We start from the raw sequence: 57,671 nt of genomic DNA, 5'->3' as shown, positions 1-57,671 counted from the left end.
TACGACAATGGCAATGACAAAGCCAACCACGACCACCAACAAGTAAGTTACGTACTTCGCTACCATCGCCGTAAAGACCCCGTGCTGTTTCACACCAACACGACTGAAGCGTTTCAACAGCCCGGGCGTAAAGTAATACAGCACTGAGGTCATGCCCAAAAAGTAAATATTGGTCAGAACATCAACGTACTGAAAATCGGCTCTTAATTTCTCAGCAGCGCCCAAGATATTTAACACCAGTCGATCGGAGGTCAACAGCACCACCAAACCACTGGACATCAAAAACATATACTTTGAAGAGTTCAAGACGTTGAAGAACAGCGCCCCGTTTGCATTGGCCTGCCGCCGAAAGGCGTTCAGCGCAAATAAGCAGAATGTAAAGAATGAGCAGATCACCAATGCCGCTGAGGCGCCCCAAGCACTGAAAAACCTCACCTCCAGCGCAATGTCCCTGCCTAACCAGGCCAGCACAGAGAACGAGACAAAAAAAACGGAAGCCCACGCCACGTTCAAGGTATTGAGCAATGCATCGTTGCCCTGCAATCTGAATACCGTTTGGCAGGCAGTTTTGAGATGATTGGCACCGCCAATGAACAGACCGGCCATCAGGTAAAAGTTATCCCGCGCCACCACTGCAGCAACGATTAGGCAGCAGGCGACAAACGCTGAAAAATAAAGTTCAAGTCGCAGGATATTGTCTTTTTCATCGCCACTTGCGCTGATCGCACCATCCCGAATTACGCCATTGTGAAACCCCAGCGCCAGAAAAGTACTGTAGGAAATCACAATAAAAGCGACACTTGAGTCAGCGAGGGCCTGCTGGCTGGCCATATTAGTGAAAAATAGTGTCAGCAGCGCCACCAGCGCAAACTCACTGTAAGTTGCCAACACATAGGTTATTACGCCTGCACGTCCTTCCTGCCTCATAAGGCTGATACGCTGTTCGACGCCTGTCTAAACTCAAACATACGCAGCAATTCGCGCATAGAGCTTACTATTTTCCAGGTGTTCTTCCAGCGTGCACAAGCCTGTCTTTTCCAACGTCAGAAAATGCTCCACTTGCAGGTACAACCCTGGCTTGTAGTCGACGTCCAAGCGGGAGTCGACCTCAACGGCTTCTGTTGCAACAGTGTTGATAAGCTGCACTTGCAACTTTTCCAGCGGCTTGAAGATAAAACGGCGCGAGCGGGTCAATATTTCAACCGCCCAACGACCCGGAGCCTCCCAATCGCCTGAATAGGAAAACAATGCTCCGTCTGTTGTTTCTCCCGCACCCGCAAAGCGCGCAGCCCTGCTGTGCCAAGGCAAGTCTCCTGCGGTAAATGTAGCCATCTGCCGAGGCTTACCACCCAAGTAAAAGGCCAGGTCGGTCACATGACTTGTATTGGCAAAGAACCAGTTTTCCTTGACGCCCTCAGCCTTGGGTATTTTCTGAATAGTGTCAGACCACTCGGTAATTTCGAAATTAAAGCTGGTAACGCCACCATCCTCTTCGATCAACTCACGGGCTTTTATTACAGAGGACAGGAACCGCCTGTTGTAAGCGATATAAATTGAAGCACCCAGTGACTGCGCAAGCACCTGGATTCGTTCGATCGCCTCTAAGGTCATAGCACCCGGCTTTTCCACCAGCAAGTGTTTAACACCCTTGTTCAGAAGATAAGTACTGGAGTACTCCAACTGTTCAACACTGACTGCGACGATCGCATGGGTAATGGGTTGGACCGACGGGGAAAAGTTTTCGACCCCTCCGGTAAGCGGCTGAACACCCACCTGGGTGTTGAAAGCGTCCGCAGATTGCTGACTGCGCCCGACAACAACGAAGGGCTTTTCCATGCCTTGCAGCACTTTTGCATATTGAACGGCCATCGGGCCGGCACCGACTAGTAAAATCATGATAAACCTGAGTCAGGTGATTGGGCAAAGGGTGTGGGTATGGCCATCTTGCTTGTTGAAATAATCAAGCAAACCACTAAGGAAAGGCTCATGCAACGAGGCAGACTCGTTAAAGGAGGTCAGCGTACAATGCCCACTCACATTACTAAATAGCTGTCTGCCAATCTCGTGAGACAACTGGCTTTGATAGAGGACAACAAATGCAAGTATTTCCTCCTCTGCCGTTTCTTTAGTCTGGATCGTACACTGCCCTGCTGACTCATTGACATTGACTATAAAGTTTTCCGTTTCAATACGGATGCTCAGCGGCTCCGTTTCGGAGCCCACTGTCGATGTTAAGGTAAAGCCGCTATCACCCGACGTACCGGTCACTGTTCCTGATACTTCTTTGTAACCGGGGCGCTTGCTTTCAACGGGCGTGACATCAAGGCCGTCAGTATCAAGTGCATAGCTCTGATCACCTCCGAGCATCGCCCACAGATCGATAAAATGGATCGCATTGCAGGCCAGCCCCCAGTTGCTGCCCCGAACCTGCAGGTTTAGGGTTTGCTCATTCGCCAGGCGCTTTTGCAGCTCTTGGTAAATCGGAAACATTCGGCGCGGACAGTTCACCCACGCTTTCGTTTCCAGCGAAGCGAGAAGCCGACTGGCCTCTTGCAGCTGTGCGACTGACTGGAAAAGCACCTTTTCGAGGACTAGCTGGCGAACACTAGTGCTCGCAAATAAATCCTTAAGCACCTGTAAGCGACAGTCCGCATTGGTTGCGATGATGCAAAAATCGATGCTGCAATTGACTTTGGACACATCGGCCAAGAACTCAATCGACTTGATATTTTCGCTCTTGGCAACCTGTTCCCAGCGTTCTTGAGCGACCTTGCGAGCTTGTGCAGATGGCTCCACCACCTGGATGCAAATATCAGAAAAATCCGCAAGCGCCAACGCTTGCAGGTGACGACTGCCCAACTGACCCGCGCCTACCAGTAAAAAATTCAACATATTTGGACAATTTCTTTAGTGAGCATAAAATTACAGGCTAAAACCATCATCGACGATGATGTTCTGGCCATTGACGTAACGAGCGTGATCAGAAAGCAAAAACTTTATCGAACCGAGCACATCACTAATATCGAGCATGCCTTTACCCAGCGTTTGCTTCTTGTACTGCTCAAGAAATTGCTCGGGCTGATGATCAAAAATGCCGCCAGGGCTTACACTATTCGACCTGAATGCGCTATCTGAAACATAACTGGCCAAATACTTGCTCAGGTGCAGAAGCGCTGACTTGATAGCAGCATACTCAACAGGCATGGTCATGGATGTGTCGTCATAGACTTCAAACTTTGGAGCCACAACACCATAAATGGAGGATATGTTCACCAGGGAAAATGGCGTCTGCTCACGTTTGAAATACACAGCACACTGTTGCATAAAGAGAAAGGATGAGCCCAAGTGCAAAGACACGTTTTCATTGAAGTCAGCAAGGGTGACATCAAACAATTTGGCGCCGTAGCGTTTGTTGCGCGGGTACGAGCAATTGACTGCGCCATCGACACCGCGCAGATTGGCGAATAATGCCTGCACGGATGGCTCATCGTTCAGATCAAGTGTTACACAGGTCAACGATGCGCTACTTGCATCCACCCCTTGCTGCACTAAACGCTCTGTCATTAGTGCCTGATTGATATCAGCAGCAATGACATGAGCTCCGTCAGCCACCAGAGCAGCCGTCAGTTTGCTGCCCAGCAACCCGCCCGCTCCGGCAATCAGAAACTTCTTATCCTTCAACATCGGTTCTCTCTTTATCCGCCAGGAGCATCTCGGCCATTTTGAAGTCATAGATATCATCGATATCGACCGCCCGCTCACGCGGCACCACAACTGACCTTACACGACCCGAAAAGATACGTTCATTATTTAAAATGAATTCGGGGTAAGCCACATAAGCCACTGTCGTCATGTCATAAACTGCCGGTGCGTCCTGCCGCCGGTGCACGTTCTCACCGGCACATACCAACTTGCTGGCACCTTGAGCATCGCGTACGACCATGTTGAAATAGGGGCTGCGCGATGCTGGCGTCACGCTGACCACGACATCCGTATTGTTATCCAGACAAGCCAGGCACTGCTCTACATCCTCGACGCTGCGTAACGGACTGGTCGCCGGTAAACTGACAAACACATCAAACTCATGCCCCTCAGTACGCAGGTAAGTGATCGCATGTCGCCATGCCAGCCACTCAGGCGCGATATCTGTTGCCAGCTCAGCAGGTCTTTTTATCACGCTGGCGCCATAGGCTTCAGCCACAGCGGCAATTTCGTCTGAATCGGTAGACACAAAGATTTTGTCAATGCCGACCACCTGCTGCGCCACTCTGATGGAGTGAGCAATCAAAGGGTGACCGCCTAAATATTTTATATTCTTTCCTGGCAATCCTTTGGAGTTGCCCCGTGCAAAAATAAAGGCGTATACATTCACGCTTGAATATCTCCGATTTTGACAGCCTGGCCTGTAGCAACAGATTTTCTCATGGCCTCAATCAGACAAAGTGTCTGGAGTCCATCGTCAAGTCCGATAACGGGCGCTGCCAAACCTTGTGCAACCCGAGAAAAGTGACGAAGCTGATCAAGGTACATGTTGTTACGGTCATAGTCAGGATCTTCGAACAGTACACGCGACTGATCACGGCCTGTGTGCAGGATAATTCCGTTATTAAGAATATCCCATACAAGGGTCCCCTGCTGTCCGACAACCTTGCAGGTCCGTACCGGAGCCCGCTGAAGAAAGTCCATATGCACATTAACCGCAAGCCGATCTGAACGAACCAGCAGCGCATCGACAGTATCTTCGACATCAATTTCCAAAGCGCCCGTATTTCGTGCGACGCAATAGGCCGTTTCGAATCCACCCAATAGCCAGCCGAGGTAATCCAGTTCATGACTGAGTTCCAGCAAGACCCCACCACCCAACTCACGTTGGGCTGACACATTTTTACGGTAATCACTCGAGGGGCGCCAGTCTGGCAGATACTGCCCAACCTCAACGCTGACGCTGCGCACCTCACCTACGGCGCACGAGTCCAATAGCGCTTTGAACTTCAGCGCCGAAGACATGAATCGCAGATTGTAGGCAATCTCAATTCGGTCTTTGTGAGCTGCCAGTACATCACGGTAAACCGTATATCGTTGTAGCGAGTCTGATAACGGTTTTTCAATCAGAACCGGTATCTTCCTGCTGAGTAACTGCGCCGCATAGGCCGCATGCAAAGGCGCTGGCGAAGCAACAATGCCGAACAGCGGATTGTCGTCAAGCGCCTCATCCATGGAACCGTAGATGACCGTATCATCGCCAACGTCATCCGCGGACAATTCTCTGCCTGATGCAGAAACACAGCCGACGCGGGCTGAAACAAAAAGCTTTTTAATATTTCCAATATGCCTTTTGGCAATACTTCCGCTACCAATAACCAGATAGGTCGCCTGCTTGCTCATAGCCCGCCTAACTCTTGCTGAGCACGCTGAAAGTCTTCCATACGACCAATATCAAGCCAGTATTCATGTACCGGGAACATATTGACGTCACGACCGGCGGCAATTTCATACTCCAGCAGGGTCGGCATATCCACTCGTTTATCTGCTGCAACACTCTTCACCAATTCAGGAGAAAGCAGATAGATTCCGGCGTTGATAAAAAAGCGTTGAATCGGCTTCTCGACCATCGATTGAATACGATGCCCGTCACTCTGAATAACGCCATAAGGCACGCAATACTCATACTCACGCACGCACATGGTCGCCGCGCCAAGATGGCCTTCATGAAACTCCAGAAGATTCTCGAAGTTGAGCGTAGTCAACAGGTCACCATTCATCATGAATAGGGGCAGATCAATTTCATCATGGGGCAGTAATCCCAGCGCTCCACCAGTACCTAGAGGAACCTCTTCATGAATATAACGAATCGATACGCCCCATTGGCTGCCATCGCCAAAATGCTCACGAATCATTTCCGGCATGTAATGGGTGGAGATAAAAAAGCGGTGGAAACCGGAATTGATAAACCGTTCGAGAATCAACTCCAAGATCGGTTTTTCCCCGACTTTCAGCAGAGGTTTTGGACAATTCTGGGTCAATGGCCGCAAGCGAGTGCCAAAGCCTCCAGCCATCAAAAACACTGGATTATCCCGGCGTCGCTTATGCAGCAAGTCGTGCAATGTTTCCAGACCAATAACTTGTCCGAGGGGATCCACTACAGGCAGCTGTAGTAACTGATAGGTTTCCATCACCGCCAGTATTCGCTCCCTGCTCCAGCCCAGACCTGCCGTACGCGGCGTGATGCACATGATTTCCCGGATAGGTGCCGTCAACGGGCGCTGCTTCAACAAGGCCCGGCGGACATCGCCATCGGTTAGAGTGCCCAACAGGCGTCGTTCCTGATCGACAACCATGACAATACGGACCGCAACCCGATCAAGCGTCGCGATGGCTTCCTCCATTGAGCACTCTGGACCAACGAGTGTTAACTCCCACTGCTTCATTAAATACCTTCTCTTTATTTACTCGTCCGACACAGGTCTGGAACGAGGTGCTTGCCCTAACAAAATATACCGCGAGGGCAAGTTACGAAGCATCACGGCGCCGGCACCGACAACTGCATACTCTCCAACCACCAGGCCTTGAATCACTGTCGCGCCAGCACCGATAAAAGCACAGATTGACACCTGAACGTTTCCACACAGGGTCGCGCCTGGGGCGATATGCACATGAGCAGCCACATTACAGTCATGGTCCACGCTGGCTCTGGTGTTAATTATCGTGTTGCTGCCTATTTTCACATCCGGCTGGATAATGGCTCCCGCCATTACCTGTACACCTTCCGCCAAAACCGCAGATCCGTCGACAAACGCCGTAGGATGCACAAGTACTGGAAACCGAAATCCCTTACTCACTGCACGCTCATAAATCTTTTGGCGCAGGTTACTCCCGACCACCTGCCCGATCCCGTTGATCAATCCTACATTTGCGCAATCGAGTTGATCCAGTGCCTCGTCCCCTCCCAAGACCCGGATCCCGCGCCACGTGACAATGCCCCGTCGATAGAGCTCAGGATCACAGATACCCTGCACCTGACGACCACTGGCGATTACCAGAGAAAGCAACACCTTCGCGTGCCCACCCGCCCCCAGCATGACCAGCGTCATCGACTCACTAGGCCCGGCATTCATTGCTCAACAATCTCACCGGCCTCCACGGCCCGTTGATTGCGAGTACCAACAAGCCCCCACAAAGCCGTAGGCGGCAAGCCGGAACTACTGCGAGCGGTTGTAAGGTCATCTCTGGATATGATTGCGCCAGCACTGATGTCTCTTGCTGCAACCACTTGCTGACGAGCCGCTTTACGGGTATCCCACTCACTGGGCTGAGGTGCTTTGCATGCATCCCCAAGCGCTAACTCCAAGGTGCGAATCTGACTGACCATGAACTTCAGCTCGTCAGGCTCCAGCGATGCCTTATGGTCCGGCCCCGACATAGACTGATCCAGCGTGAAGTGCTTTTCGATGAGCTTGGCACCGCGCGCCACTGCCGCGATGGATATCAGGCTGCCTTCGGTATGGTCAGAGTAACCCACCGGCAAACCGAATGCTTTCAGCGTGTCCATTGCCCGCAGGTTGACCTCAGCCCAGGGCGTCGGGTACTGAGATGTGCAATGAAGCAACGTGACATGACCCTGAAGACGCTGACGAGCCTCAACGCGACTCCAGTTTCGCCAGACTTCGTCCATATCAACAGGCTCGCGGTCAAAGATCATGGCATGCGCCACAATCGCCAGCCCCTGCTCTACCTCGCTGAGAGTAGCCATGCCCGTAGATAGCACGAGCTTTTTGCCAGTGTGTGCAAATTGCCATAGTAGCGGACCATTCGTGAGCTCACCCGAGGGAACCTTGAAAAATGGCAAACCCATTCCGCACAGAAACTTGAGGCTCTGCGTATCAAATGCGGTAGACAAAAACTCGATACCTGCGCGGCGCGCATGCGCTTGCAAGTCGAAATGCCACTCCTTGGGCAACTCAAGCCTCTTGAGCATCGCGAGTTGGCTTTCTTGCGCATCCGTGCTCTGCTTTTGATATGAAGCTTTGGGCGCGGCCTTGGAGGCCAAACGCACGGCGTCAAAAGTCTGAAACTTTACGGCATCGGCACCTGCAGCCGCAGCCGCATCAACAAGCGCGAACGCCAGATCACGCTCACCATTATGGTTTACGCCTGCTTCAGCGATGATATATACCGAGTCTTCGTTGGATGCTTTCATCGTTTAACTCAAATCGTGAAATGACTTGTGGTAGGTTCCATCGAAGCGCTCGAGCACATCAACAATGCTCTGGGAAGCATTACCGGCCCCGTAAGGATTGACAACTTCCTTGCAGTCACTGGCAAAATCAGCAGAGCACGCTCGGCGAATCGCAGCTTCGATCGATCTTGCATCAGGCTCGCAATTTATCACGGAGGCAGCAGCGAGACGACCGGCCTGGCGCGAACCAACATTGACCGTCGGAACACCGAAAGCCGGTACTTCTATGATGCCACTAGAAGAGTTACCTACTACTCCATCGGCCATCGCCACTGCACTTAAATAGCGCCTGAAACCGAGCGAAGGAATCGCTTTGACGCGTCCCGGGTTGCGCAGGGCATAGTCTTCCAGCAACGGAACAATAGCGCGCCCACCATTATCTGCATTGGGATACGTAAGAATGATTTTGTGCCCGGGAAACTGATCAAGGGCGGACAGCAGCGCATTGAAGCTTTGCACCGGATCCTCTGCAAGCATTGTGACCGGGTGGTAAGTCACCAACAGAAAAGCCGAATCAAGTTCAAACTCAAGGCTCTCGGACAACTCCTTCCGGGTCATTCGCGGGCTACGCAGTAAATGGTCCAGACCTATCGCCCCAACATTAAATACCCGCTCTGGGGACTCACCCATCTGGATAACGCGCTGGCGATAAGTTGGGGTGGCCACAAAATGGAAATACGCCATCTTGGTGATAGCGTGACGAATGGCGTCATCGTAAGCGCCCTCGGTAATTTCGCCTCCATGCAGGTGCGCGACAGGAATCCTCATGATCAGAGCGGCCTGTACAATTGCCAACGCTTCGAAACGGTCTCCAAGCACAACCAGAACGTCGGGCCGCAATCGGTCCAGGGCATCAGCAAAACCCAAGGTCCCGAGTCCCATGGACTTAACGACACCTACGTCGCTATCGGAGGACAGGAGCATTTCGACTTTGGCATCGATGGGAAAACCGTCAACTTCGATGCCTTTCCAGGTTTCTCCAAACTCAGGTGAGAGATGCATCCCGCTCACAATCACCTGCAACGCCAATTGCTCACTTGCCTGAATATCCTTCATCAGCCAATAGAGCAAACCGTACTCTGCACGCGTCCCGGTAAACACTGCAACTTTACGTTTCAAACCTGCAACTCCGGTATAACACTGCTCGGCAGATTGACAACCCGCTCTTCCAGCCATAGCGCATTGCTCAAGTCACCCCGCAGACTCGAAGTAAAAGCAGGCAAATGGGTCATCAGTTTCCAGATTGGCCGCGTCATAACGCCAGCCTGATTGCTGAATGCCAGCAACTCATCGCGCTGCGCGAGATCTTCACAAATCACGGCATTGAGCCAGTAATTGGAACGACTTCCTGGGGGTTCTACAACAGACTGAAACGGACTGTGCGCAAAGAATGCCTGGTAACGCCCTGCCAGGGTTCGTTTGGCTGCAATAAAAGAGTCCAACTGCTCAAGCTGGGCGCACCCCAAGGCGGCATTCAGATTCGGCAGCCGATAGTTATAACCAACCTCATCATGAACATACTCGTATGGATGAGCCTTTTTCGCCGTTGTCGTGATGTGCTTTGCTCGAGCGCCCAGTACATCATCGGTCAGGATCATGCCACCGCCGCCAGTAGTGATGGTCTTATTACCGTTAAAACTCAACGTGCCGACACAACCGAACGTACCGGTATGACGCCCTTTATAAAGACTGCCCAGTGACTCTGCGGCATCCTCAACCAGCGCAAGCCCCCAGCGCCCACAGACCTCAACCAGCAGATCAAGCTCCACCGGATGGCCAAATGTATGCATTGGCAAACAGGCACGGAGCACTCTGTTACAACTTTTCACCCTGCAGACACCGTCTCCATCCAGGTAGGCATGCTCTTGCAACCAGTGTTCCAAGGCAACCGGCGAAAGCCCCAGCGTATGCTTGTCTACATCGATAAATACCGGCTCGGCCCCGCAGTAGGCAATCGCATTGCAAGTAGCGACAAAAGTCAGCGGCTGAGTGAGGACTAAATCACCGGATTTGACCCCGGCCAACAGCAAGGCGATATGCAGCGCGGCTGTACCATTGACTGTTGCGATAGCGCGGGAGCTGCCAGTATAGGCCTCCATGTCACGCTCGAAACGATCAACGAACGCACCGACGCTGGAAACAAACGTCGAGTCGACAGTTTCCAGGACGTAGCGCTTTTCGTTCCCGGCAAAGATAGGCGCATGCAAGGGAATGAATTCATTTGTGCGATATTGTTCCCGCACAAACTTCACAAGTGAGTCGAGCATGACAGCCCCTCAGACGTTGTATAGATCGGCTTTATACTTGGCCAGGTTCTCGGGACGGGTAAACCAGTCAATGGTTTCTTGAAGTCCTTGGCGAATTGAGTACTGCGGCTCAAAGCCTGTCAGGCCGTGAATCTTGGTGTTGTCGCACCACAAGCGGAACACTTCTGACTTCTCTGGGCGTAAGCGCTGATCATCCACCAGAAACTCCACATCACTGCCCATCAGCTCACGAATGAGATTGAGGGTATCGCCTACCGTAATTTCGTAGTTGGAGCCTATATTAACGACTTCACCGACCGCCTTCTCGCAACGCAACAGGTCCAGAAAACCGCGGCAGGTGTCCGCCACATAATTGAAATCCCGCGTTGGCGAGACATCACCCAGTTTGATCTGTTTCTTGCCACTGGCAATTTGCGTGATAATCGTTGGAATAACGGCTCGCGCGGATTGACGGGGACCGTAAGTATTAAACGGACGGGCAATGGTCAATGGAAGATCGAAAGCATTGAAAAAGCTCATCGCCATGGCATCAGCGCCCATCTTCGAGGCGCTGTAGGGCGACTGTGCTTGAAGTGGGTGTTTTTCATCAATCGGGACATATTGTGCAGTGCCATAAACTTCACTGGTCGACGTGTGAATTACCCGTTGCACGCCATTGTCGATTGCAGCCTGACAAATATTCAACGTGCCCTTGACGTTCGTATCAACATAACTGTCAGGCGCAACATACGAGTAGGGGATGGCAATCAATGCGGCAAGGTGAAACACCCCATCAACACCCTTGGTAATATGCTTACAGTAGTGTGGATCGCGAACATCACCATTCAAGACTTCAATATCTTTCAGGCAGCTCACATCTTCCAGCCAGCCCCAATAATTGAACGAGTTATATTGAGACAGGGCCTTGACTTCGTACCCTTCCCGAACCAAAAGCTCGGTCAGGTGCGACCCGATAAACCCATCTGCTCCAGTTACCAAAATCTTCTTCATCACGCCACCTTAACTTAGACTTTAACTACGACTGGATACCCCAGTGCAGGCAGCGTATCACGCGCCTGCACTCAGGCCGCACCCAGCGTGCACATTGACAACCGCAGGCTCAACAAAGTGAATACTTGCTACAGAGATCCTGCTGAGTGACTTCTTAAATCTGCAACAAAGGCGCCTCTTGGTCCTTGGCATTTACAAAATACGTATCCATAACTGGCCATTCTATATTGATGCCCTTGTCACCCCAATACACACTACGCTCCGAGTCTTTATTATAATAATTTGTAGTCTTGTAGCAGAACTGGGTATTGTCTTCGAGCGCAAGAAATCCATGAGCGAAGCCAGCTGGGATCCACAGCATTTTTTTGTTGACTGCCGTTAATTCCACGCCAAACCACTTGCCCAACGAGGGTGATCCCGGCCTGATATCAACAGCCACATCAAACGCTGCACCTTGGGTAACACTCACTAATTTGCCTTGCGCAAAAGGCTCAAGTTGATAATGCAATCCTCGCAGCACACCCTTTTTGGAGCAGGAGTGATTATCTTGTACAAAAGGCCCGGGCAGGGGTAGACCCAAGCGCTGCAAACCCTCTTCAAAGCGCCGCAAGTTAAAGCTCTCCATGAACCAGCCACGCTCATCTTCATAAACATCGGGCTCAATAATTACGATGCCCGGAAGTTCAGCAGCTATAAATTTCATTGTTAGACTCTCTCAGACGACAACAACTTGGTCAGGTATTGTCCATAACCTGTCTTTTTCAGTTTCTCAGCCTGAGACGCCAATATCTCGGGTGTAATCCAACGGTTATTGAAAGCAATCTCTTCCAGACACGCTACCTTCAAACCCTGACGCTGCTCAATGGTATGCACAAAGTGACTGGCTTCCAGCAGAGACTCATGGGTCCCAGTGTCCAGCCAGGCAAATCCACGGCCCAGCATTTCAACCGTTAATTGCTTTTGCTCAAGATACGCACTGTTCACATCTGTAATTTCAAGCTCGCCGCGTAGCGATGGCTTAATTTTTTTGGCTATCTCGACCACTTGGTTGTCGTAGAAGTACAAACCGGTGACGGCATAGTTCGACTTGGGCTTGACTGGCTTTTCTTCGATGCTGAGGGCACGTCCGGCACTGTCGAACTCCACAACACCAAAACGCTCAGGATCCGACACGTGATAGCCGAAGATCGTCGCCCCTGCCGTTTTGGACATGGCTGAGCGCAGGTTGTCAGAGAAATGCTGACCATAAAAAATATTGTCGCCCAATATCAAGCAGACCGGGTCTTTCCCAATGAACTCTTCGCCAATGATAAAGGCCTGGGCCAATCCATCAGGACTAAGCTGCTCGGCGTAGCTGAGTTCAATACCGTACTGACTGCCATCACCCAGCAGTTTTTTGAAGCATGGCAAATCTTCAGGCGTGGAAATGATCAAGATTTCGCGCATGCCAGCAAGCATCAGTACTGACAGCGGGTAAAAGATCATGGGTTTGTCGTAGATCGGCAACATTTGTTTCGACACACCCAATGTGAGCGGATGCAAGCGGGTACCGGAACCGCCGGCAAGGATGATACCTTTGCGCTTAATGGTATTCATATTGCGAGCATTTCCTTAACTATTAAGGTCCACCACCTATAACGCCGACAGGTGGTTGTTGGTGTTCTTTTTTAAAGCACGCTACCGCCCCAAGGTTTACTGTCAATTCCCTGAGAACGGTATTCGTTTTTTGTCCAGGTCGCGCCCAAACGGCTACCGGCTGGCGATACTCGCCAAAGGCAAACTGATTTGTTGCTGCCGGTTCATTAAGTTGATAAGCAAAATAACTCGTTCTTCGCCGTCCATAGTCATGAATATGGACTCAATACCTGCAAAGCCTTGATCAAGGATGGTGACTTTTTCACCGGGCTTGAACGCGGTGATGATGTGACTCTCTGCACGGTCTTGTAGTTGAGATACTAACTCATGACTGACTGCAAGGGGACGACCGCCAAAGGCCACAACCCGTGCTACGCCGCGTGTAGAGCGCAACGGAGCCCAGTTGGCACCTTGAGGCATGTGGATAAAAAGATAGCCAGGAAAGAGAGACTCCTGAACGTGCTGCATCTGGCCGCGCAGCAACCGCTCGCGGCGGCAGGCCGGACGTGAGCACTTATAGCCCTGGCGCAGAAGGTTCTCCTCTGCCCGCTCGTCCTGTCTTGGCTTGCATTGCACCAGATACCAGTCGCCGGACCGGGATGCAACCGGGTCCTGGGTTGCTGCGCTGCTTGTCATGTGCATGGGTGACTCATTAATAGGTTCTTCCGTGTTTACCATCGTGCAGCGCCTGTGCCAATGGCACCAGTTGAGTTCTGATCATCGCTACGAGGTTAAACCGCAGCAGGGCCAATAGCCCAAACATAACCTAAACAAAGTTGCGCACAGCTTGCTGATCTGCATGGCCAGAGCAATGCCTAAAATACAAACGCCTGCGCGAATGATACAGCGCTCCCTCTCCATTTCAACAAAACCACCTCGCAGGCCGTATTTTTGTATCACCGCGACAGGTATTCCATGTGCCCAAAAGCCTGGATAGAGCACATTGTTACCCAGCATGGCCCTGAGGGAATTGACTATGCGACCACTGGCGTACAACCGGACGAGCGCACGGCAACCTGTGTTTACGCCCTTTTAAAAGGAGAGTTAGCGCCCCCCACACAAACCAGCGGACACAGGGAGACCGGAATGCCCGTCGATTCCAGGGCAATGTATGACACTCATCATATGAATTGGTTAGGGGACCAGGAAGGGGAAGCACCTTGCACGCCTAACGTAAGCTCCGATTGATAAATCGGTTTACTCTGATTTTCAGGCGGGAATACCGCAGATACTTGTCTGAAAATAGGGAGCCGACCGCTATACAGTTACAACATGCAGAACTACAGTCGTAACCTTTATCCTGAATAAAATACAACTTTGACAAGATGAGCAACCTCACCTAATCAGACAATACTCCAATGAAACATGAGCACTGCAGATCGAAACCGAAAGAAGCCTCATAACAAAAATGAAAAATCGAACAACAAAAACCCCTTGAATAGACTCGAGATTATGGATTTTTTGCATCCTACGTAAATATCAATGAGCGCACGAGTACGCGCCAAGTACTGAGAGTCGAGCACTCTGCCAGATCCACTAAGCAATGCAAGCTAGCAACTTGTAGGAAATATCCCAAATTACAAGCCCAGCTTGATTGCGGCGCTTACTTTTCGGATATCACTCGACGCACAAAAGCCTCTCACACTATCCATATGAGAGACCTGGAAAGGCAGCCTTAAGACTCGACCAACAGCTTACGCTTCAATCGGGCAGCTTTGCGTTTGTAGGCCACAAAACCCATTGCAGGCCCGATAGCCATACCAACCAGTAAAGCACCGATAAAGAACAGCGATTGCGGAAGTTGCGCAGTGTGCCAACCCAAAAATACCAGTGCTGTGGGCTGCTGGTTTTCGAGGATAAAAATCACTATCCCGAAAATGACAATCAGGGCAAACACCACTAACACTGCACGCTTGACGCTACGCATCGGCAACTCCTGTTCCACGAAGGATTAAATGTCGTCTTCCTCATCTTCATTTACTCGATCCCGTAGCTCTTTGCCGGGCTTGAAATGAGGAACAAATTTTCCATCCAGACTGACTGACTGACCAGTCTTGGGATTGCGGCCAACTCGAGGGGCTCGGTAATGCAACGAGAAGCTGCCAAAACCACGGATCTCAATCCGATCACCGGTCGCCAGGCATTGGGACATTTGTTCAAGCATAGTCTTGATGGCCAACTCTACATCCTTGGATGAAAGCAGCCCTTGATGGGTGACAATTCGTTCGATCAACTCCGACTTCGTCATATTTTTCCCTTCTTTTTCAAGCAGCTAGATCAGCGCTTCAAAGGTTTTAGCATGATCGATAGATTTTGAACAGCCCAGGGATTGACTTATCTTTGCAAAGTTTGTCGCCCCCCCTCCAAACCTCCATCAGGCCAAGTAATAACTATAGCCCACTGCAACCACCTCCCAAGCCCTCACACAGCTCGCTCGACATAAACCCCCGCCCTTCCCAAGCCAAATCATAAGCGACCTGCAAACACGCCTACACAAGAACTCATGGACGGTAGCTATCCTGGCTATCAAATCTCAGGCACAAAAAAGGGCGACCTAAGTCGCCCTTTTTTATGGTCAATCAGAACTTAGTTCTGTTTTTCCATTTGTGCACGCAGCAGGTCGCCCAAAGTGGTCGGACCAGCAGCGATCTCAGAGGTAGCTGGCTTGTCGCGCAGGCTCTGGATTGCTTCCTTCTCGTCTTCAACGTCTTTCGACTTGATGGACAGTTGGATTACGCGGCTTTTGCGATCAACGCTGATGATCTTGGCTTCTACTTCTTCGCCTTCTTTCAGAACGTTACGTGCATCTTCGATGCGGTCACGGCTGATTTCGGATGCTTTCAGAGTAGCTTCGATATCGTTGGCCAGAGTGATGATGGCGCCTTTAGCGTCAACTTCTTTCACGATGCCCTTAACGATTGCGCCTTTGTCGTTCTCTTGTACGTACTCGGAGAACGGATCGCTTTCCAGCTGCTTGATACCCAGGGAGATACGCTCACGCTCTGGATCAACAGACAGGATAACGGTGTCAAGCTCGTCGCCTTTCTTGAAACGACGTACGGCTTCTTCGCCAACTTCGTTCCAGGAAATGTCGGACAGGTGAACCAGGCCGTCGATGCCGCCGTCCAGACCAATGAAGATACCGAAATCGGTGATCGACTTGATGGTGCCGGAGATTTTATCGCCCTTGTTGAACTGGCCAGAGAAATCTTCCCATGGGTTAGATTTGCACTGCTTGATGCCCAGGGAGATACGACGACGCTCTTCGTCGATGTCCAGAACCATAACTTCCACTTCGTCGCCGACTTGTACGACTTTCGAAGGGTGGATGTTTTTGTTGGTCCAGTCCATTTCGGAAACGTGTACCAGACCTTCAACGCCTTCTTCCAGCTCAGCGAAGCAGCCGTAGTCGGTCAGGTTGGTTACACGAGCGGTAACGCGAGTGCTTTCTGGGTAACGGGCTTTGATAGCAACCCATGGATCTTCGCCCAGTTGCTTCAGGCCCAGGGAAACACGATTGCGTTCGCGATCGTACTTCAGAACCTTGACATCGATCTCGTCGCCAACGTTGACGATTTCGGAAGGATGCTTGATACGCTTCCAAGCCATGTCGGTAATGTGCAGCAGGCCATCGACGCCACCCAGATCGACGAATGCGCCGTAATCGGTGAGGTTTTTGACGATACCTTTGACTTGCTGGCCTTCTTGCAGGGATTCCAGCAGAGCTTCACGCTCAGCCGAGTTCTCTGCTTCAAGAACGCTGCGACGCGAAACAACAACGTTGTTGCGCTTCTGGTCAAGTTTGATGACCTTGAATTCCAGCTCTTTGCCTTCCAGATGCGTGGTGTCGCGCACTGGACGAACGTCAACCAGAGAACCTGGCAGGAACGCACGGATGCCGTTAACGTCGACAGTGAAGCCGCCTTTAACCTTACCGTTGATAACGCCCTTGACCACTTCTTCTGCTGCGAAGGCTGCTTCCAGAACGATCCAGCATTCAGCGCGCTTGGCTTTTTCACGGGACAGCTTGGTTTCGCCAAAGCCGTCTTCGACCGCGTCCAGCGCAACGTGAACTTCATCACCGATGTTGATGTTCAGTTCGCCAGCGTCGTTGTGGAACTGCTCCAGCGGGATGAGGCCTTCCGACTTCAAACCAGCGTGAACGGTAACCCAACCAGCTTGGTAATCGATATCAACGATGATAGCGGTGATGATCGAGCCAGCCTGAAGATTCAGGGTTTTTAGGCTTTCTTCAAAGAGTTCTGCAAAGCTTTCGCTCATTTTAATTCCTGTTGATCAAGGGCGAAGGAATACGCCCATCTGCCACATTCCAGACAATGTGGGTTACGTTTATATAAAAGAAGGCATGCAGGACTATTTCTGGTCTCCTGCACGCTTTCTTGGTCATCAGGCAATATCGCGAAGTGCGATTTCACTCATGATGCGTTCCAGCACCTGCTCGATGGATAACTCCGTAGAGTCCAGCTGTATGGCATCAGCCGCCGGCTTAAGCGGGGCTATTGCACGCTGCGTATCACGCTCATCGCGGGCACGAATCTCATCTAGCAGACCCGAGAGACTAACATCATCGCCCTTTGCCTTCAACTGCAAGTAACGGCGACGGGCCCTCTCTTCAGCGCTGGCCGTCAGAAAAACCTTCAACGGGGCATCAGGAAATACCACCGTACCCATGTCACGACCATCGGCAACCAGGCCTGGCAACTCCTGAAATGCACGCTGACGCTGCAACAAAGCATCACGAACAGCCGGCAAAGCCGCGACTTTGGAGGCTCCAGCTGCCACAGCCTCACTGCGGATAGCGTGAGTCACGTCGTCGCCTTCGAGAATGATGCGAGCGGGCTTGCCGTCGGTCGCCCCGACGAACTGCACATCAAGATGTGCAGCCAGTTTCTCCAGTAGCGCCTCGTTATCGAGGGCAACACCGTGATTGCCCGCAGCAAAAGCCAGCAAGCGGTACAGGGCACCGGAGTCCAGCAAATTCCACCCCAGGCGCTTGGCCAGGATCCCGGCAACGGTACCTTTACCGGAACCACTAGGACCATCGATGGTAATAACCGGTGCCGAAATCACGAGTTCGCCTCTTGAGCTACACGCATGCCCACCTGCTTGCACAGCGCAAGAAAGTTCGGGAATGAGGTCGCCACGTTGGCGCAATCGTGAATACGGATTGGAGCGGTTGCACGCAACGAAGCCACGCTGAAGGCCATCGCAATACGGTGATCGCCATGCCCATGAACCTCACCGCCACCGATAGTACCGCCATCAATGATGATGCCATCTGGTGTTGGCTCGCACTTCACACCCAGCGCCAGCAAACCGTCCGCCATCACTTGAATCCGGTCGGACTCCTTGACGCGCAACTCTTCTGCCCCACGCAGGACCGTACGACCTTCGGCAACAGCCGCCGCCACGAACAGTACCGGGAACTCATCAATCGCCAGCGGCACCAGCTCTTCAGGAATCTCGATTCCCTTCAGCTTTGCGGCACGTACACGCAGATCAGCTACCGGCTCGCCACCCACTTCACGCGGATTCTCAAGGGTGATATCCGCACCCATAAGACGCAAAATGTCGATTACGCCAGTACGGGTAGGATTGATCCCCACATGCTCCAGCAGCAGATCAGAGCCTTCTGCAATTGAAGCGGCAACCAGGAAGAACGCTGACGAAGAAATATCGCCAGGGACTTCAATATGCGTCGCAGTCAGCTTGTGACCCGACTCAACCGAAGCCGTAGGACCATTAACAGTTACGGGGTAGCCGAAACCCTGCAGCATGCGCTCGGTGTGATCGCGAGTCGGAGCCGGCTCGGTGACCGACGTCTTGCCTTCTGCATACAAGCCCGCCAGTAACAGGCAAGACTTAACCTGAGCACTGGCCATCGGCAAGGTGTAGTTCATGCCTTTAAGAGCGTGGCCACCGCGAATGGTCATCGGCGGACGACCTTCTGCAGCGGTCTCGATCACGGCGCCCATTTCGCGCAATGGATTAGCCACACGATTCATCGGACGCTTGGTCAGCGAAGCGTCGCCGGTCAGGGTGGTATCGAAGGTTTGCGCGGCCAGCAGGCCAGACAAAAGACGCATCGAAGTACCCGAGTTACCCAGATAAATTGGGCCAGGCGGAGCTTTCAAGCCATGCAGGCCAACACCATGAATGGTCACACGACCATGGTGAGGACCTTCGATGACCACACCCATGTCACGGAATGCCTGCAAAGTTGCCAGGGCATCTTCACCCTCAAGGAAACCTTCCACCTCGGTCGTGCCTTCGGCCAGGGAGCCGAGCATGATCGAGCGGTGAGAAATGGATTTGTCGCCTGGTACGCGGATCCGGCCAGTAACTTGACCACCAGGATTTGCCAAAAAAATCAGATCGTTGGAATTCATAGCGTCCACATATGCCCGGCGGGCCAGGATTTTACTGAAATGCTCGCGGGCAACCCGGGCGCGCGTAAAGACGCCCAGCAATTGATGCCCATCCCCTGCATCGACCGCGTCGCGCAAAGCGTCGAGATCGCTGCGAAATGTATCCAATGTGCGCAGCACTGCCTCGCGATTCGCGAGAAAAATGTCATGCCACATTACCGGGTCGCTACCCGCGATTCTTGTGAAATCACGAAAGCCACCCGCTGCGTAACGGAAGATATCCAGATTCTCGTTGCGCTTGGCAAGAGAGTCCACCAGCCCGAAAGCCAGCAGATGAGGCAAATGGCTGGTTGCAGCCAAAACCTCGTCATGACGCTCGACCTGCATATGTTCGACGTCCGCACCCAGGGCGCGCCACATGCCATCGACCAGGTCCAGAGCGTCAGCATCGGTTTGCGCCACTGGCGTCAAAATAACTTTGTGACGCTCAAACAGGCTGGCGTTCGAGGCCTCGACACCGCTCTGTTCAGAACCGGCAATCGGGTGACCCGGGACGAAACGTGCAGGCATACCGCCAAAGGCATGGGCTGCAGCGCGCACGACATTGCCCTTGGCACTGCCAACATCAGTGATCACCGCCTGCCCAAGATCCATGCCCGCCAACAGGCCAAGCATTTTCTCCATGGCCAGAATCGGCACCGCCAACTGAATCACGTCAGCGCCCGCACAAGCGGTTGCCAGATCAGCCTCGCAGCGGTCGACCACCCCCAACTCCACAGCCATTGCACAAGACTTGGGGTCGAGATCAACGCCAACCACTTCGCCGCACAGCCCGCTCTCGCGCATACCCTTGGCGAAAGAGCCGCCAATCAGCCCCAAGCCGACAACAACCAAACGACCCAGAACAGGCTTTACCGATTGCACAGACATTACATCAACCACGAGCAAGCACCTTGGCCAGCGCCTCAAGCAAACGGATATTTTCCGCGGGCAAACCAATAGTGATACGCAAATGGTTCGGCATTCCGTAGTTAGCAACCGGACGCACGATTACGCCCTCTCGCAGCAGCCCCTGATAAACGGGAGCCGCCTCCCGACCGAGGTCCAGAGCAATGAAGTTGCCTTTGGATGGTATCCAGCTCAGGCCAAGTTCGCGAAAACCGTCCTGCAACTGCTGCATCCCGGCCTCATTAAGACGCCGGCTCTGGTTCAGGTAATCGGTATCTTTAAGAGCCGCACAAGCGGCCGCCAAGGCCAGGCTGTTAACGTTGAATGGCTGACGTACGCGATTCAGCACATCTGCAACGATTGCCGTCGACAGGCCATAGCCCACCCGCAAAGCGGCCAGGCCGTAAGCCTTGGAGAACGTGCGCGAAACCAGCAAATTGGGATACGCCGACAAAAACTCCAGACCGTCTGGCAGATCACCACCTTGGGCGTACTCGATATAGGCTTCGTCCAGCACCACGAGCACGTGCTCGGGAACATCCTGCAAGAACTCGTTCAGCGCATCGACGCCAAACCAGGTTCCGGTCGGGTTATTCGGGTTGGCAATGAAAACCACACGGGTATTGCTGTCGATAGCGTCAAGCATGGCAGGCAAGTCATGCCCCCAATCCTTGGCGGGCACTACTCGTGCCTGCGCACCTACCGCCTGGGTAACGATCGGATATACGGCAAACGCGTGCTCGCTGAACACGGCATTCAGGCCTGGCGCCAGATAAGCACGCGCAACCAGCTCAAGAACATCGTTTGAGCCGTTACCCAGCGTCACCTGATCAATCTGCACCGCACACTGCTCAGCCAACAGGCTTTTGAGGGCGAAGCCGTTGCCGTCCGGATAGCGCGTCAGCTCGGCCAGCTCAGCACGGATGGCTTCCAGAACCTTGGGGCTCGCACCCAAAGGATTTTCATTGCTGGCCAGCTTCACAATTGTGGCTGGATCCAGATCCAGCTCACGGGCCAGCTCGTCCACAGGCTTGCCCGGGACATAAGGCGAAAGTTGTTGCACGCCCGGCTGTGCCAGGGCGAGGAAATCACCGCTCATGTTTTATCGCCTCAAAGAACCGCTTTCGGGTAAGAACCCAACACTTTAAGCGCTACGGCTTCTTGACTGATCTGCTCCAGAACACTCTTGACCAGAGGGTCGCGGTGATGGCCAGCAAAGTCGATGAAAAACACATAAGTCCATTTACCGCTACGCGAAGGACGTGTCTCGATACGCGTCAGATCGATCCCGTTTTCATGAAACGGAACCAACAATTCATGCAGCGCACCAGGACGGTTGCTCATCGAGACGATGATTGAAGTTTTGTCATCCCCGGTAGGCGGGACTTCCTGGCTACCAATCATCAAGAACCGCGTGGAGTTATCCGGACGATCTTCGATTTTCTCAGCCAGTAGGGTCAAGCCGTAAAGGCCCGCAGCCATATCGCCGGCAATGGCAGCAGAATTCCACTCACCCTTGACCCGCTTGGCGGCTTCGGCATTGCTCGACACTGCAATACGCTCGACATTCGGGTAATGCGCATCCAGCCACTTGCGGCACTGGGCCAACGACTGCGCATGGGAATAGATACGGCTGATGCTGTCAGTCTTGGTGTTTTCGCCAACCAGCAGATGATGGTGGATGCGCAGCTCGACTTCGCCACAAATCACCATGTCATGCTCAAGGAAGCTATCGAGCGTGTGGTTGACTGCGCCTTCGGTGGAGTTTTCCACCGGCACCACACCAAAATTCACTGCACCCGCTGCAACTTCACGGAACACTTCATCAATAGCGGCCATTGGCTTGCTGATGACCGCATGGCCAAAGTGCTTCATGGCTGCTGCCTGGGTAAAAGTACCTTCCGGACCGAGATAAGCCACTTTCAGTGGCTGCTCCAGGGCCAGGCAAGAAGACATGATTTCGCGGAACAGTCGCGCCATCTCTTCGTTGCCCAATGGGCCTTTGTTGCGCTCCATGACACGCTTGAGCACCTGAGCCTCACGCTCAGGCCGGTAAAATAGCGGCACTTCGCCTTCAGCCAACGAAGCCATTTTGACTCGCGCCACTTCCTGAGCGCAGCGCGCGCGCTCGCTGATCAGCTCCAGAACTTTTTCGTCCAGGCTGTCGATGCGCAGTCGCAGCGCCTTGAGTTCTTGTTCGGACATTAGCCGTGTTCCTTTTCGAACTCTGCCATGTAAGCCACCAATGCGTTAACTGCATTGATGTCCACAGCGTTATAGATCGAAGCACGCATGCCACCTACCGAGCGATGCCCTTTGAGGTTCAGCAGCCCACGCGCTTCAGCACCCGCCAGGAAAGGCTTGTCGAGGCGGTCGTCAGCCAGGCGGAACGGTACGTTCATCCAGGAGCGGTCAGAGATATTGATCGGGTTGCTGTACAGGCCGCTGGCATCGATGAAATCGTACAAGGTACGTTTTTTCACTTCATTGAGCTTGCCGATAGCCTCGACACCACCCTGCTCTTTCAGCCACTCGAACACCAGGCCGGACAAGTACCAGGCCAGCGTCGGCGGCGTGTTGTACATCGAGCCGTTGTCAGCCGCGACCTTGTAATCAAGCATGGTCGGGCAGATCGAGCGCGCACGACCCAGCAGGTCCTCACGAACGATGTTGACCACAATTCCGCTCGGACCGATGTTTTTCTGGGCGCCTGCGTAGATCATGCCGAAACGGGAAACATCAACCGGACGCGACAGAATGTCCGAGGACATGTCTGCGACCAGAGGCACATCGCCAGTTTCCGGAATCCAGTCGAACTCCAGGCCGCCAATGGTTTCGTTTGGCGCGTAGTGAACGTAGGCCGCGTCTTTCGACAGGTTCCACTCGTTCTGGCCTGGAATCGCAAAGTAATCGTAAGGCTTGGCGCTGGCTGCCACATTGATGTGACCGAAGCGCGAACCTTCTTCAATGGCCTTTTGAGACCAGATACCGGTATCGATGTAATCCGCCTTGCCATTTTCAGGCAGCAGATTCAGCGGGATCTGTGCAAATTGCTGGCTTGCGCCGCCTTGCAGAAACAGGACTTTGTAGTTCGAGGGAATAGACAGCAGGTCACGCAAATCCTGCTCAGCCTTGGTCGCAATGGATACGAACTCATCGCTGCGATGGCTCATCTCCATGACCGAGAGGCCCTTGCCATGCCAGTCGAGCAACTCGGACTGGGCACGCAACAGGACAGCTTCAGGTAGCGCAGCAGGACCTGCGCAGAAGTTATAGGCTCGTTTGCTCACTTCCACTCTCACTCTGATTTGGTGGTCACGCAATAAATCAACTCTCGACACTGTGTTACTTGTAGAAGCGGGCTTGCTCGCGATACGGGCAGTAATGTCTATCTGACATACCGCGCTGATGCCATCGCGAGCAAGCCCGCTCCCACAGTGTCGCAAACTTTCATGCCGGACATACAACAAGGGGGCGAATTCTCATCCGCCCCCTGTGTGTCCGCTTATTCTTGCGGTTCTTCGTCAGCGCCAGCCTCTAGCGGCTGCTCGTCGTCAACGCCATCATGGATGGCCTCACCGTCGAACTCTGCACCGCCTTCACCCTCACCTTCAAGCTCTTCACCTTCAACTTCCGAAGGCTCCTGAACCCGCTCAAGCCCTACCAGCGTTTCGTCGCTGGCCAGCTTGATCAAGGTGACGCCCTGGGTGTTACGACCCAGGCTCGATACTTCATCAACCCGCGTGCGCACCAGGGTGCCCTGGTCCGAAATCAACATGATTTCTTCACCGTCCTGCACCTGAACCGCACCGACCAGACGGCCATTACGCTCGTTGCTGACCATGGCAATAACGCCCTGACCGCCACGCTTGTACTCAGGGAACTCGCTGATTGCCGTGCGCTTGCCATAACCACGCGCCGAAGCGGTGAGGATCTGACTGCCTTCTTCAGGGATCAGCATCGAAATCAGCTTCTGACCTTCTGGCAGACGCATGCCGCGTACGCCGCGGGCTGTACGACCCATTGCACGGACATCGGACTCTTTAAAGCGAGTGACCTTGCCACCATCGGAGAACAGCATGACTTCGCGCTCGCCATCGGTGATCGCGGCGCTGATCAGCACGTCGCCTTCGTCCAGCTCCAGCGCGATCAAGCCTACGCTGCGCTGACGGCTGAAGGATTCCAGCGGGGTCTTCTTCACGGTACCGTTAGCGGTTGCCATAAAGATGAAGTGACCTTCGGTGTAGTCCTCGACCGGCAACATGGTGGTGATGTATTCACCCTCACCCAGCGGCAGCAGGTTGACCAGCGGACGACCACGGGCAGCGCGGGATGCTTCGGGAATCTCATAAGTCTTGAGCCAGTACACCTTGCCTTTGCTGGAGAACAGCAGCAGCGTGGTGTGACTGTTGGCAACCAGCAGGTGAGCGATGTAGTCCTCATCCTTAACGCCAGTAGCCGATTTACCTTTACCGCCACGACGCTGGGCCTGGTACGCAGCCAACGGCTGAGTCTTGGCATAGCCGCCGTGGGAAATGGTTACAACACGCTCTTCTTCCGGAATCATGTCGCCCAGTGTCAGGTCAAGACGGTGATCCAGAATTTCAGTACGGCGCACGTCACCGTATTCAGCACGAATGACTTCCAGTTCCTCACGGATCACTTCCATCAAGCGCTCGGCGCTGTTCAGGATGCGGATCAGCTCACCAATCTGGTTGAGGATCTCCTGGTACTCGGCCAGCAGCTTCTCGTGCTCAAGGCCGGTCAGACGGTGCAAGCGCAACTCAAGAATGGCCTGAGCCTGCTCTGGCGACAGGAAGTACTTGCCTTCGCGCAGACCGTATTGCGGGTTGAGGTTGTCGGGACGGCACGAATCGGCACCGGCACGTTCAACCATCGCCACCACCGCACTCGACTCCCAAGGCGTGCTGATGAGCGCTTCCTTGGCTTCAGACGGGGTTGGCGAAGCCTTGATCAACGCGATGACCGGGTCGATGTTGGACAGGGCAACCGCCTGGCCTTCAAGGATGTGACCACGTTCACGGGCTTTGCGCAGTTCGAAAACAGTACGGCGGGTAACCACTTCACGACGGTGACGGACGAAGGCTTCCAGCAGATCCTTGAGGTTAAGGATGCGTGGACGGCCGTCGATCAGCGCAACGATGTTGATACCGAAAACACTTTGCAGCTGGGTCTGGGCGTAAAGGTTATTCAGGATAACCTCCGGCACTTCACCGCGGCGCAGCTCGATTACGACGCGCATACCGTCTTTATCTGACTCGTCGCGCAGCTCGGTGATGCCTTCGAGCTTCTTCTCTTTAACCAGCTCGGCGATCTTCTCGATCAAACGCGCCTTGTTCAGCTGGTAAGGAAGCTCAGTGATCACGATCTGCTGGCGACCACCGACCTTGTCGATGTCTTCGATCATCGAGCGGGCGCGCATGTAAATGCGACCACGACCGGTGCGGTAGGCTTCGATGATGCCGGCGCGACCGTTGATGATCGCAGCCGTCGGGAAGTCCGGGCCAGGGATGAACTGCATCAGTTCATCGATGCTCAGCTCCGGGTTATCGATCAGCGCCAAGCAACCGTCGATGACTTCGCCCAGGTTGTGCGGCGGGATATTGGTGGCCATGCCCACAGCGATACCGCTGGAACCGTTGACCAACAAGTTGGGAATTCGTGTCGGCATGACAGCCGGGATCATTTCCGTGCCGTCGTAGTTCGGCACCCAATCCACGGTCTCTTTGTGCAAGTCAGCCAGCAGCTCGTGGGCCAACTTGGTCATGCGCACTTCGGTGTATCGCATCGCAGCGGCATTATCGCCGTCGACCGAACCGAAGTTGCCCTGACCGTCTACCAGCAGGTAGCGCAGGGAGAATGGCTGAGCCATTCGAACGATGGTGTCGTAAACGGCGGTATCACCATGCGGGTGATACTTACCGATCACGTCACCGACCACACGGGCAGATTTCTTGTACGGCTTGTTCCAGTCGTTGTTCAGTTCGCTCATCGCAAACAGCACACGCCGGTGCACGGGCTTCAAGCCATCGCGTGCATCAGGCAGTGCCCGCCCGACAATTACGCTCATCGCGTAGTCGAGGTAGGACTGTTTCAGCTCGTCTTCGATATTGACCGGGAGGATTTCTTTGGCCAGTTCGCCCATGAGAAGCCTGATTCCTTTTTCGGGTGAAACTTCGCCACATCCATTCGGGACGAACGAAGCTCGCCGCCGCTGGCCACGTGCCATGCAACGACTTACGACAAATCAACAAGTTATGTCACGGATTTGCGCAGTAAGGGCAACCCTTGCGGGCGACCCTGGAAACCGCCGAATGTTATCACAATCGCCGCCACGCACCTATCCCTCAGATGCGCATGGAGCGTAGTAATTGCGACGCTTGTCGGCGTGAAGGGGCTCAGAGGGACTCTGAAGGCGATTTGAAGGCCGTAGCCGCTGCCGAAGGCTGCGAAGGGTTGCGTAGCAACCCGTTAATTTGGAGCCCCCCGCGATTCTCTTTGCAACAACCCTCGCAGCCGCCTTCACCGCCTTCGGCAGCGACGACAGAATTGCGTTTCAGTGCAATCGCTTGCGGCACATCAACTGGGCCAACTTGGCGGCATCCGGACGCTCAACCACGCCCTTCTCGGTCACGAGCACATCAATCAGGTCGGCAGGCGTCACGTCAAAGACCGGATTGAACGCCTGCACATCGGCACCGACACGCTGGCCACCCACCTCCAGCACCTCGCTACCGTCACGCTCCTCAATAGGAATGTCATCACCCGTGGCCAGGTCCATGTCGATCGTCGAGCTGGGGGCCACGACCATAAAGCGCACACCATGGTGCATGGCATTGACCGCCAGTTGGTAAGTGCCGATCTTGTTCGCCACATCACCATTGGCCGCGATCCGGTCAGCCCCAACGATCACCCAGGTCAAACCCTTGGTTTTCATGATGTGCGCCGCGGCGGCATCCACATTGAGCACCACCGGGATGCCTTCATTGGCCAGTTCCCACGCCGTGAGGCGCGAGCCCTGCAGCCAGGGCCGGGTCTCATCGACGTACACCTGCTCGATCATGCCCTCCAGCCAGGCAGCCCGGATCACCCCCAGCGCCGTACCAAAGCCGCCCGTGGCCAACGCACCGGTATTGCAGTGGGTCAGTACTGCCTGCGCATTGCCCTGGTGGCGGCGGATCACATCGACCCCCAACTGCGCCATCGTCAGGTTGGCTTCACGGTCACTTTCATGAATGGCGACGGCTTCGGCTTCAAGTACCTGCAAGACATCTGGACGGGTTTTGGCGCGGGCCAATCTGTCACGCATGCGATTCAATGCCCAAAACAGATTCCCCGCCGTAGGACGCGAGCCTGCCAGCAAGGTGAAATCTTCCTCCAGCGCAGCCAACCAGTCACCACCCTCGGCCTTGCGCGCCCGGGCAGCCAGCACTGCACCATAGGCCGCCGCAATACCAATCACCGGGGCGCCACGCACGACCATATCGCGAATGGCTTGAGCAACACCCTCGACACAGGTGTAGGCCAGCCAGTTCTCTTCACGTGGCAAGCTGCGTTGATCCAGCAGATACAGGGCGTCGTCCCGCCAATCGATGGCCTTAACCTTTTCCGCAGCCAACAGTCGATCGCGCATGCCTTTCCCCATCACCCGGTAACAAAGCCGCCGATTATAGCGAGCCCACCCATAAGACGCTCGGGTATACTTCGCCTCCTTTTACACGCACTGGAAACTGTTTTCGATGCCGACTCCGACCCTGCCCCTGGACTTATTGCTGCTACCCACCTGGCTGGTGCCTGTAGAACCGGCCGGTGTCGTACTCAAGGAGCACGGCGTAGGCATTCGGGACGGACGCATTGTTTTCATAGGTCCGCGCCAGCAGGCCCTTAAGCTCACGGCCATCGAAACCCGCGAGCTGCCTGACATGCTGCTCAGCCCCGGGCTGATCAATGCCCACGGCCACGCCGCGATGACACTGTTCCGCGGCATGGCGGATGACCTGCCACTGATGACCTGGCTGGAACAGCATATCTGGCCCGCCGAGGCCAAATGGGTTAATGAAGACTTCGTGCGCGACGGCACCAACCTTGCGATCGCCGAGCAACTCAAAGGCGGTATCACCTGCTTCAGCGACATGTACTTTTTCCCGAAAGTTGCCAGTGAGTGCGTACACAAGAGCGGGATTCGTGCGCAAATCGCCATTCCGATTCTCGACTTCCCGGTCCCCGGCGCCAGCAACACAGACGAGGCCCTGCGCCAGGCCGTCGAGCTGTTCGCCGACCTGAAGTTCCACCCGCGGATCAAAATTGCTTTTGGCCCCCACGCGCCCTACACCGTCGGCGACGAAAACCTGGAAAAAATCCGGGTCATCGCCGATGAACTGGACGCAGCCATTCACATGCACGTACATGAAACCGCCTTTGAAGTGCATCAGGCCGTCGAGCAGCATGCCGAGCGCCCCGTAGCCCGCCTCGCACGCCTGGGCTTGCTGGGCCCGCGCTTCCAGGCCGTACACATGACCCAGATCAGCGATGACGACCTGGCAATGCTGGTAGAAAGCAACTCCAGCGTGATTCATTGCCCGGAGTCCAACCTGAAACTGGCCAGCGGCTTCTGCCCGGTGGAGCGCTTGTGGCAAGCAGGTGTCAATGTGGCGATCGGCACCGACGGTGCCGCCAGCAACAATGACCTCGACCTGCTCGGCGAAACCCGCACTGCAGCCCTGCTGGCCAAAGCCGTCGCAGGGTCGGCCACCGCACTGGACGCGCACCGCGCACTGCGCATGGCGACCCTCAACGGCGCACGCGCCCTGGGCATTGAAAACGACACCGGTTCCATCGAAGTCGGAAAAGCCGCTGACATGGTTGCATTTGACCTCAGCGGACTGGCCCAACAACCGGTCTACGACCCCGTTTCACAGCTGATCTACGCCACAGGCCGAGAGTGTGTAAAACATCTGTGGGTTGCAGGCAAACACCTACTGGACGACCGGCGCCTGACCCGACTGGACGAGCAACAGCTCAGCGCAACAGCCAGGTCCTGGGGTGAGCGCATAAGCGGCCATACTCATTGATTCAGTACCTTCGGGCCTGCGCCCGGAGCTTTACCAGATTATTAGGCTTTAGAGGATTTACCCATGAGCAACGTTGACCACGCCGAGATCGCTAAATTCGAAGCGCTAGCCCATCGCTGGTGGGACCGTGAAAGCGAGTTCAAGCCGCTGCACGACATCAACCCGCTGCGCGTCAACTGGATTGACGAGCGCGTGCAACTGGCCGGCAAAAAAGTCCTCGACGTCGGTTGCGGCGGCGGCATTCTCAGCGAGTCCATGGCTCAGCGCGGTGCTACCGTGATGGGTATCGACATGGGCGAGGCCCCACTGGCTGTTGCGCAACTGCATCAGCTTGAGTCCGGCGTGAGTGTTGAATACCGCCAGATCACCGCCGAAGACCTGGCCATTGAAATGCCCGAGCAGTTCGATGTGGTCACCTGCCTTGAAATGCTGGAGCACGTACCTGATCCGGCCTCCGTGATTCGCGCCTGCTACCGCATGGTCAAACCCGGCGGCCAGGTGTTTTTCTCGACCATCAACCGCAATCCGAAGTCCTATCTGTTCGCGATCATCGGCGCTGAATACATCATGAAGCTGATCCCCCGCGGGACCCACGACTTCAAGAAGTTCATCCGCCCCTCCGAACTGGGTGCCTGGAGCCGCCAGGCCGGACTGAGCGTCAAGGACATCATCGGCCTGACCTACAACCCGCTGACCAAACACTACAAGCTGGCGGCCGACGTTGACGTCAACTACATGATCCAGACCCTTCGCGAGGAGTAACACATGCGTTTAAGAGCAGTTCTTTTTGACATGGACGGCACCCTGCTCGACACCGCGCCGGACTTTATCGCGATCTGTCAGGCCATGCGGGCTGATCGCGATCTGCCCCCTATCGCAGACAAGCTGATACGCGACGAAATTTCCGGGGGCGCGCGCGCCATGGTGGCGGCCACCTTCGGCATGGACCCGCAGGCGCCAGGCTTCGAAGACTTGCGCCAGGAGTTCCTTGAGCGCTACCAGCGCGATTGCGCGGTGCATACCAAGCTGTTTGATGGCATGGAAGAGTTGCTGGCCGATATCGAAAAAGCGCACCTGGTGTGGGGCGTCGTCACCAACAAGCCCGTACGTTTTGCGCAGCCGATCATGGAGCGACTGGGCCTGGCACAACGGTCGGCCCTGCTGATCTGCCCGGATCATGTCACCAACAGCAAGCCCGATCCCGAGCCGCTTATCCTGGCCTGCAAAATGCTCGACCTCGACCCGGCCAGCGTGCTGTTTGTGGGTGACGACCTGCGCGACATCGAGTCCGGACGGGACGCCGGAACCAAAACTGCCGCCGTGCGCTTTGGTTATATCCACCCTGACGACAATCCCGACCACTGGGGTGCCGACGTGGTGGTCGACCACCCGGGCGAGTTGCGCAAAGTGCTGGATAACGCGATGTGCAGCTGCTGACAAGCGCCAGCTGACGATCCTAGATTTTTGTTGAGGTTTGATATGTTTGATTATTCCGCCCGCCCCAACCTGCTTCAGGACCGGGTCATTCTGGTCACCGGCGCTGGACGTGGCATCGGTGCTGCGGCTGCAAAGACCTATGCCGCTCACGGCGCAACCGTCCTGCTGCTGGGCAAGACCGAGGCCAACCTGAGCCAGGTTTACGACGAAATCGAAGCCGCGGGTCATCCTGTACCGGTCGTCATCCCGTTCAATCTCGAAACCGCCCAGCCCCATCAATACGATGAGCTGGCCGCCATGATCGAAAACGAGTTCGGCCATCTTGACGGGCTGCTGCACAACGCTTCGATCATTGGCCCGCGCACGCCGCTGGAGCAGTTGTCCGGTGAGAACTTCATGCGCGTGATGCACATCAACGTCAACGCCATGTTCATGCTCACCAGCACCCTGCTGCCACTGCTCAAGCTTTCCCAGGACGCCTCGGTGATCTTCACCTCCAGCAGCGTGGGCCGCAAAGGCCGTGCTTACTGGGGCGCTTATGGTGTATCGAAGTTCGCTACCGAAGGCTTGATGCAAACCCTGGCCGACGAAGTCGAGAACGTCGCCCCGGTGCGCTCCAACAGCATCAACCCTGGCGCGACCCGCACCAGCATGCGCGCGCTGGCATATCCGGGCGAAAACCCTGAAAACAATCCTGAACCGCACGCGATCATGCCGGTTTATCTCTACCTGATGGGCCCGGACAGTACCGGAATCAACGGTCAGGCTTTCGACGCGCAGTAACTACGCCTCAAACAAAAACCGCAGCCTGCATGTGAATGCAGCCTGCGGTTTTTTTACCCGTGAAATCTGGCACTGGGCATTCAGCTCTCAACCAACTCACGACGTCCACGCACAGCAACCGCATTGTCGAGCTGCAAGCAACTTTGCAAAAACAGGTACATGTAGTCGTAACTCTTGCAAATCGCCTTGCGCAGATCGTCAATCAACTCCTGGCCAGGGTTCATGCCTGCCAGCGTACATATGATTTCAAGCGCTTCCCAAGGATGCTCATCATCATACTGGGCATGCATCTTCAGCCATTTCATCGCGCGTTTACGCCCCTCGAGCGGGAACGACTCTTCGTAGATATTCTTTGAACACACGGCGGCCGCCCACTCACCCACCGCACCTTCAATGGCGTAATTGGTTGCTGCCATGGCCACGGCCAGTGAATCCGTTGCACAGGTATGCCAACACCAATCGTTGAGGGCCTGGAATTCAGCGGGAAGGTCCTGCGCGTTCAGCTCTTCAAGGCTCACGCCATGCGCCCGAGCCCAGTACACCCAATAATCGGCATGGTTGAGCTCGACCCGAATATTGCGGATCAGCCAGCGACGCGCCATGTCCTCACCGGGATGACGCCCATAACGAGTTTTCCCAAGGTTACGCCCCATGTACAACGAAAACTGCTCGACGACCGGCCAGCCGCCAATCAGGTACGTTCGCATGGCCCGGAGACTCAGGGTGTTATCACGCATTCGCTTGTATATTTCGTGCCCGACAGCCCGGCGCTTGCTCTCGCTGCAGTCGCGAATCAACTGCTGCGCCCACTGCGGATAACTGGCCTCTTCCATGAGAGGCCCTGTCCGGTTAAATACAGTAATCACAATCCAAATCCTTTTTGAGAAGAGACTTCAGAAACTGTACAACACCTCAACGTAAAGTTCCCGGCAACTTCAATGTCAAAGATCTGGATCGCACAGGGCGCTTTAATAAACTGTCAAAGGTAAACAACTGCGGACGCTGAACTATATAGCCCTGCGCATAATCAACTCCGATTTCGATCAGCGCCTGCTCGATTTGCGTGCTTTCAACAAACTCTGCAATCGTGCGTTTACCCATGACATGGCCAATATGATTAATAACTTCAACCATGGCCCGGTTGATTGGATCATCCAGCATGTCCTTGACGAAACTGCCATCAATTTTCAAAAAGTCGACCGGCAAATGTTTCAAGTATGCAAATGACGACATACCGGCACAAAAGTCGTCCAACGAAAAATGACAACCCAACGCCTTGAGATCATTAATAAATCGGATAGCACTGCCCAAGTTTGCAATGGCGCTGGTTTCGGTTATTTCAAAGCAGATCAGTTTGGGCGACACGCCGTAAAAATCAAATTGCTCATGCAGGAACTCCAGGAAGTCGTCATCCCCAATGGTCGAACCTGACAAGTTGATGGCACACATTGCCATCGGTTGTCCGTCCGCCTGGGCTGAACATTCGGAAATGACCCTGAATACATTTTCGACTACCCAGCGGTCGATCAGACTCATCAACCCATAACGTTCGGCGGCGGGAATAAAGCTGTCAGGAAAAATCATTCGCCCGCTTTCATCCTGCAACCGCAGCAGAATCTCGATGTGCCCGCCGCCTTCCTGCACCTCCCCCAAGGGCGTGATTTCTTGTGCATAGAGGCTGAAATGGTTTTCTTCCAGGGCCACATGCAAACGCTGCACCCATGCCATTTCACCAAAACGCAACGAAAGCTCGGTGTCATCCACGTGATAGACCTGCACCCGGTTGCGGCCCTTCTCCTTGGCCATATAACAGGCCATGTCCGCAGCGCGCATCAACCCTTCCAGGGTCGCGGGGGGTTGATGGATGTGTACCAGGCCAATGCTGATGGTGCTCATGAACGGTCGCCCCTTCCAGGCAAAATGCAGGTTTTGCACCGACTGGCGCAAACCTCCCGCTATTTTTTCTGCCATATCGACCGGGCAGTTTTCCAGCAGGATGCCGAACTCATCCCCTCCCAATCTCGCCAGGGTGTCGCCTTCGCGCAACCCGGCTCGCAGCAACACACATATATGTCGTAACAGCTCATCACCTGCCGCGTGGCCACAGGTGTCATTGACTAGCTTGAACTGGTCAAGATCGAGAAACATCAGTGCATGCCGGCCTTGTTGTCGGCCCAGATTCTTCAGCACCAACTCCAGGCGGTATTCAAACTCACGGCGGTTGGCCAAACCGGTTAGCCCGTCGTGGGTGGCTTGCCAGGACAGGTTGGCGATGTATTGACGTTCCTGGGTCATATCATGCAGCACCAGCACCGCACCGCTCACCTCCCCCCCGTGGAGGATAGGTGCACCCACCAGCGTAACCGCGACGGTACTGCCATCCATTCGCTGAATCTGCCTGGAATGCTCGCGGCTGTTACCCAGCTGGCCGCTGAGAATACGATCAATCAGCTTGAAGCCGTCGTCCTGATCATTGTCGTCGAGCAACTTGAACAGCGCCGCGAGGGTGACGCCTTGTGCCTGCTCGGACTTCCATTGGGTCAGTTGCTCGGCCGCCGGATTCAGGTAGGCAATGGCACCATTCACGTCGGTCGTTATGACGCCGTCGCCAATGGACTGAAGCGTGATTTGTGCCCGTTCTTTTTCCAACTGCAGCGCCTCTGCAAATGCCCGACTCTGAGCAAGTACTTTATGAGTCCGCTTGAGCACCAGAAGGATCAGCCCCAGGGCTGTGGCTAAATTGATGGCGACCAGCAACTGCCAGATAAAACGCGACCCCTCACCCAGAGCATCGCTAAAAGCCTTGGCCGCCGGTGCAATACCTTCATTGATGGCAAAGATATTGTCTTCCCAGCGCTTGACGTCCACTTCACTGACCGGGCCGCCAAGCAATGCCTGGTGCATGTCTTGAGCCAGCTCATCGAGCTGAATGAGGTAAGCATCTCCCAGGGTCCACTTCTCAATGGCCGTTTTCATATAACTGACGTTACGGAAGTAGCGGTAGAACCAAATGATGCTGGAAGCATCTTGCTCACTGTTACCGCCTTGCAAAATACCTTCGCGGGCAGCGACTACATCAGGGGGAGATTGATCCATCGCAAGCCGCAATTTGTGGCCGCCCTGAGGGACACTTATAGCCTGCTGATATTTGCTGAAGTAAAGCGGATCTTGAGTATCGGAATACAAGTGGAGGAAGTAGATGGCATCTTTCTGGCCCTTGGACCACAAACTTTCGCCCCCTACATAACTGCGCACTGCAGAGAGCATATACAGACTCACGCACCCCAATAGCGCCTGGAAAAGCACGACGGCAATAAAGGGCCAAACAATGCCCAGCAAGCGTGGTGTCCCATGGGGGCGTTTTGATTTCATGAGTTTCCTTGCTTCATGGCGTCGGATGAAAACCAGAGAGAAAATCTCACTACAAATCAGCCTAGGCCAATTTTCAAAAACTTGAGCAGTGCGTATTGCCCGAAACCGACAAAAAATCCCGAACCCGGGCAGCCCCCCTGCCCTTTAAAGACAACCGCTTGTATCAAGTTTGTTGAAGATGCCCGTAGAGCTTGGCGTAAAGCCCTCCCTCTGCAATCAATTGCTGATGACCGCCTTCTTCAGCAATGCATCCACCATCAAACACCAGCACTCTGTCTGCCTGTTTTACCGCAGACAAACGATGGGCGATGATCAAAGTGGTACGCCCGCTCAAGAATTTTCCCAAAGCGTGATGCAAGTTGTATTCGGTGGCCGCATCCAGGGCGCTGGTCGCCTCATCCAGGATCACGACCTTGGGTTCGGCCAGCACCATCCGTGCAATGGCCAGACGCTGGCGCTGACCACCCGACAATCGCACGCCTGAACGCCCGACAATACTGTCCAGCCCTTGGGGGAGCGTGCGAATGGTGCCGTCGAGCTGGGCGATTTCCAGGGCATGCCAGCACGCCTCATCCGTTCGCTCACGGCCCATTGTGAGATTGGCGCGCACGGTATCGTTGAACAACGAGGGGTGTTGCAGCACCACCGCGACATGCTCGCGAATGGTCTGCAAACCGATTTCTGGCTGGCTCGCACCTGCAAAGTAGATGCTCCCCGACTGCGGCGTATACAGCCCGAGCAACAGTTGCACCAACGTGCTTTTCCCCCCGCCACTGGTGCCCACGATGGCCACCTTTTCGCCCGGAGCAATGGTCAGGTTCAGATGATCCAGCACTTTTTCATCGCCATAGCTGAAGCTCAGGTCGCGCACCTCGATACCCACAGTCTGGCGGCCCAGAAACGGATTAACACCTGCGGGGTATTGCGGCTCGTCGCTGCGTGCCAGTAACTGGTTGATTCGCGTCACGGCACCGTCGGCGGCGTAGAACGCATATTGCAAGTTAAGCAACTGCTCGACGGGCCCGATCATGAACCACAGGTAGCTGAACACGGCGAGCATCTGGCCAATGGACAAATCCGAAAACAGTACCGTGAGCATCGCAGCGGCGCGAAAAATATCGATACCAAACTGGAACAACAACCCGCTGGCACGATTTGAAGCATCGCTCTTCCATTGCGAAGCCACGGCAAAGTCCCGGACTTCCCGCGCACGCAACCCCAGACGACCGAGGAAAAAGCCCTGGCGGTTACCCGCACGGACCTCTTGAATCGCATCCAGTGTCTCGGTCAATGCTTGAGTGAAACGCGCCGTACTGTCGTTTTCGAGTTTTTTCAGATGCTTGACCCGCTTGCCCAGTTGCACCGTGGCGTAGATCACCAGCGGGTTGAACAGCAAGATCAGCAGAGCCAGTTGCCAGTGCATCCATAGCAAAATCGCCGAAGTTCCCACCAGCGTGAGCATGGCCACCAAAAACCGGCTCAAGGTTTCGCCGACAAACTTGTCGAGGGTTTCGAGATCGGTGACCAGATGGGTGGTCACCGTGCCACTGCCCAGGTTTTCATACTCAGCCAGGGATATTCGCTTCAAGCGCTCAATCAGGCGCAAGCGAATGCGAAACACGATGTCCTTGGCCAGGCGTGAAAACAGACGGGCCTGCAGGACGTTAAACAGCAATGCCCCACAGCGCAGCATCAAAGTAATGGCCAGCATGAGGCCAATGTAACCCGCTGCACTTTGCCAGGCTGTCGGTAGCCAGTGGTTCATGACTTTCAGCGCTGCATCACCGTTGCCCAGCAACACTTCGTCCACCAGCAAGGGCAGTAGCAACGGGATGGGGACGCTGCACAGCGTAGCCAGCACGGCCACGCCGTTGGCAATCCACAGTGCTTTTTTATGGCGCAAGGCCAGGCGACGGATTTCAGCCCAGGTCAGGCGATCCGTCACAGGGGACGAGGGCGAGGACTGCACCGCAGAAGGGTCAAACACGCGTAGCGCGTTCAAGCCAACGGGCAAGCAGATCAGACAATGGCTCAAGTGGCTGATAGCCATTGGTCAGCAAGGCCAGTTGACCGTTACGCTCGGCGAGCAACGTCGGAAAACCGGCAATTCCCAGGTCTTGTACCCAGGTAAAATCGGCGCCCGTGGCCGTATGCTGTTCGGCCGAGTCAAAGGCGGCAGCAAACTCGATACGCGGCACCCCTGCCGTTTCAGCGAGCTCAACCAGCACACTGGCCTGGGTGACATCGCGCCCTTGCACATAAAAGGCCTGCTGAATCAGCTTGACCAGCCGCCAGGCGCAATCGGGCGCAAGACTGCGTGCCGCCACCACAGCCCGGCAGGCAGGTTCGGTGTCATACACAAAACCGTCCGGCAAGGCACCGTCGAAATTGAAGGTTTGCCCGGTAGCGTCTGTGACCGCCTGCCAATGCTCAAGGATGTAGCGTCGCGTGGCGGGCTCAAGCGCCGAGCCACTGCCAGTGCGCAATCCACCCACCACCAGGTGCAACTCGACGCCTGCGGCCTGCGCCTGCTCAACCAGCGCTTCGGCGATGGGCGAAAAGCCCCAGCACCAGGAGCACATAGGGTCCATCACATAGAGCAGGCGCGCTGTCATATCAGGCCTCGGCAGCTTTACGGTAGTTGTGGCCAATCGGGTGCGGCTGGTTACGTTCCTTGGCCAGGTCGATCTGCTTTTGCCGATCAATTGCGCTGCGACGGGTTTTCTCGCTCAGCGTGTCCCAGCAATGGGGGCAACTGATGCCGGGCTGATAGTGCTCGGACTCACGATCGGCGATGCTGATCGGCGTGCGGCAGGCATGGCACTGGTCGTACTCGCCGGCACTCAGGTCATGGCGCACAGTGACGCGGTTATCGAATACGAAGCAGTCGCCCTGCCACTTGGTTTCTTCCTGCGGCACTTCTTCGAGGTACTTCAGGATTCCGCCTTTAAGGTGGTAAACCTCGTCAAAACCCTGGCTGAGCATGTAGCTCGACGCTTTTTCACAACGAATGCCACCGGTGCAGAACATCGCGACTTTTTTGTGCTTGGCCGGGTCGAAATTGGCTTTGATGTAGTCAGGAAATTCGCGAAAGCTGGTGGTCTTCGGGTCAATGGCACCTTCAAACGTACCGATCGAGACTTCGTAGTCGTTACGGGTGTCAATCAGCAACACCTCTGGATCGCTGATCAGCGCATTCCAGTTCTCGGGGTCGACATAGGTTCCGACTTTCTTGTTCGGGTCTACGCCTTCAACGCCAAGGGTAACGATCTCTTTCTTGAGCTTGACCTTGGTCCGATAGAACGGCTGGTCATCGCAGTAGGATTCTTTGTGGTCGATATCGACCATGCGCGGATCGTTCTTGAGCCAGGCCATCAGCCCATCAATGCCTTCACGAGTTCCGGAAACCGTGCCGTTGATGCCCTCTTCGGCAATCAGCAGGGTGCCCTTGATGCCGTTGGCGACCATGGCATTGAGCAGCGGTTCACGCAGTTCAACGTAATCTTCAAGGGTGACGAATTTGTACAGTGCAGCTACAACAATTGGCGCGGTCATCGTGTTTCTCTCCAGGTGGCTACCCTCGCAAAGGGTGAACCGGGCGCAAAAAAAACGCGCCGGCTAAGCGGCGCGCTGCGGATTCTAGCAAAAAGCAGGTGTATTACACCAACTCAGTGCCCACCGCCAGCACAGGTCGGCGATGCCGGGGCCGTGCCGATTTTTGCCCATTCCTCAGGCGTGTACGTGTGCAGGGCCAGCGCATGGAACTCGCCCATCAGGTCACCCAGGGTGGCATAGACCTTCTGGTGACGCTTGACGCTGTTGAGCCCGGCGAACTGCTCGCTGACCACCACCGCCTTGAAGTGGGTCTGCAACCCGCGACTGTGCATGTGGCTTTCATCCAGCACACTCAGGTGCTCAGGTTGCAACGCGCTGAGCGTCGATTCGATACGTTGCTGCATGTCCATTCAGGCTCCGCTTACTTCTTCTTGGCCGGGGCCGCTGCTGGCTCCAGCTCGGCGGTCATGTCGGCCAACAGCTTGTTGACGACCGGCACTGCGCTTTCCAGTTTGGCCTGGGTCATTTGTGCCGATTGCTGGGTCAGCTGCGGCATTTTTTCCAGGACTTTCTTGCCCAGTGGAGACTGGTAGAACGCTACCAGGTCCTTGAGCTCGGACTCAGTGAAGTTGGTGGTGTACAGCTTGACCATGTCCGGCTTGAGTTTATTCCAGCCGATGGCCTGGTCCAGAGCGGTGTTGGCTTTGGCCTGGTAGGTTTCCAGCAGGGCTTTCTTGGAGGCTGGCGCTTTGGTTTGCTCGAAACGCTGAGCGAACATTTGCTGCACTTGCATATACACCGGGGTACCCAGCTTATCGGCATGTGCCAGTTTCAGGAACGTTTCAGCACTGGCAGCGTGGCTAGCTGCATCGGCGAAAACCTGGCCGCTGGCGCAAACCAGAGCAACCGCTGTACAGATGGCGCGAAGACGGGTCATCGAGTTTCCTTTTCTAGCAAGCGAGGTTGAACCCCAAGGGCGGCCATTCTGCGCCTAATAAAGTGTGTCACTCAACCCCGAGTCTGATAGACGTTCTCATCATCTGACCAAAAGCATTAAAAACATCAGATTGAACCCCCGGTGCAAACCAGCGCCTAAGCTGTCTGGTCAGACCTATAGGAGAAAGAGCCGATGAGCCGTATCGAAACCGACAGCCTGGGTGAAGTAAGTGTGGCCGATGAGGCTTATTGGGGCGCTCAGACTCAACGATCGCTGATCAATTTCGCCATCGGCAACGAAAAGATGCCCCTGGCCGTGTTGCACGCCCTGGTGCTGATCAAAAAAGCCGCTGCCCGGGTCAATAACCGCAACGGCGACCTGCCCGCCGACATCGCCCGCCTGATCGAACAGGCCGCCGATGAAGTACTCGACGGTGAGCACGACGACCAGTTCCCGCTGGCTGTCTGGCAAACCGGCAGCGGTACGCAAAGCAACATGAACGCCAACGAAGTGATCGCCGGACGCGCCAACGAGCTGGCCGGCAAAGGCCGGGGCGGCAAATCCCCGGTCCACCCCAATGACCACGTCAACCGTTCACAAAGCTCCAATGACTGCTTCCCGACCGCCATGCATATCGCCACCGCCAAAGCGGTACACGAGCATTTGCTGCCCGCGATCAGCGAGCTGTCAGGCGGACTGGCCGAGTTGTCGGCGCGGCACATGAAACTGGTTAAAACCGGCCGCACCCACATGATGGACGCCACACCCATTACCTTTGGCCAGGAACTTTCAGCCTATATCGCCCAACTCGATTACGCCGAGCAAGCCATACGCTCAGCCATTCTGGCGGTGTATGAACTGGCGCAAGGGGGCACGGCGGTAGGGACCGGACTCAACGCGCCACACGGCTTTGCCGAAGCGATTGCCGCTGAGATCGCCGCATTGTCCGGGTTGCCATTTATCACGGCGCCAAACAAGTTTGCTGCACTGGCGGGGCACGAACCCCTGACCACTCTCTCCGGCGCACTCAAAACCCTGGCCGTTACCCTGATGAAACTGGCCAATGACTTCCGCCTGCTGGGTTCTGGCCCGCGTGCCGGGTTGGCCGAGATCAAGCTGCCAGCCAATGAACCGGGCAGCTCGATCATGCCGGGCAAGGTCAACCCGACCCAGTGCGAAGCCCTGTCGATGCTGGCCTGCCAGGTGATGGGCAATGACGTGACCATCGGCTTTGCTGCAAGCCAGGGGCACCTGCAGCTGAACGTCTTCAAACCGGTGATCATTCACAACCTGCTGCAGTCGATTCAGTTGCTGGGGGACGGTTGCGTCAACTTCCAAAAACACTGCGTCACCGGCCTTGAAGCCGACGCCGAAAAAATGGCCGAGCATCTGGAGCGCGGCTTGATGCTGGTGACAGCGCTCAACCCGCACATTGGCTACGACAAGTCGGCCGAGATTGCCAAAAAAGCCTACGCCGAAGGACTGACCCTGCGCGAAGCGGCATTGGAGCTGGGCTATCTGACCGATGCCGAGTTCGATCAGTGGGTACGCCCGGAAAACATGCTGGGTGCTGGCAAGCACTGAAACGTCGCCCTGTAGTCCCTGCCGAAGGCTGGGAGGGACTTGCAGGGGCATCAAGAAAACGGGGGGCTTCGCCCCCCTTCGCAGCCTTCGGCAGCGACTACTTTTTGCGCTTCTTGTCGCTCTTTTCGAATGCGGCTTCCAGCGCCTCGTTGATCGTGCGCAACACTTTGACCCGCGCCCAGCGCTTGTCATTGGCTTCAACCAGTGTCCAGGAGGAAATCTCGGTGCTGGTTCGGTCAACCATGTCGCACACTGCCTTGCGATACACATCCCACTTCTCGCGGTTGCGCCAGTCTTCCTCGGTGATTTTGAAGCGCTTGAACGGAATTTCTTCACGCTCATGAAAACGCTCAAGCTGGACATCTTTATCAATCGCCAGCCAGAACTTGACGACAATCACGCCCGCAGCACGCAACTGCTCCTCGAAGTCATTGATCTCACCATAGGCGCGCATCCAGTCAGCCGGGGTGCAAAAGCCTTCGACCCGCTCCACCAGTACCCGCCCATACCATGAGCGATCAAAGATGGTGAACTTGCCGCGCCCCGGAATCTGTCGCCAGAAGCGCCACAAGTAGGGCTGTGCGCGCTCATCTTCAGAAGGCGCAGCAATCGGCACGATATTGTACTGACGCGGGTCAAGTGCCGCCGCCACGCGCTTGATCGATCCGCCCTTGCCTGCCGCATCGTTGCCTTCAAACACCGATACCAGCGCATGGCGACGCATCCGCTTGTCGCGCATCAATCCTGACAGGCGCGCCTGCTCGGTGATCAGCTGCTCCTGGTAATCGTCTTTTTCCAGATGCTGGGTCATATCCAGGCAATCGAGCAGGCTCAAACCGTCCTGGGTTTCAGTCAACGGCGCGACATGGGTGGCGCGCACTTTAGTCTTGGGTTCATTCAGCGCGGCTTGCAGCCCCTCAAGCAGAATCTTGCCCACTGTCAGGCTGCGGTAATACGGATCGACACCCTCAACGATGTTCCAGGGCGCGTAGTCACGGCTGGTTCGACGAATCACACGCTCGCCAAACCGTACGAAGCGATCGTAGGTTTCTGACTGTTGCCAATCCAGTGGACTGATACGCCAGCTATGCAACGGGTCATCCTTGAGTGCCTTGAGACGGGCTTTCATCTGTTTCTTGGACAAATGGAACCAGAACTTGAAAATCACCGCCCCTTCGTTACACAGCATTTTTTCCAGACGTTCCGCGCCATTGATGGCCTGATCGAGCACGGCATCCTTGAAACGACCATGAACCCGGCCTTGCAGCATCTGGCTGTACCAGTTACCGAAGAACACCCCCATGCGACCTTTGGCCGGTAACTGGCGCCAGTAGCGCCAGGCGGGCGGGTGCGCCAACTCTTCATCGGTTTGCTGATCAAAGGTTCGCACTTCAATCAGCCGCGGATCCATCCACTCACTCAACAGCTTGACCGTCTCGCCTTTGCCGGCGCCCTCAATACCATTGATCAACACGATGACAGCCGAGCGCTTCTGCTGGTGGAGATCGTATTGAGCTTCAAGCAACGCTTCGCGTAAGGCGGGAACTTCCCTGTCGTAGGTTTCTTTATCGATGGAGTGACCGATTTCAGCGGATTCGAACATAGAAAGCTCCCTGGCAAGATTTCACAAGCCTAGCGGATTGCGTCTAAACGTGTAGGAACAACACTCACAAAACTGTCATGGATCAGTCGCACCGCTGCTGATCCGCTAGAATGGCCGCCTTAACGTTGCCGAGCCGCACATGACTACTGAAATGCCCAACGCCCAGATTGACTGGGATGACCAAGGTCGCCCCCATTCGCGGGTGTTTGATGACGTGTACTTTTCGGACAAGTCCGGCCTGGAAGAAACCCGTTATGTCTTTATCGAGCAGAACGCACTCGCAGAGCGTTTCGCGGCTTTGCCCGCCAATGCCCAGCTGGTGATTGGCGAGACCGGTTTCGGCACCGGTCTGAATTTTCTGTGCGCCTGGCAGTTGTTTGAACAAACGGCACGGCCTGACGCCCGCCTGCACTTCATCAGTGTCGAGAAATACCCGCTCACCCGCCAGGACCTGCAGCGGGCCCTCGCCTTGTGGCCCGAACTGACGCCATTCAGCGATCAGTTGCTGGCGGCCTACTTTGCGATTCACCCGGGATTCCAGACCCTGAGCCTGGACAATGGCCGGGTAACTCTCACGTTATTGATCGGTGACGTGCTGGAGCAACTGCCGCAACTGGACGCGCAAGTCGATGCCTGGTTTCTCGATGGCTTCGCTCCGGCAAAAAACCCCGAGATGTGGACACCCGAACTGTTCGCGCAACTGGCGCGCCTGGCATCTCCCGAGTCCACCATCAGTACCTTCACCAGCACCGGCTGGGTACGCCGGGCGCTGAACGAAGCGGGCTTCAAGATGCGCCGCACGCCAGGCATCGGCCATAAATGGGAAATCCTGCGCGGCACTTTTGTCGGGTTGCCTGACAGCGTGACCGCGACACCCGGCGTCAAACCCTGGTTTGCCCGCCCGCCTCAGGTACAAGGCCCACGCAAAGCGTTGGTCATTGGTGGCGGCCTGTCGGGTTGCGCCAGTGCCAACAGCCTGGCTCGCCGCGGTTGGCAGGTGGTCCTGCTGGAGCGCCATGAGCGGCTGGCCAAGGAAGCATCGGGTAATCCCCAGGGCGTGCTGTACCTCAAGCTGTCGGCACACGGTACAACCCTGTCGCAGTTGATTGTCAGCGGATTCGGCTACACCCGTCGCCTGCTGGAACACCTGCAACGCGGGCGTGACTGGGATGATTGCGGCGTTCTGCAATTGGGCTTCAATGCCAAGGAAGCCCAACGCCAGGCCCAACTGGCCGCGGCATTTCCACCTGAGCTGGTGCATCTTGTGGATCAGCCCCAGGCACAAGCGCTGGCCGGAATAGAACTGGCTCACGGCGGGCTGTTCTATCCCGAGGGAGGCTGGGTTCACCCGCCCGCACTTTGCCATTACCAGACCTTGCACCCCAATGTTCAGGTCTTGACGCACCATGAGGTGTTGCAACTGCACAAGGTCGATGACCAGTGGCAAGCCTGTCAGGACGACACACTACTGGCTCAGGCACCGGTCGTGATTCTCGCAGGTGCTGCAGAGGTCAAGCGTTTCCCGGCCAGTAGCGACTTGCCGCTCAAGCGCATTCGGGGACAAATCACTCAGCTGGTTGAAACCCAGAACAGCGCCGTGCTTAAAACGGTGGTCTGTGCCGAAGGTTATGTGGCCCCCGGCCGCCTGGGAGAGCACACGCTGGGTGCCAGTTTCGACTTTCATAACGAAGACCTGACCACCACCCCCGAGGGGCATCAGGGCAACCTCGACCTGCTGCAGGAAATATCCTCGGACCTTGCCCATCGACTCGGTGACGAGCAGCTCGATCCCCATACCCTGCAGGGTTGGGCTGCCTTCCGTTGCACCAGCCCGGACTATTTGCCGATTGTTGGCCCACTGACGGACCCGGAGCAGTTTGCAAGTGCCTATGCCGTTTTGCGCAAGGATGCCCGCCAGGTGCCAGACACGCCCTGCCCCTGGCTCGCAGGCTTGTATATCAACAGCGGCCACGGTTCCCGAGGGCTGATTACCGCGCCGCTGTCCGGTGAACTACTGGCGGCCTGGATCAACAATGAGCCTCTGCCCCTGCCACGGGTTGTGGCCGAAGCCTGCCTGCCAAACCGTTTCGGGCTGCGAGCGCTGATCAAGGGGCTGTAGCAAGCAAGGCGTTGGTTTTCTCCAGGCTCCAGGCATCGACAGCTTCATCCATTTGTTGGCGGATTTCCCCCACCCTGCGCAAATAGCGTTCATCGCTCATTTGCGGGGAATTCAACAACAGCTCGGCCAACCTGTCGAAATGGGGTTTGGTCAGCGCGGAGTATTCCACCTTGTTGGTCTTGGTCATGTACTCCTTCCAAAATTGCAGGGTGCTGATAAACAGGTTCATCTGCGGCGTTTTTTCGGCATTTTCGACTTCGTATCGGGCAACCTCGATGTCTTGCTGAGTCACTCCGGCCAGCCTCGAAAAAAACATGCTGGAGGGTTGTCCCGACAAATCGAGGGCCCGGGCCAGCCCGATGCGGTAAGCCAGATGTATCTCAAGCTCATCCGCCGCCCCGGCCTCAGCCAACTGTCGGGTGTAATGCGCTGCGGCGATTTGCGAGATTTTATGCAACCTGAACTGCCTCTTGGCCACCCTCAACAGTTGTCCGGTTTTGAGCGCGGTATCGCCCGACACAGCGGCCAGTTCCATTTGTATTTCCATGGCACTGAAGATATAGGCCACACTGTCCGAACAACTGCGCGGGGAGGCTGCCACATCCAGAACGCCACGACGCAGGGCACTGTTTCCATTGGCAGCCTCGATCATTTCCCACACGCGCCGGCTAAGATCATGGCGCACACTCTGAGCCTCCGCAGTCGCAGTCAAGCGGCTGAGTACAACAAAAAAGTCATGGGCGGCGGGTTCGCTGCGCAACGTGTTCCATAGCAATTCTCGGCGCCTGAGTTCCTGACTGGTAATGCCCACCGTCCAGAACTCGAAGGCCGCAGCCTCACTAATCAATGCTTCGCTTCTGATTCCCATGCTGCCGCCGCCCTGCATCACACTACGGGCCAGGCGCAAACGACTGGCCGCCGACAACGGATTGCTGGACAACGAGACACTTCGGGTAAAGCTCGGCGAGGCCATCGAACTCGACAGCAAAGTGCTTGCCGTCCACCTCGACGTATTGATTGCCTTGATGGCTGAAAAACCCTTGAGCGTCCGCCTTGTGCCACCCGGCGCCAGCAGACGGTTGCGCATAGTGCTCAAGCTGTTTGTTCCAGAGCCGCGCCGTGCCGTCATCGCGCACAATGGGCTCAAACCCCTCGAAATGGCTGAGGGTTGCCTGACTCAATCGTCTGGCCGCCGTGCTCATCGCCGCCGCACCCACGGCCACGGTGGCGTTGATGGCAATGTCCTTGGCGACATTCAGCAGATGCTCGCGCGCGTGGTCCGTATCGCCCTGGCTCCAGTCCTCCACCCCCTCATACACCTCCTTCAACATTTCACCGATGGCTGCGGCAAGCATCAAATCACCCAGTACCGGAACAAACAGCGCCGCGACATTGATCAATAACAGGCCAGCCGTCTTGTAGGACTGCCAGCGCTCCTCGCGTTCTTTCTCATCCAGCACCCCCGTGGGCACAGCCAGTATTTGCGCATCGGCAAACATGTTTTTGAGCTGCACCCGAGTTAAATAATGCGCCGCACTCATACCCAGAGGCGTCGCCGTGAGGTACAGCCTCTCTGGCAGGGAATTGACCTTTTGCATAAACACCGGGCGAGCACTCAAGGCTACAAAGCGCGCAAAAAAATCTACATAGGCCGGGGTCCGCAGGCGGTGTTTGAGTTCATCGGTAAAGACTTGCAGCGAACTGAACTCGAAAAAAGGGGCTACCGGATCATTCGGGATATACGCAACCACCCGGTTTTCCGGGTGCAGCAACAAGGTATCCGGGGAGAAGATCACCACCCCGTCTATAACCGTATCGAGGATAGACACTGAACTGTGGAAAACCGGTTTTCCATCCAGTTTCGCCGCCGCCGAAAGCGTGGCACCAGGCTGGTGTGTCAACACCGCCAGCAAGGCTTTGTAAGCTGATTCACTGATGTGTTTTTTCAAGCATGCAACATGGGCATCCACCTCCATGTCACAGGTTTTCAGTTGCCGCAATTTGGCTTCAGTGGCCACTTGCGTCGCGTCAGGGCTTGACGTTCCGGTCGCCGCAACCCCGAGAAACTGCTGCAAGTACTCTTGATAGCTGAGGCCCAGATCAAGCCTGCGACACAACGCGGCAAACCGGTGCGGCCTGATCGAACTGGCAAGCCCGCCAGGTCCGCCATCAAGGATTTTGCTGTCTGGATTAAAACCGTCTGCCTGCGCCTCACTCTGCGAAAAGTTCTGCAAGGCAGACCACAACAGGGTTTTGGGCTCATCGCGCACTTTGGTATGGCGAATGGTGGCGAGCAAGGTGTCATCGGTCTCCACCTGAACACGCACGACAGACAAATAATCGAGATGAATATCCAGTGACGTCCCAAATTCCTGAGTGACCATTGCTGCCAGTAACGTCCCGCAATAAGCCTCGACACTTTGCAGTCGCGCAAATTTCTTGCCCACCTGGGTATGTAACGAACGACTTTTAGCCATTGCGCCATTCAGGGCCGCAATGATGTCGGGTGAAGCATCCAGCAACCAAGTCGGCATATGGCTGTGAACCAGCTCCAGCGGTTCGAGATCGCTGAGTGTGCTCTGACAGGCATCCAGCGGGGGCTTAGCGTGAGTAAACGGCATAGGGAAATGTCCAGATCAGTGACTAAAAGGAGTCCACCAACCTAGCGCCACGCAAGCACCGAAAACCCATAGATAACTACCGACCACCCCCCAGCCCTGCACCCCATGCAAGTGGCTGAATAATCGACCTCTTGTAAGTTTTATTGAACGATCCGGGACTCAGTTACTCGATAAAACACGGTCGTTTACCGCGCCGCGGGTGTCTTTTGCCCTGCGCCGCACGGGCTGGCGATGGCGCCTAACGCTTCATCGCCCCTTTAAAACCGGGCCCAAGCGCTACATGGCGTCCCGCAAAGACGCTGACTCAACCTGTAGCACCACATGCCGAAATACCAAGGATTTAAACACCATGTGCGGATTAGCTGGAGAGTTACGTTTTGATCAACACCCTGCCGACCTGGCAGCCATCGAACGCATTACCCACCACCTGGCCCCCCGTGGACCTGATGCCTGGGGTTTCCACAGCCAGGGGCCGATAGCCCTCGGCCACCGCCGTCTGAAAATCATGGATTTGTCGGACGGCTCCGCTCAACCGATGGTCGACAGCCAACTGGGCCTGTCACTGGCGTTCAACGGCGCAATCTATAACTTCCCCGAATTGAGAACCGAGCTTGAACACCTCGGTTATGCCTTTTACTCCGACGGCGACACTGAAGTGCTGCTCAAGGGCTATCACGCCTGGGGTGAGGCGCTGCTGCCCAAACTCAATGGCATGTTTGCGTTTGCCATCTGGGAGCGCGACACCCAGCGCCTGTTTATCGCCCGCGACCGTTTGGGGGTTAAGCCTCTTTACCTGTCGCGTACCGGGGAGCGTTTGCGCTTTGCCTCCACCCTGCCCGCGCTGCTCAAGGGCGGCGATATCAATCCGATGCTCGACCCCGTGGCACTCAACCACTATTTGAATTTCCATGCCGTGGTGCCCGCGCCCCGCACGCTGATTGCCGGGATTGAAAAATTGCCTCCCGCCACCTGGCTGCGTATCGATGCCAACGGTCATACCGAGCAGAAAACCTGGTGGACCCTGCCCTACGGCCCCCATGCCGATGAACTCGACTTGACCCTCGAAGACTGGCGCGACCGCGTTCTGGACAGTACCCGTGAAGCTGTGGCTATTCGCCAACGTGCGGCAGTGGATGTCGGCGTGCTGCTCTCGGGCGGGGTCGACTCCAGCTTGCTGGTGGGTTTGTTGCGCGAAGTGGGCGTACAGGACTTGTCGACCTTTTCCATCGGCTTTGAGGACTCGGGCGGCGAGCGCGGCGATGAGTTCCAGTATTCGGACTTGATCGCCCGGCATTACGGCACCCGCCATCACCAACTGCGCATTGGTGAGCACGAAATCATTGAGCAACTGCCTGCGGCCTTTCGCGCCATGAGCGAACCAATGGTCAGCCACGACTGCATCGCGTTTTATCTGCTGTCGCGCGAAGTGGCCAAGCACTGCAAGGTGGTGCAGAGCGGCCAGGGCGCCGACGAACTGTTTGCCGGGTATCACTGGTATCCGCCCGTCGATGCCGCCGACGACCCTTATGCCGCTTACCGCGAAGCGTTTTTTGATCGCAGTTACGACGAGTACAAGGCCACGGTGCAGCCGCAATGGCTGACGGCCAATGATGCGGCCGGGGATTTTGTACGCGAGCACTTTGCCCAGCCGGGCGCCAGCACGGGGGTGGACAAAGCCCTGCGACTGGACAGCACGGTGATGCTGGTGGATGACCCGGTCAAACGGGTCGACAACATGACCATGGCCTGGGGCCTTGAGGCCCGTACACCGTTTCTGGATTACCGTCTGGCCGAACTCTCGGCACGTATTCCGGCGCGGTTCAAATTGCCGGACGGCGGCAAGCAGGTACTCAAGGAAGCGGCGCGACTGGTGATCCCAAGCGAAGTGATCGACCGCAAGAAAGGTTACTTCCCGGTGCCTGGTCTCAAGCACTTGCAGGGCGACACGCTGAACTGGGTCCGTGACCTGCTGCTGGACCCGAGCCAGGATCGAGGGCTGTTTCAACCGGCGATGCTTGATCAACTGCTGACCCACCCACAAAGCCAGCTGACGCCTCTTAACGGTTCAAAGCTATGGCAACTGGCAGCCTTGAACCTGTGGCTGAGCGAACAAGGAATCTGATCGATGAAACCCCTCGCTACGGCTTACAGCCAGCGTCTGTTGCGTGGTCAAACACCGTCCTACGAACGCCTGCAAGCGCGCCTGGCCGAAGACGGCAGCCCACTCGACGCACAACCCGTGGCCGTGCATTGCGGCTGGGGGCGGTTGCTGATCGGGCATACCTTTCCCGACCCCGCCAGCCTGGCCACCGAGTTGCTCAACGAACAACCCGGTGAGCGCGATATCGCGCTGTATGTGGCGGCGCCGCAGCAAGTGCTGGCCCAGTCGCCACAACAGTTGTTTCTCGACCCTTCGGACACCTTGCGCCTGTGGTTTACCGATTACCGCCCGGCTACCCGCGTGTTTCGCGGGTTCCGGATCCGTCGGGCACAAAGCGAAGCAGACTGGAACTCGATCAACACGCTGTATCAGGCGCGCTCGATGCTGCCCATCGACCCGGCACTGCTCACCTCCCGGGATCAGGGCGGGCCGGTGTACTGGATGGCCGAGGATGAAGACAGCGGCGCGGTGATCGGCAGCGTCATGGGCCTGAACCATCACACCGCGTTCCACGACCCGGAAAACGGCAGCAGCCTCTGGTGCCTGGCAGTGGACCCCCACTGCTCGCGGCCCGGTGTAGGCGAAGTGCTGGTCCGGCATTTGATCGAACACTTCATGAGCCGCGGCTTGAGCTACCTCGACCTGTCCGTGCTGCACGACAACGCCCAAGCGAAAAGCCTCTACAGCAAACTGGGCTTTCGTACCCTGTCGACCTTTGCCATCAAGCGCAAAAATGGCATCAACCAACCGCTGTTTCTCGGCCCCGGACCTGAAGTCGGGCTCAACCCCTATGCCCGAATCCTGGTCGAAGAAGCCTTCAAACGCGGTATTGATGTGCAAATTGACGACGCGCCCGCCGGACTTTTCACTCTGAGCCACGGCGGACGACGGATTCGTTGCCGCGAATCCCTGAGCGATCTGACCAGCGCCATCAGCATGAGTCTGTGCCAGGACAAATGCCTGACCCACTCAGTGTTGCACCAGGCAGGACTGAATGTCCCAAGCCAGCAATTGGCCGGTAATGCTGACGACAACCTGGGCTTTCTTGAGCAACACACGCGGGTGGTGGTCAAACCTGTGGATGGCGAGCAAGGCAATGGCGTGGCGGTGGATCTGGACAGCCTCGAACAGGTGCAACTGGCCATCGAAGCAGCGCGTGCATTCGATAGCCGGGTGCTGCTCGAAAGCTTCCACGAGGGGCTCGACCTGCGAATTGTGGTGATCGGCTTTGAGGTCGTGGCAGCCGCCATCCGCCGACCTGCCCAGGTCACGGGTGATGGCCTGCACACAGTCCATCGACTGATCGAAGCACAAAGCCGACGCCGTCAGGCCGCCACTGCGGGTGAAAGCCGCATCCCGCTGGACGCAGAAACCCAGCGCACCGTACAGGCCGCTGGCTACGAGTACGACAGTATCTTGCCCGCAGGTCAGGTGCTCGCCGTGCGCCGTACGGCCAATCTGCACACGGGTGGTTGCCTCGAAGATGTGACCGCCGTGCTGCACCCGGCGCTGGCCGACGCGGCCATTCGCGCCGCCCGGGCGCTGGATATTCCCGTGGTAGGCCTGGACTTGATGGTGCCTGCCGCCGACCAGCCCGAGTACGTATTTATCGAAGCCAACGAACGGGCCGGGCTCGCCAACCATGAGCCACAGCCGACCGCCGAACGCTTTATCGATTTACTCTTCCCCCACTGTCAGCCTGCTCTTTAGCTGACCGGCCCTCAGGAGCTTTTATGAATCGCACCCTCCCTGAACCCGACCTCGACTACCTGCAACGGGTACTGCTGGAAATGCTCGCCATCCCCAGCCCCACCGGGTTTACCGACACCATCGTGCGCTATGTCGCCGAACGCCTCGATGAGCTGGGGATTCCCTTTGAGCTGACCCGACGCGGCACTTTGCGCGCGACCCTCAAGGGCCAGAAGAACAGTCCGGACCGTGCCGTTTCCGCGCATTTGGACACCATCGGCGCCAGCGTGCGGGCGATCAAGGACAACGGCCGTCTGGTCCTGGCGCCCGTGGGCTGCTGGTCCAGCCGTTTTGCTGAAGGCAGCCGGGTCAGCCTGTTCACGGACAATGGGGTGATCCGCGGCAGTGTCCTGCCATTAATGGCTTCCGGCCATGCCTTCAATACCGGGGTGGATGAGTTGCCGATCAGTTGGGACCACATCGAGTTGCGACTGGATGCATATTGCGCGACCCGGGCCGACTGCGATTCCCTGGGGATCAATATCGGCGACTACGTGGCATTTGATCCGCTGCCGGAATTCACCGAAAGCGGCCATATCAGCGCGCGGCATCTGGACGACAAGGCCGGGGTGGCAGCACTGCTCGCCGCATTGAAGGCCATTGTGGACAGTGGCGAACAACCGCTGATCGACTGTCATCCGCTGTTCACCATCACCGAAGAAACGGGCAGTGGCGCGGCCGCCGCATTGCCGTGGGATGTGAGCGAGTTTGTCGGGATTGATATTGCCCCAGTAGCGCCGGGCCAGCACTCCAGCGAGCACGCGGTGAGCGTGGCAATGCAGGATTCGGGCGGGCCGTATGACTATCACTTGTCGCGGCACCTGCTGCGCCTGGCCAGCGATAATGAACTGCCGGTGCGCCGTGACATGTTCCGTTATTACTTCAGCGATGCCCATTCGGCCGTCACTGCCGGGCATGATATTCGGTGCGCCTTGCTGGCGTTTGGCTGCGATGCGACCCACGGGTATGAACGTACCCATATCGACAGCCTGGCGGCGTTGAGCCGATTGCTGGGGGCTTACATCCTGAGCCCACCGGTTTTTGCCAGCGATGCGCAGCCGGCGCAGGGCTCACTGGATCGCTTCAGTCATCAGATCGAACACGATGCGCAGATGGAAAGCGACACGCGAGTGCCGTCGGTGGAGAGTCTGGTGGGGGACAACCGGAACTGAGGCACTGCAGAAGCAATGGTGGGAGTTGGCTTGTCTGCGATGCAATCAACGCGGAGCAACTGAATGACCGCGTTGATGCCATCGCGGGCAAGCCCGGCTCCCACAGGCCTTGCGGTGCTCGCGAAACGTGGGGTGAACTCGCTTTCTGTAGGAGCTGGCTTGCCTGCGATGCAATCAACGCGGTGCAACTGAATGACCGCGCTGATGTTATCGCGGGCAAGCCCGGCTCCCACAAACCTTGCGGTGCTCGCGAAACGTGGGATGAACTCGCTTTCTGTAGGAGCTGGCTTGCCTTCGATGCAATCAACACGGTGCAACTGAATGACCGCGCTGATGCCATCGCGGGCAAGCCCGGCTCCCACAGCCTTGCGGTGCTCGCGAAACGTGGGGTGAACTCGCTTTCTGTAGGAGCTGGCTTGCCTGCGATGCAATCAACGCGGTGCAACTGTATGACCGCGTTGATGCCATCGCGGGCAAGCCCGGCTCCCACAAACCTTGCGGTGCTCGCGAAACGTGGGGGTGAACTCGCTTTCTGTAGGAGCTGGCTTGCCTGCGATGCAATCAACGCGGTGCAACTGAATGACCGCGTTGATGCCATCGCGGGCAAGCCCGGCTCCCACAGACCTTGCGGTGCTCGCGAACCGTGGGGTGAACTCGCTTTCTATGGGAGCTGGCTTGCCTGCCCCCACATGCACCTAGACCTGCGACTGAGCGCCTTCAAACCACTTCAGTTTCTCACGCAGCAAAACCACTTCGCCCACGATCACCAGCGTCGGCGCATGAACTTCATGCTCCGCCACCAATGTTGGCAAGTCAGCCAGGGTGCCCGTAAATACCCGCTGGTTGGACGTAGTGCCCTGCTGAATCAACGCAGCCGGGGTGTCTGCCGAACGACCGTGCTTGATCAGCTCTTGGCAGATGGTCGGCAAACCCACCAGGCCCATGTAGAACACCAGGGTCTGTGCCGGAGAAACCAGATCACTCCAGGGCAAATTGCTGGTGCCGTCCTTCAGGTGGCCCGTCACGAAACGCACGGATTGCGCGTAATCACGATGGGTCAGCGGAATACCGGCATAGGCTGCGCAACCGCTGGCAGCGGTGATGCCCGGCACGACCTGGAACGGTATCCCGTGAGCGGCCAGCTCTTCGATCTCTTCACCGCCACGGCCAAAGATAAACGGATCGCCACCCTTGAGCCGCACCACGCGCTTGCCTTGCTTGGCCAGGTCCACCAATTGCTGGTTGATCTGGTCTTGCGGCACCGCATGCTCGGCGCGACGCTTGCCGACATAAACGCGTTCGGCATCGCGACGGCACAACTCAAGAATTGCCGGTGCCACCAGGCGGTCGTAAAGCACCACATCAGCCTGTTGCATCAGTCGCAGCGCGCGGAATGTCAGCAGGTCCGGATCACCCGGCCCGGCACCCACCAGATAAACCTCACCGGTGGTTACGGTCGCCTGACCATTGATTTTGGCCAGCAGCAAACGCTCGGCCTCAGTGCCCTGCCCGGCCAGTTGGCGGTCGGCAATCGGGCCCTGGAAAACGTCTTCCCAAAAACCACGGCGCTGCTGCACATCCGGAAACAAGCCTTTGACCTGGGTGCGAAAACGAGCGGCAAGGCCCGCCAACTGACCGTAGGTCGAAGGAATCCAGGTTTCGATCTTGGCGCGAATCAAGCGCGCCAGCACCGGCGCATCACCGCCACTGGAAATGGCGATCACCAGCGGCGAGCGGTCGACAATTGCGGGGAAGATCACGCTGCACAAGGCAGGAGCATCCACCACATTGACGGGCACGCAGCGACGATGGGCGTCAGCGGAGACCTGGGCGTTGAGTGGCTCATCGTCCGTTGCAGCAATGATCAGGACACACCCTTCAAGGTCAGCCTCAACATAGCCGCGCAGCACCTGTTCGCCACCGCTGCTGTTTATCAACTCGCACAACTGGGGCTCTATGGCGGGTGCAACCACCCGCAGCACGGCACCGGCATCGGCCAGCAGCCGGGATTTGCGCAAGGCAATCTCCCCACCGCCGACCACCAGTACACGGCTGCCACGCAGGTTATGAAACAGCGGCAGAAACTCCATTTAGCCGATGACCTCAATGCCGCCCATGTAAGGCTTGAGTACGTCAGGCACACGGATCGAGCCGTCTGCCTGCTGGTAGTTTTCCAGTACGGCTACCAGCGTACGGCCTACAGCCAGACCGGAACCGTTGAGGGTGTGAACCAGTTCAGGCTTGTTGGTTTCCGGGTTGCGGAAACGTGCTTGCATGCGACGGGCCTGGAAATCACCGCAGTTGGAGCACGACGAAATTTCGCGGTACTTGTCCTGGCTCGGGATCCACACTTCCAGATCGTAGGTTTTGACGGCGCTGAAGCCCATGTCGCCGGTACACAGCGCCAGGGTGCGGTATGGCAGTTCAAGCAATTGCAGAACTTTCTCTGCGTTGCCAACCAGACCTTCCAGTGCATCCATCGAGGTAGAAGGCTCAACGATCTGGACCATTTCGACCTTGTCGAACTGGTGCTGACGGATCATGCCGCGGGTATCACGGCCCGACGCACCGGCTTCACTGCGGAAGCACGGCGTGTGCGCCACCAACTTGATCGGCAGGGCTTTGTGCTCAACGATTTCGCCGGCAACGATGTTGGTCAGCGTCACTTCAGCGGTCGGAATCAGGTAGAAATCGGCTTCGCCTTCACGGCTGATCTTGAACAGATCTTCTTCGAACTTCGGCAACTGGCCAGTGCCTTGCAACGCAGGGGCCTGAACCAGATAAGGCGTGTACGCCTCTTCGTAGCCATGCTCACCGGTGTGCAGGTTGATCATGAACTGGGCCAGCGCACGATGCAGGCGGGCAATCGGGCCGCGCAGCAGGGCAAAACGGGCACCGGACAGTTTGGCGGCGGTTTCGAAGTCCAGCCAGCCATGCTGCTCGCCCAGGGCCACGTGGTCCTTGATCGCGAAATCGAAGGCAGTCGGGGTGCCCCAGCGACGGATCTCGACGTTGTCGTCTTCGTCAGCACCTACCGGCACGGAAGCATCCGGCAGGTTGGGCAGGCCCAGCAGGATGGCGTCCAGTTCGGCCTGGATGGCGTCCAGCTCAACCTTGCCATTGGCCAGATCGCTGCCCATGGTTTCAACACTGGCCATCAGTGGCGCGATGTCTTCGCCGCGAGCCTTGGCCTGGCCAATGCTTTTGGAGATGGCATTGCGCTCGGCCTGCAGCTTCTCGGTCAGGGTCTGGACTTCCTTGCGCTTGGCTTCCAGCGCGTCGATGCGCGCCACGTCCAGCTTGAAGCCACGGGATGCCAGGCGATCCGCTACGTCCTGCAGGTTGCTACGTAACAGTTTGGAATCAAGCATGTCGGTTTCTCGTTATCAAAGTTTGGTCAGGGACAGGCCAGCCCACGTCGCGAGCAGCCCGCCGAATACGCTGAGGGCCGCGTAGCCCAGTGCCAGTGGCACCTGCCCGCTTTCAAGCAGGCGCACCGTATCCAGTGAAAAGGATGAAAAAGTGGTCAAGCCACCCAGGAAACCGACCATCAGCCCGGCGCGGACTTCAATCGGTACTTCCGGGCGTATCAGAAAAAGTCCGTACAGGACGCCAATCAGCAGGCAGCCCACGATATTAACGGCCAACGTCGCGGTATAAAAGTGCCGCGGCCAATTGGCGTTGATCCAGTTTCCTGTGGCAAAGCGCAACAGGGTGCCCGCAATGCCACCCACCGAGACTGCAACCACCAATGGAATCAAGGTTTTCTCCGCTGTTTGGGGCTGGCTCGATCGAGTGCGGCGAGGTGTTTAAGCTTTTCACCGATTTTAAGCTCAAGGCCCCGAGGGACAGGCTGATACAGGTTCAACGGCTCCAGCTCATCGGGGTAATAGTCCTCGCCAGCGGCATAGGCGTCCGGTTCGTCATGGGCATAACGGTATTCGTCGCCATACCCCAGCTGCTTCATCAGTTTGGTCGGCGCGTTGCGCAAATGCAGCGGGACTTCGAGCGAACCATACTCGGCGGCGCTGCGCAGTGCGGCCTTGAACCCCATATACACCGCGTTGCTTTTGGGCGCGCAGGCCAGATAGGTAATGGCCTGGGCCACCGCCAACTCACCCTCCGGGCTGCCAAGACGTTCTTGTACGTCCCAGGCCGACAGGCACAGGCTCAAGGCCCGTGGATCGGCGTTACCGATGTCTTCGCTGGCCATGCGCACGACGCGCCGGGCGATATACAGCGGGTCGCATCCGCCGTCGATCATTCGCGCAAACCAGTACAGGGCACCATCCGGATTGGAACCACGCACCGACTTGTGCAACGCCGAAATCTGGTCGTAAAAAGCTTCGCCACCCTTGTCGAAACGACGCTGGGTATCGCCCAGTAGGTTATGCAACAGATCGGTGCCGATTTCGCTGTGGTCTTCAGCCAGGTCCGAGGCGTTTTCCAGCAGGTTGAGCAAGCGCCGGCCATCACCGTCAGCCGCCCGCAGCAATATCTGGAAACCTTCATCGCTGAGGGTCAGGTCACGCTTGCCCAGGCCCTTGTCTTCAGTCAGCGCGCGCTGCACCAGCTTGTGCAGGGCCGCTTCGTCGAGGCTTTTGAGCACATAGACCCGCGCCCGCGAAAGCAATGCGTTGTTCAGTTCAAAGGATGGGTTTTCGGTGGTGGCACCGATAAAAATCAGGGTGCCGTCTTCAACATAGGGCAAGAAGGCATCTTGCTGTGACTTGTTGAAGCGATGCACTTCGTCGACAAACAGGATGGTGCGCCGGCCATACTGGCCCGCCTGCTGCTTGGCGATTTCGACGGCCTGGCGGATCTCCTTGACCCCGGCCAGCACCGCCGAAACGGTTTCGAAATGCGCATCCGACACTTCTGCCAGCAGTCGCGCCAGGGTGGTTTTACCCACCCCCGGCGGCCCCCAGAAAATCATCGAATGCAGCGCGCCCTGCTCCAGCGCTTCACGCAAGGGCTTGCCGCGGGCGAGCAGGTGTTCCTGACCGACGTACTCGTCCAGA

At 56.2% G+C, this 57,671-nt stretch carries 48 protein-coding genes (2 of these 48 running past the window's edge); 9 read left to right on the top strand and 39 right to left on the bottom strand.

Annotated features, from left to right (window positions below):
* The 25 genes from AC19YQ_RS10905 to mtnA all read right to left on the bottom strand — a co-directional run.
* Positions 1 to 891: the 5' portion of a hypothetical protein gene (locus AC19YQ_RS10905; protein WP_500595117.1), read on the bottom strand. Its footprint begins 327 nt before the window's first position; 891 of the gene's 1,218 nt are visible here — the first part of the coding sequence; the start codon lies at positions 889 to 891; its stop codon lies off the left edge, out of view.
* Between the two features lie 69 nt (positions 892 to 960).
* Positions 961 to 1,896, bottom strand: coding sequence for a Gfo/Idh/MocA family oxidoreductase (locus tag AC19YQ_RS10900; RefSeq protein WP_500595116.1), 936 nt, complete (start codon positions 1,894 to 1,896; stop codon positions 961 to 963).
* A 12-nt stretch (positions 1,897 to 1,908) separates the two neighbouring features.
* A complete protein-coding gene (locus AC19YQ_RS10895) occupies positions 1,909 to 2,892 on the bottom strand; it encodes a Gfo/Idh/MocA family oxidoreductase (RefSeq protein ID WP_500595115.1) in 984 nt (327 codons plus the stop codon).
* Between the two features lie 30 nt (positions 2,893 to 2,922).
* A complete protein-coding gene (locus tag AC19YQ_RS10890) occupies positions 2,923 to 3,684 on the bottom strand; it encodes an oxidoreductase (RefSeq protein ID WP_500595114.1) in 762 nt (253 codons plus the stop codon).
* A complete protein-coding gene (locus AC19YQ_RS10885) occupies positions 3,671 to 4,372 on the bottom strand; it encodes an acylneuraminate cytidylyltransferase family protein (protein WP_500595113.1) in 702 nt (233 codons plus the stop codon). Before AC19YQ_RS10885 ends, AC19YQ_RS10890 begins: the two co-directional genes overlap by 14 nt.
* The gene (locus AC19YQ_RS10880) at positions 4,369 to 5,385 is read right to left on the bottom strand and encodes a Gfo/Idh/MocA family protein (RefSeq protein ID WP_500595112.1); all 1,017 of its coding nucleotides are present in this window, start codon (positions 5,383 to 5,385) and stop codon (positions 4,369 to 4,371) included. Before AC19YQ_RS10880 ends, AC19YQ_RS10885 begins: the two co-directional genes overlap by 4 nt.
* Positions 5,382 to 6,428, bottom strand: a complete 1,047-nt coding sequence (locus tag AC19YQ_RS10875) for a nucleotidyltransferase family protein (protein WP_490325022.1) — start codon at positions 6,426 to 6,428, stop codon at positions 5,382 to 5,384. The genes AC19YQ_RS10880 and AC19YQ_RS10875 overlap by 4 nt, the downstream gene beginning before the upstream one ends.
* A gap of 18 nt (positions 6,429 to 6,446) precedes the next feature.
* Positions 6,447 to 7,091 carry an acetyltransferase gene (locus AC19YQ_RS10870; RefSeq protein WP_500595111.1) on the bottom strand — a complete coding sequence of 215 codons (645 nt, stop codon included), beginning with the start codon at positions 7,089 to 7,091 and terminating at the stop codon, positions 6,447 to 6,449.
* Between the two features lie 20 nt (positions 7,092 to 7,111).
* The gene (neuB, locus tag AC19YQ_RS10865) at positions 7,112 to 8,197 is read right to left on the bottom strand and encodes an N-acetylneuraminate synthase (protein WP_500595110.1); all 1,086 of its coding nucleotides are present in this window, start codon (positions 8,195 to 8,197) and stop codon (positions 7,112 to 7,114) included.
* 3 nt (positions 8,198 to 8,200) lie between these two features.
* Positions 8,201 to 9,355: a UDP-N-acetylglucosamine 2-epimerase gene (gene neuC / locus AC19YQ_RS10860; RefSeq protein WP_500595109.1), complete on the bottom strand. Its 1,155-nt coding sequence runs from the start codon at positions 9,353 to 9,355 to the stop codon at positions 8,201 to 8,203.
* Entirely contained in the window at positions 9,352 to 10,503 is a 1,152-nt protein-coding gene (locus AC19YQ_RS10855) for a LegC family aminotransferase (RefSeq protein WP_500595108.1), read from the bottom strand. Before AC19YQ_RS10855 ends, neuC begins: the two co-directional genes overlap by 4 nt.
* Before the next feature lie 9 nt (positions 10,504 to 10,512).
* Entirely contained in the window at positions 10,513 to 11,493 is a 981-nt protein-coding gene (locus AC19YQ_RS10850; protein ID WP_490325017.1) for an NAD-dependent 4,6-dehydratase LegB, read from the bottom strand.
* A gap of 154 nt (positions 11,494 to 11,647) precedes the next feature.
* Complete coding sequence (gene rfbC / locus AC19YQ_RS10845) at positions 11,648 to 12,196, bottom strand: dTDP-4-dehydrorhamnose 3,5-epimerase (protein ID WP_500595107.1); 549 nt, start codon at positions 12,194 to 12,196, stop codon at positions 11,648 to 11,650.
* 2 nt (positions 12,197 to 12,198) lie between these two features.
* Positions 12,199 to 13,089 (bottom strand): glucose-1-phosphate thymidylyltransferase RfbA, encoded by an 891-nt coding sequence (gene rfbA, locus AC19YQ_RS10840; protein ID WP_500595106.1) that lies wholly within the window; start codon positions 13,087 to 13,089, stop codon positions 12,199 to 12,201.
* A 153-nt stretch (positions 13,090 to 13,242) separates the two neighbouring features.
* Positions 13,243 to 13,764, bottom strand: coding sequence for a transcription/translation regulatory transformer protein RfaH (rfaH, locus tag AC19YQ_RS10835; protein WP_500595133.1), 522 nt, complete (start codon positions 13,762 to 13,764; stop codon positions 13,243 to 13,245).
* 1,039 nt (positions 13,765 to 14,803) lie between these two features.
* A complete protein-coding gene (locus AC19YQ_RS10830) occupies positions 14,804 to 15,055 on the bottom strand; it encodes a LapA family protein (protein ID WP_219261541.1) in 252 nt (83 codons plus the stop codon).
* A gap of 24 nt (positions 15,056 to 15,079) precedes the next feature.
* Complete coding sequence (ihfB, locus tag AC19YQ_RS10825) at positions 15,080 to 15,376, bottom strand: integration host factor subunit beta (protein WP_003447108.1); 297 nt, start codon at positions 15,374 to 15,376, stop codon at positions 15,080 to 15,082.
* Positions 15,377 to 15,714: 338 nt separating this feature from the next.
* On the bottom strand, positions 15,715 to 17,409 hold the full coding sequence (rpsA, locus tag AC19YQ_RS10820) for a 30S ribosomal protein S1 (protein ID WP_019826775.1): 1,695 nt from the start codon (positions 17,407 to 17,409) through the stop codon (positions 15,715 to 15,717).
* 126 nt (positions 17,410 to 17,535) lie between these two features.
* Positions 17,536 to 18,219, bottom strand: coding sequence for a (d)CMP kinase (gene cmk, locus AC19YQ_RS10815; RefSeq protein ID WP_445261359.1), 684 nt, complete (start codon positions 18,217 to 18,219; stop codon positions 17,536 to 17,538).
* On the bottom strand, positions 18,216 to 20,447 hold the full coding sequence (locus AC19YQ_RS10810) for a bifunctional prephenate dehydrogenase/3-phosphoshikimate 1-carboxyvinyltransferase (RefSeq protein WP_500595105.1): 2,232 nt from the start codon (positions 20,445 to 20,447) through the stop codon (positions 18,216 to 18,218). Before AC19YQ_RS10810 ends, cmk begins: the two co-directional genes overlap by 4 nt.
* A 4-nt stretch (positions 20,448 to 20,451) precedes the next feature.
* Entirely contained in the window at positions 20,452 to 21,564 is a 1,113-nt protein-coding gene (gene hisC / locus AC19YQ_RS10805) for a histidinol-phosphate transaminase (RefSeq protein ID WP_500595104.1), read from the bottom strand.
* Positions 21,565 to 21,575: 11 nt separating this feature from the next.
* A complete protein-coding gene (gene pheA, locus AC19YQ_RS10800) occupies positions 21,576 to 22,670 on the bottom strand; it encodes a prephenate dehydratase (RefSeq protein ID WP_500595103.1) in 1,095 nt (364 codons plus the stop codon).
* Positions 22,670 to 23,755 carry a 3-phosphoserine/phosphohydroxythreonine transaminase gene (gene serC, locus AC19YQ_RS10795; protein ID WP_219261545.1) on the bottom strand — a complete coding sequence of 362 codons (1,086 nt, stop codon included), beginning with the start codon at positions 23,753 to 23,755 and terminating at the stop codon, positions 22,670 to 22,672. The genes pheA and serC overlap by 1 nt, the downstream gene beginning before the upstream one ends.
* A gap of 215 nt (positions 23,756 to 23,970) precedes the next feature.
* Positions 23,971 to 26,631, bottom strand: a complete 2,661-nt coding sequence (gene gyrA / locus AC19YQ_RS10790) for a DNA gyrase subunit A (protein ID WP_500595102.1) — start codon at positions 26,629 to 26,631, stop codon at positions 23,971 to 23,973.
* A gap of 411 nt (positions 26,632 to 27,042) precedes the next feature.
* Positions 27,043 to 28,119: an S-methyl-5-thioribose-1-phosphate isomerase gene (gene mtnA / locus AC19YQ_RS10785; protein ID WP_500595101.1), complete on the bottom strand. Its 1,077-nt coding sequence runs from the start codon at positions 28,117 to 28,119 to the stop codon at positions 27,043 to 27,045.
* A 106-nt stretch (positions 28,120 to 28,225) separates the two neighbouring features.
* Here mtnA and AC19YQ_RS10780 point away from each other — a divergent pair, with 106 nt between their 5' ends.
* The 4 genes from AC19YQ_RS10780 to AC19YQ_RS10765 all read left to right on the top strand — a co-directional run bounded on the left by AC19YQ_RS10780 (position 28,226) and on the right by AC19YQ_RS10765 (position 31,777).
* Positions 28,226 to 29,557, top strand: coding sequence for a TRZ/ATZ family hydrolase (locus AC19YQ_RS10780; RefSeq protein ID WP_500595100.1), 1,332 nt, complete (start codon positions 28,226 to 28,228; stop codon positions 29,555 to 29,557).
* A gap of 63 nt (positions 29,558 to 29,620) precedes the next feature.
* A complete protein-coding gene (gene ubiG, locus AC19YQ_RS10775) occupies positions 29,621 to 30,319 on the top strand; it encodes a bifunctional 2-polyprenyl-6-hydroxyphenol methylase/3-demethylubiquinol 3-O-methyltransferase UbiG (protein ID WP_133077099.1) in 699 nt (232 codons plus the stop codon).
* Between the two features lie 3 nt (positions 30,320 to 30,322).
* Positions 30,323 to 30,994 (top strand): N-acetylmuramic acid 6-phosphate phosphatase MupP, encoded by a 672-nt coding sequence (mupP, locus tag AC19YQ_RS10770; RefSeq protein WP_339474119.1) that lies wholly within the window; start codon positions 30,323 to 30,325, stop codon positions 30,992 to 30,994.
* A 42-nt stretch (positions 30,995 to 31,036) separates the two neighbouring features.
* Positions 31,037 to 31,777 carry a YciK family oxidoreductase gene (locus AC19YQ_RS10765; protein WP_500595099.1) on the top strand — a complete coding sequence of 247 codons (741 nt, stop codon included), beginning with the start codon at positions 31,037 to 31,039 and terminating at the stop codon, positions 31,775 to 31,777.
* 80 nt (positions 31,778 to 31,857) lie between these two features.
* Here the strand turns inward: AC19YQ_RS10765 and AC19YQ_RS10760 are convergent, their stop codons facing one another.
* The 7 genes from AC19YQ_RS10760 to AC19YQ_RS10730 all read right to left on the bottom strand — a co-directional run bounded on the left by AC19YQ_RS10760 (position 31,858) and on the right by AC19YQ_RS10730 (position 39,641).
* Positions 31,858 to 32,643: an iron-containing redox enzyme family protein gene (locus tag AC19YQ_RS10760; protein WP_500595098.1), complete on the bottom strand. Its 786-nt coding sequence runs from the start codon at positions 32,641 to 32,643 to the stop codon at positions 31,858 to 31,860.
* A 46-nt stretch (positions 32,644 to 32,689) separates the two neighbouring features.
* Complete coding sequence (locus AC19YQ_RS10755) at positions 32,690 to 35,149, bottom strand: EAL domain-containing protein (protein ID WP_500595097.1); 2,460 nt, start codon at positions 35,147 to 35,149, stop codon at positions 32,690 to 32,692.
* A gap of 163 nt (positions 35,150 to 35,312) precedes the next feature.
* Positions 35,313 to 37,094, bottom strand: a complete 1,782-nt coding sequence (locus tag AC19YQ_RS10750; RefSeq protein ID WP_339474365.1) for an ABC transporter ATP-binding protein — start codon at positions 37,092 to 37,094, stop codon at positions 35,313 to 35,315.
* Positions 37,095 to 37,128: 34 nt separating this feature from the next.
* Positions 37,129 to 37,764, bottom strand: coding sequence for a DsbA family protein (locus AC19YQ_RS10745; protein WP_339474124.1), 636 nt, complete (start codon positions 37,762 to 37,764; stop codon positions 37,129 to 37,131).
* Position 37,765: 1 nt separating this feature from the next.
* Positions 37,766 to 38,704 carry an oxygen-dependent tRNA uridine(34) hydroxylase TrhO gene (gene trhO, locus AC19YQ_RS10740; RefSeq protein WP_133077093.1) on the bottom strand — a complete coding sequence of 313 codons (939 nt, stop codon included), beginning with the start codon at positions 38,702 to 38,704 and terminating at the stop codon, positions 37,766 to 37,768.
* Between the two features lie 113 nt (positions 38,705 to 38,817).
* Complete coding sequence (locus tag AC19YQ_RS10735; protein ID WP_019826801.1) at positions 38,818 to 39,114, bottom strand: BolA family protein; 297 nt, start codon at positions 39,112 to 39,114, stop codon at positions 38,818 to 38,820.
* 11 nt (positions 39,115 to 39,125) lie between these two features.
* The gene (locus AC19YQ_RS10730) at positions 39,126 to 39,641 is read right to left on the bottom strand and encodes a DUF2059 domain-containing protein (RefSeq protein ID WP_095036428.1); all 516 of its coding nucleotides are present in this window, start codon (positions 39,639 to 39,641) and stop codon (positions 39,126 to 39,128) included.
* 192 nt (positions 39,642 to 39,833) lie between these two features.
* Between AC19YQ_RS10730 and AC19YQ_RS10725 the strand changes: the two genes are divergently transcribed.
* Positions 39,834 to 41,225, top strand: a complete 1,392-nt coding sequence (locus tag AC19YQ_RS10725) for a class II fumarate hydratase (protein ID WP_500595096.1) — start codon at positions 39,834 to 39,836, stop codon at positions 41,223 to 41,225.
* Between the two features lie 97 nt (positions 41,226 to 41,322).
* Here AC19YQ_RS10725 and pap read toward each other — a convergent pair whose 3' ends face one another.
* Positions 41,323 to 42,828, bottom strand: coding sequence for a polyphosphate:AMP phosphotransferase (gene pap / locus AC19YQ_RS10720; protein ID WP_339474127.1), 1,506 nt, complete (start codon positions 42,826 to 42,828; stop codon positions 41,323 to 41,325).
* Between the two features lie 139 nt (positions 42,829 to 42,967).
* Between pap and mnmC the strand changes: the two genes are divergently transcribed.
* Positions 42,968 to 44,947, top strand: a complete 1,980-nt coding sequence (gene mnmC, locus AC19YQ_RS10715) for a bifunctional tRNA (5-methylaminomethyl-2-thiouridine)(34)-methyltransferase MnmC2/FAD-dependent 5-carboxymethylaminomethyl-2-thiouridine(34) oxidoreductase MnmC1 (protein WP_500595095.1) — start codon at positions 42,968 to 42,970, stop codon at positions 44,945 to 44,947.
* Here the strand turns inward: mnmC and AC19YQ_RS10710 are convergent.
* Together AC19YQ_RS10710 and AC19YQ_RS10705 are read right to left on the bottom strand one after the other, a co-directional pair.
* Positions 44,934 to 45,815, bottom strand: coding sequence for an NEL-type E3 ubiquitin ligase domain-containing protein (locus tag AC19YQ_RS10710; RefSeq protein ID WP_500595094.1), 882 nt, complete (start codon positions 45,813 to 45,815; stop codon positions 44,934 to 44,936). The genes mnmC and AC19YQ_RS10710 overlap by 14 nt on opposite strands.
* A gap of 22 nt (positions 45,816 to 45,837) precedes the next feature.
* The gene (locus AC19YQ_RS10705) at positions 45,838 to 47,568 is read right to left on the bottom strand and encodes a dermonecrotic toxin domain-containing protein (protein WP_500595093.1); all 1,731 of its coding nucleotides are present in this window, start codon (positions 47,566 to 47,568) and stop codon (positions 45,838 to 45,840) included.
* 349 nt (positions 47,569 to 47,917) lie between these two features.
* Here AC19YQ_RS10705 and AC19YQ_RS10700 point away from each other — a divergent pair, with 349 nt between their 5' ends.
* The 3 genes from AC19YQ_RS10700 to AC19YQ_RS10690 are packed head-to-tail and all read left to right on the top strand — an operon-like array spanning position 47,918 to position 52,650.
* Positions 47,918 to 49,690, top strand: coding sequence for an N-acetylglutaminylglutamine amidotransferase (locus AC19YQ_RS10700; RefSeq protein ID WP_500595092.1), 1,773 nt, complete (start codon positions 47,918 to 47,920; stop codon positions 49,688 to 49,690).
* A gap of 3 nt (positions 49,691 to 49,693) precedes the next feature.
* Positions 49,694 to 51,439, top strand: coding sequence for an N-acetylglutaminylglutamine synthetase (gene ngg, locus AC19YQ_RS10695; RefSeq protein WP_500595091.1), 1,746 nt, complete (start codon positions 49,694 to 49,696; stop codon positions 51,437 to 51,439).
* A gap of 23 nt (positions 51,440 to 51,462) precedes the next feature.
* Positions 51,463 to 52,650: an osmoprotectant NAGGN system M42 family peptidase gene (locus tag AC19YQ_RS10690; RefSeq protein ID WP_019828486.1), complete on the top strand. Its 1,188-nt coding sequence runs from the start codon at positions 51,463 to 51,465 to the stop codon at positions 52,648 to 52,650.
* 695 nt (positions 52,651 to 53,345) lie between these two features.
* Here the strand turns inward: AC19YQ_RS10690 and cysG are convergent.
* The 4 genes in view from cysG to AC19YQ_RS10670 are tightly spaced (at most 15 nt apart) and all read right to left on the bottom strand, a layout consistent with a single transcriptional unit that may run on beyond the window.
* On the bottom strand, positions 53,346 to 54,740 hold the full coding sequence (gene cysG, locus AC19YQ_RS10685; RefSeq protein ID WP_339474135.1) for a siroheme synthase CysG: 1,395 nt from the start codon (positions 54,738 to 54,740) through the stop codon (positions 53,346 to 53,348).
* On the bottom strand, positions 54,741 to 56,021 hold the full coding sequence (gene serS, locus AC19YQ_RS10680) for a serine--tRNA ligase (RefSeq protein WP_339474136.1): 1,281 nt from the start codon (positions 56,019 to 56,021) through the stop codon (positions 54,741 to 54,743). It lies immediately after the preceding gene.
* 15 nt (positions 56,022 to 56,036) lie between these two features.
* Positions 56,037 to 56,411 carry a fluoride efflux transporter CrcB gene (crcB, locus tag AC19YQ_RS10675; protein ID WP_133078176.1) on the bottom strand — a complete coding sequence of 125 codons (375 nt, stop codon included), beginning with the start codon at positions 56,409 to 56,411 and terminating at the stop codon, positions 56,037 to 56,039.
* Positions 56,408 to 57,671, bottom strand: the 3' portion of a protein-coding gene (locus AC19YQ_RS10670; protein ID WP_048350824.1) for a replication-associated recombination protein A. Its footprint extends 62 nt past the window's final position; only the last 1,264 of its 1,326 coding nucleotides appear in the window; its start codon lies off the right edge, out of view — the gene reads right to left on this strand; it ends in the stop codon at positions 56,408 to 56,410. The genes crcB and AC19YQ_RS10670 overlap by 4 nt, the downstream gene beginning before the upstream one ends.

The sequence above is a fragment of the Pseudomonas sp. MF06569 genome, assembly GCF_059862735.1.
This window is presented reverse-complemented; position numbering and strand designations above follow the sequence as displayed.

Bases quoted from the DNA above. Each gene is read 5' to 3' on its own strand.
- AC19YQ_RS10870 (WP_500595111.1), bottom strand. From the start codon at position 7,091: ATGACGCTGGTCATGCTGGGGGCGGGTGGGCACGCGAAGGTGTTGCTT.
- hisC (WP_500595104.1), bottom strand. From the start codon at position 21,564: ATGAGCGGTGATTTCCTCGCCCTGGCACAGCCGGGCGTGCAACAACTT.
- ngg (WP_500595091.1), top strand. From the start codon at position 49,694: ATGAAACCCCTCGCTACGGCTTACAGCCAGCGTCTGTTGCGTGGTCAA.
- pap (WP_339474127.1), bottom strand. From the start codon at position 42,828: ATGTTCGAATCCGCTGAAATCGGTCACTCCATCGATAAAGAAACCTAC.
- ubiG (WP_133077099.1), top strand. From the start codon at position 29,621: ATGAGCAACGTTGACCACGCCGAGATCGCTAAATTCGAAGCGCTAGCC.
- cysG (WP_339474135.1), bottom strand. From the start codon at position 54,740: ATGGAGTTTCTGCCGCTGTTTCATAACCTGCGTGGCAGCCGTGTACTG.
- AC19YQ_RS10895 (WP_500595115.1), bottom strand. From the start codon at position 2,892: ATGTTGAATTTTTTACTGGTAGGCGCGGGTCAGTTGGGCAGTCGTCAC.
- mupP (WP_339474119.1), top strand. From the start codon at position 30,323: ATGCGTTTAAGAGCAGTTCTTTTTGACATGGACGGCACCCTGCTCGAC.
- pheA (WP_500595103.1), bottom strand. From the start codon at position 22,670: ATGTCCGAACAAGAACTCAAGGCGCTGCGACTGCGCATCGACAGCCTG.
- AC19YQ_RS10880 (WP_500595112.1), bottom strand. From the start codon at position 5,385: ATGAGCAAGCAGGCGACCTATCTGGTTATTGGTAGCGGAAGTATTGCC.
- AC19YQ_RS10710 (WP_500595094.1), bottom strand. From the start codon at position 45,815: ATGGGAATCAGAAGCGAAGCATTGATTAGTGAGGCTGCGGCCTTCGAG.
- AC19YQ_RS10745 (WP_339474124.1), bottom strand. From the start codon at position 37,764: ATGACAGCGCGCCTGCTCTATGTGATGGACCCTATGTGCTCCTGGTGC.
- AC19YQ_RS10725 (WP_500595096.1), top strand. From the start codon at position 39,834: ATGAGCCGTATCGAAACCGACAGCCTGGGTGAAGTAAGTGTGGCCGAT.
- AC19YQ_RS10890 (WP_500595114.1), bottom strand. From the start codon at position 3,684: ATGTTGAAGGATAAGAAGTTTCTGATTGCCGGAGCGGGCGGGTTGCTG.
- AC19YQ_RS10810 (WP_500595105.1), bottom strand. From the start codon at position 20,447: ATGTCTGTGCAATCGGTAAAGCCTGTTCTGGGTCGTTTGGTTGTTGTC.
- AC19YQ_RS10900 (WP_500595116.1), bottom strand. From the start codon at position 1,896: ATGATTTTACTAGTCGGTGCCGGCCCGATGGCCGTTCAATATGCAAAA.
- serS (WP_339474136.1), bottom strand. From the start codon at position 56,021: ATGCTTGATTCCAAACTGTTACGTAGCAACCTGCAGGACGTAGCGGAT.
- AC19YQ_RS10705 (WP_500595093.1), bottom strand. From the start codon at position 47,568: ATGCCGTTTACTCACGCTAAGCCCCCGCTGGATGCCTGTCAGAGCACA.
- AC19YQ_RS10765 (WP_500595099.1), top strand. From the start codon at position 31,037: ATGTTTGATTATTCCGCCCGCCCCAACCTGCTTCAGGACCGGGTCATT.
- AC19YQ_RS10755 (WP_500595097.1), bottom strand. From the start codon at position 35,149: ATGAAATCAAAACGCCCCCATGGGACACCACGCTTGCTGGGCATTGTT.
- AC19YQ_RS10730 (WP_095036428.1), bottom strand. From the start codon at position 39,641: ATGACCCGTCTTCGCGCCATCTGTACAGCGGTTGCTCTGGTTTGCGCC.
- trhO (WP_133077093.1), bottom strand. From the start codon at position 38,704: ATGACCGCGCCAATTGTTGTAGCTGCACTGTACAAATTCGTCACCCTT.
- mnmC (WP_500595095.1), top strand. From the start codon at position 42,968: ATGACTACTGAAATGCCCAACGCCCAGATTGACTGGGATGACCAAGGT.
- AC19YQ_RS10850 (WP_490325017.1), bottom strand. From the start codon at position 11,493: ATGAAGAAGATTTTGGTAACTGGAGCAGATGGGTTTATCGGGTCGCAC.
- mtnA (WP_500595101.1), bottom strand. From the start codon at position 28,119: ATGCGCGATCGACTGTTGGCTGCGGAAAAGGTTAAGGCCATCGATTGG.
- AC19YQ_RS10700 (WP_500595092.1), top strand. From the start codon at position 47,918: ATGTGCGGATTAGCTGGAGAGTTACGTTTTGATCAACACCCTGCCGAC.
- AC19YQ_RS10830 (WP_219261541.1), bottom strand. From the start codon at position 15,055: ATGCGTAGCGTCAAGCGTGCAGTGTTAGTGGTGTTTGCCCTGATTGTC.
- gyrA (WP_500595102.1), bottom strand. From the start codon at position 26,631: ATGGGCGAACTGGCCAAAGAAATCCTCCCGGTCAATATCGAAGACGAG.
- rfbC (WP_500595107.1), bottom strand. From the start codon at position 12,196: ATGAAATTTATAGCTGCTGAACTTCCGGGCATCGTAATTATTGAGCCC.
- AC19YQ_RS10855 (WP_500595108.1), bottom strand. From the start codon at position 10,503: ATGCTCGACTCACTTGTGAAGTTTGTGCGGGAACAATATCGCACAAAT.
- AC19YQ_RS10690 (WP_019828486.1), top strand. From the start codon at position 51,463: ATGAATCGCACCCTCCCTGAACCCGACCTCGACTACCTGCAACGGGTA.
- AC19YQ_RS10780 (WP_500595100.1), top strand. From the start codon at position 28,226: ATGCCGACTCCGACCCTGCCCCTGGACTTATTGCTGCTACCCACCTGG.
- rpsA (WP_019826775.1), bottom strand. From the start codon at position 17,409: ATGAGCGAAAGCTTTGCAGAACTCTTTGAAGAAAGCCTAAAAACCCTG.
- rfaH (WP_500595133.1), bottom strand. From the start codon at position 13,764: ATGACAAGCAGCGCAGCAACCCAGGACCCGGTTGCATCCCGGTCCGGC.
- AC19YQ_RS10735 (WP_019826801.1), bottom strand. From the start codon at position 39,114: ATGGACATGCAGCAACGTATCGAATCGACGCTCAGCGCGTTGCAACCT.
- rfbA (WP_500595106.1), bottom strand. From the start codon at position 13,089: ATGAATACCATTAAGCGCAAAGGTATCATCCTTGCCGGCGGTTCCGGT.
- AC19YQ_RS10875 (WP_490325022.1), bottom strand. From the start codon at position 6,428: ATGAAGCAGTGGGAGTTAACACTCGTTGGTCCAGAGTGCTCAATGGAG.
- neuB (WP_500595110.1), bottom strand. From the start codon at position 8,197: ATGAAAGCATCCAACGAAGACTCGGTATATATCATCGCTGAAGCAGGC.
- ihfB (WP_003447108.1), bottom strand. From the start codon at position 15,376: ATGACGAAGTCGGAGTTGATCGAACGAATTGTCACCCATCAAGGGCTG.